The 56,125-nt window shown below is 62.2% G+C and carries 51 protein-coding genes, 4 pseudogenes and 2 riboswitches (1 of these 57 cut by a window edge); of the genes and pseudogenes, 27 read left to right on the forward strand and 28 right to left on the reverse strand.

What is annotated here, in order from left to right:
• On the forward strand, nt 1-417 hold a 417-nt coding region (locus CQ12_RS29490), incomplete at its 5' end, for an EAL domain-containing protein (RefSeq protein ID WP_157088564.1).
• A gap of 189 nt (nt 418-606) precedes the next feature.
• On the opposite strand, the pseudogene CQ12_RS44310 reads toward CQ12_RS29490, so the two are convergent.
• Nucleotides 607-759 (reverse strand): annotated as a pseudogene (locus CQ12_RS44310) (IS3 family transposase); the annotation flags it as partial.
• Nucleotides 760-974: 215 nt separating this feature from the next.
• On the opposite strand from CQ12_RS44310, the gene CQ12_RS29500 reads away from it, so the two are divergent.
• From CQ12_RS29500 to CQ12_RS29510, 3 genes are all read left to right on the forward strand, one after another.
• The gene (locus CQ12_RS29500) at nt 975-1,436 is read left to right on the forward strand and encodes a transposase (protein ID WP_245310234.1); all 462 of its coding nucleotides are present in this window, start codon (nt 975-977) and stop codon (nt 1,434-1,436) included.
• 103 nt (nt 1,437-1,539) lie between these two features.
• On the forward strand, nt 1,540-1,674 hold the full coding sequence (locus CQ12_RS47290) for a hypothetical protein (RefSeq protein ID WP_283807422.1): 135 nt from the start codon (nt 1,540-1,542) through the stop codon (nt 1,672-1,674).
• Between the two features lie 545 nt (nt 1,675-2,219).
• Entirely contained in the window at nt 2,220-2,645 is a 426-nt protein-coding gene (locus CQ12_RS29510) for a tyrosine-type recombinase/integrase (RefSeq protein WP_245310229.1), read from the forward strand.
• Nucleotides 2,646-2,939: 294 nt separating this feature from the next.
• On the opposite strand, the pseudogene CQ12_RS29515 reads toward CQ12_RS29510, so the two are convergent.
• Together CQ12_RS29515 and CQ12_RS46820 are read right to left on the reverse strand one after the other, a co-directional pair.
• Nucleotides 2,940-3,269 (reverse strand): annotated as a pseudogene (locus tag CQ12_RS29515) (transposase); the annotation flags it as partial.
• A gap of 125 nt (nt 3,270-3,394) precedes the next feature.
• On the reverse strand, nt 3,395-3,613 hold the full coding sequence (locus tag CQ12_RS46820) for a transposase (protein WP_283807423.1): 219 nt from the start codon (nt 3,611-3,613) through the stop codon (nt 3,395-3,397).
• Nucleotides 3,614-4,393: 780 nt separating this feature from the next.
• Here CQ12_RS46820 and CQ12_RS29525 point away from each other — a divergent pair.
• Nucleotides 4,394-5,620: a cytochrome P450 gene (locus CQ12_RS29525; RefSeq protein ID WP_057838895.1), complete on the forward strand. Its 1,227-nt coding sequence runs from the start codon at nt 4,394-4,396 to the stop codon at nt 5,618-5,620.
• 786 nt (nt 5,621-6,406) lie between these two features.
• Here the strand turns inward: CQ12_RS29525 and CQ12_RS47805 are convergent.
• A pseudogene (locus CQ12_RS47805) lies at nt 6,407-6,664 on the reverse strand (ATP-binding protein); the annotation flags it as partial.
• 836 nt (nt 6,665-7,500) lie between these two features.
• On the opposite strand from CQ12_RS47805, the gene CQ12_RS29530 reads away from it, so the two are divergent.
• The 5 genes from CQ12_RS29530 to CQ12_RS29555 all read left to right on the forward strand — a co-directional run bounded on the left by CQ12_RS29530 (nt 7,501) and on the right by CQ12_RS29555 (nt 14,084).
• On the forward strand, nt 7,501-8,274 hold the full coding sequence (locus CQ12_RS29530) for an outer membrane protein (RefSeq protein WP_057838806.1): 774 nt from the start codon (nt 7,501-7,503) through the stop codon (nt 8,272-8,274).
• 414 nt (nt 8,275-8,688) lie between these two features.
• Nucleotides 8,689-9,351, forward strand: a complete 663-nt coding sequence (locus CQ12_RS29535; RefSeq protein WP_057838807.1) for a ParA family protein — start codon at nt 8,689-8,691, stop codon at nt 9,349-9,351.
• Nucleotides 9,320-10,351: a hypothetical protein gene (locus tag CQ12_RS29540; RefSeq protein ID WP_157088566.1), complete on the forward strand. Its 1,032-nt coding sequence runs from the start codon at nt 9,320-9,322 to the stop codon at nt 10,349-10,351. Before CQ12_RS29535 ends, CQ12_RS29540 begins: the two co-directional genes overlap by 32 nt.
• A gap of 2,045 nt (nt 10,352-12,396) precedes the next feature.
• Nucleotides 12,397-13,221, forward strand: coding sequence for a helix-turn-helix domain-containing protein (locus CQ12_RS29550; RefSeq protein WP_057838810.1), 825 nt, complete (start codon nt 12,397-12,399; stop codon nt 13,219-13,221).
• A gap of 50 nt (nt 13,222-13,271) precedes the next feature.
• On the forward strand, nt 13,272-14,084 hold the full coding sequence (locus CQ12_RS29555) for a helix-turn-helix domain-containing protein (RefSeq protein WP_057838811.1): 813 nt from the start codon (nt 13,272-13,274) through the stop codon (nt 14,082-14,084).
• 32 nt (nt 14,085-14,116) lie between these two features.
• On the opposite strand, the gene CQ12_RS29560 is transcribed toward CQ12_RS29555, so the two are convergent.
• Complete coding sequence (locus tag CQ12_RS29560) at nt 14,117-14,311, reverse strand: hypothetical protein (RefSeq protein WP_057838812.1); 195 nt, start codon at nt 14,309-14,311, stop codon at nt 14,117-14,119.
• A 69-nt stretch (nt 14,312-14,380) separates the two neighbouring features.
• Between CQ12_RS29560 and CQ12_RS29565 the strand changes: the two genes are divergently transcribed.
• Nucleotides 14,381-14,632 (forward strand): hypothetical protein, encoded by a 252-nt coding sequence (locus tag CQ12_RS29565; protein WP_057838813.1) that lies wholly within the window; start codon nt 14,381-14,383, stop codon nt 14,630-14,632.
• An 87-nt stretch (nt 14,633-14,719) separates the two neighbouring features.
• On the opposite strand, the gene CQ12_RS29570 is transcribed toward CQ12_RS29565, so the two are convergent.
• A complete protein-coding gene (locus CQ12_RS29570; RefSeq protein ID WP_057838814.1) occupies nt 14,720-15,514 on the reverse strand; it encodes a thioesterase family protein in 795 nt (264 codons plus the stop codon).
• A 162-nt stretch (nt 15,515-15,676) separates the two neighbouring features.
• Between CQ12_RS29570 and CQ12_RS29575 the strand changes: the two genes are divergently transcribed.
• Both CQ12_RS29575 and CQ12_RS29580 read left to right on the forward strand, forming a co-directional pair.
• On the forward strand, nt 15,677-16,342 hold the full coding sequence (locus CQ12_RS29575; protein WP_057838815.1) for a DsbA family oxidoreductase: 666 nt from the start codon (nt 15,677-15,679) through the stop codon (nt 16,340-16,342).
• Between the two features lie 161 nt (nt 16,343-16,503).
• Nucleotides 16,504-17,142 (forward strand): NIPSNAP family protein, encoded by a 639-nt coding sequence (locus tag CQ12_RS29580; protein WP_057838816.1) that lies wholly within the window; start codon nt 16,504-16,506, stop codon nt 17,140-17,142.
• Nucleotides 17,143-17,151: 9 nt separating this feature from the next.
• Here CQ12_RS29580 and CQ12_RS29585 read toward each other — a convergent pair whose 3' ends face one another.
• The 4 genes from CQ12_RS29585 to CQ12_RS29600 all read right to left on the reverse strand — a co-directional run bounded on the left by CQ12_RS29585 (nt 17,152) and on the right by CQ12_RS29600 (nt 23,423).
• Nucleotides 17,152-18,090: a cupin-like domain-containing protein gene (locus CQ12_RS29585; protein ID WP_057838817.1), complete on the reverse strand. Its 939-nt coding sequence runs from the start codon at nt 18,088-18,090 to the stop codon at nt 17,152-17,154.
• On the reverse strand, nt 18,090-19,271 hold the full coding sequence (locus CQ12_RS29590; RefSeq protein WP_057838818.1) for a GNAT family N-acetyltransferase: 1,182 nt from the start codon (nt 19,269-19,271) through the stop codon (nt 18,090-18,092). Before CQ12_RS29590 ends, CQ12_RS29585 begins: the two co-directional genes overlap by 1 nt.
• A 233-nt stretch (nt 19,272-19,504) precedes the next feature.
• The gene (locus tag CQ12_RS29595) at nt 19,505-22,231 is read right to left on the reverse strand and encodes an EAL domain-containing protein (protein ID WP_057838819.1); all 2,727 of its coding nucleotides are present in this window, start codon (nt 22,229-22,231) and stop codon (nt 19,505-19,507) included.
• 82 nt (nt 22,232-22,313) lie between these two features.
• Entirely contained in the window at nt 22,314-23,423 is a 1,110-nt protein-coding gene (locus tag CQ12_RS29600) for a FecR domain-containing protein (protein WP_057838820.1), read from the reverse strand.
• Nucleotides 23,424-23,551: 128 nt separating this feature from the next.
• On the opposite strand from CQ12_RS29600, the gene CQ12_RS29605 reads away from it, so the two are divergent.
• Nucleotides 23,552-25,336: a ShlB/FhaC/HecB family hemolysin secretion/activation protein gene (locus CQ12_RS29605; protein WP_057838821.1), complete on the forward strand. Its 1,785-nt coding sequence runs from the start codon at nt 23,552-23,554 to the stop codon at nt 25,334-25,336.
• Between the two features lie 2 nt (nt 25,337-25,338).
• On the opposite strand, the gene CQ12_RS29610 is transcribed toward CQ12_RS29605, so the two are convergent.
• Nucleotides 25,339-25,746 carry an LPS-assembly lipoprotein LptE gene (locus CQ12_RS29610; protein ID WP_057838822.1) on the reverse strand — a complete coding sequence of 136 codons (408 nt, stop codon included), beginning with the start codon at nt 25,744-25,746 and terminating at the stop codon, nt 25,339-25,341.
• Nucleotides 25,747-25,965: 219 nt separating this feature from the next.
• Between CQ12_RS29610 and CQ12_RS29615 the strand changes: the two genes are divergently transcribed.
• Both CQ12_RS29615 and CQ12_RS29620 read left to right on the forward strand, forming a co-directional pair.
• Complete coding sequence (locus CQ12_RS29615; RefSeq protein ID WP_057838823.1) at nt 25,966-27,405, forward strand: caspase family protein; 1,440 nt, start codon at nt 25,966-25,968, stop codon at nt 27,403-27,405.
• A gap of 55 nt (nt 27,406-27,460) precedes the next feature.
• Nucleotides 27,461-29,515 carry a pyrroloquinoline quinone-dependent dehydrogenase gene (locus CQ12_RS29620; RefSeq protein WP_057838824.1) on the forward strand — a complete coding sequence of 685 codons (2,055 nt, stop codon included), beginning with the start codon at nt 27,461-27,463 and terminating at the stop codon, nt 29,513-29,515.
• Here CQ12_RS29620 and CQ12_RS29625 read toward each other — a convergent pair whose 3' ends face one another.
• Entirely contained in the window at nt 29,516-29,977 is a 462-nt protein-coding gene (locus CQ12_RS29625; protein ID WP_057838896.1) for a PaaI family thioesterase, read from the reverse strand.
• Nucleotides 29,978-30,213: 236 nt separating this feature from the next.
• Here CQ12_RS29625 and CQ12_RS29630 point away from each other — a divergent pair, with 236 nt between their 5' ends.
• From CQ12_RS29630 to CQ12_RS29640, 3 genes are all read left to right on the forward strand, one after another.
• Nucleotides 30,214-30,498 carry a hypothetical protein gene (locus tag CQ12_RS29630; protein WP_057838825.1) on the forward strand — a complete coding sequence of 95 codons (285 nt, stop codon included), beginning with the start codon at nt 30,214-30,216 and terminating at the stop codon, nt 30,496-30,498.
• A gap of 81 nt (nt 30,499-30,579) precedes the next feature.
• Nucleotides 30,580-30,810: a hypothetical protein gene (locus CQ12_RS29635; protein WP_057838826.1), complete on the forward strand. Its 231-nt coding sequence runs from the start codon at nt 30,580-30,582 to the stop codon at nt 30,808-30,810.
• A gap of 97 nt (nt 30,811-30,907) precedes the next feature.
• Nucleotides 30,908-31,246: a PilZ domain-containing protein gene (locus CQ12_RS29640; RefSeq protein ID WP_057838827.1), complete on the forward strand. Its 339-nt coding sequence runs from the start codon at nt 30,908-30,910 to the stop codon at nt 31,244-31,246.
• On the opposite strand, the gene CQ12_RS29645 is transcribed toward CQ12_RS29640, so the two are convergent.
• The 7 genes from CQ12_RS29645 to CQ12_RS29670 all read right to left on the reverse strand — a co-directional run bounded on the left by CQ12_RS29645 (nt 31,243) and on the right by CQ12_RS29670 (nt 36,258).
• Nucleotides 31,243-31,497 (reverse strand): DUF6894 family protein, encoded by a 255-nt coding sequence (locus CQ12_RS29645; RefSeq protein WP_057838828.1) that lies wholly within the window; start codon nt 31,495-31,497, stop codon nt 31,243-31,245. The genes CQ12_RS29640 and CQ12_RS29645 overlap by 4 nt on opposite strands.
• 216 nt (nt 31,498-31,713) lie before the next feature.
• Nucleotides 31,714-31,893: a hypothetical protein gene (locus CQ12_RS29650; RefSeq protein ID WP_057838829.1), complete on the reverse strand. Its 180-nt coding sequence runs from the start codon at nt 31,891-31,893 to the stop codon at nt 31,714-31,716.
• A gap of 873 nt (nt 31,894-32,766) precedes the next feature.
• Nucleotides 32,767-33,090: a hypothetical protein gene (locus CQ12_RS29655; protein WP_057838830.1), complete on the reverse strand. Its 324-nt coding sequence runs from the start codon at nt 33,088-33,090 to the stop codon at nt 32,767-32,769.
• Nucleotides 33,091-33,620: 530 nt separating this feature from the next.
• The gene (locus CQ12_RS47295) at nt 33,621-33,746 is read right to left on the reverse strand and encodes a hypothetical protein (protein WP_283807424.1); all 126 of its coding nucleotides are present in this window, start codon (nt 33,744-33,746) and stop codon (nt 33,621-33,623) included.
• 677 nt (nt 33,747-34,423) lie between these two features.
• Nucleotides 34,424-34,624, reverse strand: a complete 201-nt coding sequence (locus CQ12_RS42880) for a hypothetical protein (RefSeq protein WP_083519533.1) — start codon at nt 34,622-34,624, stop codon at nt 34,424-34,426.
• A gap of 726 nt (nt 34,625-35,350) precedes the next feature.
• Nucleotides 35,351-35,533, reverse strand: coding sequence for a hypothetical protein (locus CQ12_RS44325; RefSeq protein WP_157088568.1), 183 nt, complete (start codon nt 35,531-35,533; stop codon nt 35,351-35,353).
• Between the two features lie 536 nt (nt 35,534-36,069).
• On the reverse strand, nt 36,070-36,258 hold the full coding sequence (locus CQ12_RS29670; protein ID WP_057838833.1) for a hypothetical protein: 189 nt from the start codon (nt 36,256-36,258) through the stop codon (nt 36,070-36,072).
• Between the two features lie 285 nt (nt 36,259-36,543).
• Between CQ12_RS29670 and recA the strand changes: the two genes are divergently transcribed.
• Nucleotides 36,544-37,635, forward strand: coding sequence for a recombinase RecA (gene recA, locus CQ12_RS29675; RefSeq protein WP_057838834.1), 1,092 nt, complete (start codon nt 36,544-36,546; stop codon nt 37,633-37,635).
• Between the two features lie 116 nt (nt 37,636-37,751).
• A complete protein-coding gene (locus CQ12_RS29680) occupies nt 37,752-38,741 on the forward strand; it encodes a hypothetical protein (protein ID WP_198164285.1) in 990 nt (329 codons plus the stop codon).
• Nucleotides 38,742-38,848: 107 nt separating this feature from the next.
• Here the strand turns inward: CQ12_RS29680 and gcvP are convergent, their stop codons facing one another.
• Genes gcvP through gcvT form a run of 3 tightly spaced genes read right to left on the reverse strand, consistent with a single transcriptional unit; the run spans nt 38,849 to nt 43,268 of the window.
• Complete coding sequence (gene gcvP / locus CQ12_RS29685) at nt 38,849-41,722, reverse strand: aminomethyl-transferring glycine dehydrogenase (protein WP_057838835.1); 2,874 nt, start codon at nt 41,720-41,722, stop codon at nt 38,849-38,851.
• 12 nt (nt 41,723-41,734) lie between these two features.
• Nucleotides 41,735-42,100 (reverse strand): glycine cleavage system protein GcvH, encoded by a 366-nt coding sequence (gene gcvH / locus CQ12_RS29690; protein WP_057838836.1) that lies wholly within the window; start codon nt 42,098-42,100, stop codon nt 41,735-41,737.
• 22 nt (nt 42,101-42,122) lie between these two features.
• A complete protein-coding gene (gene gcvT, locus CQ12_RS29695) occupies nt 42,123-43,268 on the reverse strand; it encodes a glycine cleavage system aminomethyltransferase GcvT (protein ID WP_057838837.1) in 1,146 nt (381 codons plus the stop codon).
• Nucleotides 43,269-43,316: 48 nt separating this feature from the next.
• A riboswitch (glycine riboswitch) is annotated at nt 43,317-43,405 on the reverse strand.
• A riboswitch (glycine riboswitch) is annotated at nt 43,406-43,496 on the reverse strand. It lies immediately after the preceding riboswitch.
• A 214-nt stretch (nt 43,497-43,710) separates the two neighbouring features.
• Here gcvT and alaS point away from each other — a divergent pair.
• From alaS to CQ12_RS29705, 3 genes and pseudogenes are all read left to right on the forward strand, one after another.
• Complete coding sequence (gene alaS / locus CQ12_RS29700) at nt 43,711-46,386, forward strand: alanine--tRNA ligase (protein ID WP_057838898.1); 2,676 nt, start codon at nt 43,711-43,713, stop codon at nt 46,384-46,386.
• Between the two features lie 66 nt (nt 46,387-46,452).
• Nucleotides 46,453-46,587 (forward strand): annotated as a pseudogene (locus CQ12_RS46830) (LysR family transcriptional regulator); the annotation flags it as partial.
• A gap of 239 nt (nt 46,588-46,826) precedes the next feature.
• Complete coding sequence (locus CQ12_RS29705) at nt 46,827-47,501, forward strand: DUF2270 domain-containing protein (RefSeq protein ID WP_057838899.1); 675 nt, start codon at nt 46,827-46,829, stop codon at nt 47,499-47,501.
• Nucleotides 47,502-47,575: 74 nt separating this feature from the next.
• Here the strand turns inward: CQ12_RS29705 and CQ12_RS29710 are convergent, their stop codons facing one another.
• The 5 genes from CQ12_RS29710 to CQ12_RS29730 all read right to left on the reverse strand — a co-directional run bounded on the left by CQ12_RS29710 (nt 47,576) and on the right by CQ12_RS29730 (nt 52,583).
• Nucleotides 47,576-48,082 carry a DUF3455 domain-containing protein gene (locus CQ12_RS29710; RefSeq protein ID WP_083519535.1) on the reverse strand — a complete coding sequence of 169 codons (507 nt, stop codon included), beginning with the start codon at nt 48,080-48,082 and terminating at the stop codon, nt 47,576-47,578.
• A 192-nt stretch (nt 48,083-48,274) separates the two neighbouring features.
• Nucleotides 48,275-48,745, reverse strand: a complete 471-nt coding sequence (locus CQ12_RS29715) for a DUF3455 domain-containing protein (protein ID WP_157088572.1) — start codon at nt 48,743-48,745, stop codon at nt 48,275-48,277.
• 203 nt (nt 48,746-48,948) lie between these two features.
• Nucleotides 48,949-50,163: an NADP-dependent isocitrate dehydrogenase gene (locus CQ12_RS29720; RefSeq protein ID WP_057838839.1), complete on the reverse strand. Its 1,215-nt coding sequence runs from the start codon at nt 50,161-50,163 to the stop codon at nt 48,949-48,951.
• Nucleotides 50,164-50,359: 196 nt separating this feature from the next.
• Nucleotides 50,360-52,087 (reverse strand): alpha/beta hydrolase family protein, encoded by a 1,728-nt coding sequence (locus CQ12_RS29725; RefSeq protein ID WP_057838840.1) that lies wholly within the window; start codon nt 52,085-52,087, stop codon nt 50,360-50,362.
• Nucleotides 52,088-52,226: 139 nt separating this feature from the next.
• A complete protein-coding gene (locus CQ12_RS29730; RefSeq protein WP_063799839.1) occupies nt 52,227-52,583 on the reverse strand; it encodes a hypothetical protein in 357 nt (118 codons plus the stop codon).
• Nucleotides 52,584-52,832: 249 nt separating this feature from the next.
• Here CQ12_RS29730 and CQ12_RS29735 point away from each other — a divergent pair, with 249 nt between their 5' ends.
• The 3 genes from CQ12_RS29735 (at nt 52,833) to CQ12_RS29745 (ending at nt 55,625) form a co-directional block, all read left to right on the forward strand.
• A complete protein-coding gene (locus CQ12_RS29735; protein ID WP_057838901.1) occupies nt 52,833-54,032 on the forward strand; it encodes a TrmJ/YjtD family RNA methyltransferase in 1,200 nt (399 codons plus the stop codon).
• Between the two features lie 120 nt (nt 54,033-54,152).
• The gene (locus tag CQ12_RS29740; protein WP_057838842.1) at nt 54,153-54,785 is read left to right on the forward strand and encodes a DUF1326 domain-containing protein; all 633 of its coding nucleotides are present in this window, start codon (nt 54,153-54,155) and stop codon (nt 54,783-54,785) included.
• 48 nt (nt 54,786-54,833) lie between these two features.
• Nucleotides 54,834-55,625 (forward strand): DUF2182 domain-containing protein, encoded by a 792-nt coding sequence (locus CQ12_RS29745; RefSeq protein WP_057838843.1) that lies wholly within the window; start codon nt 54,834-54,836, stop codon nt 55,623-55,625.
• 6 nt (nt 55,626-55,631) lie between these two features.
• Here the strand turns inward: CQ12_RS29745 and CQ12_RS29750 are convergent, their stop codons facing one another.
• Nucleotides 55,632-56,125, reverse strand: partial view of a TetR/AcrR family transcriptional regulator gene (locus tag CQ12_RS29750; RefSeq protein WP_057838844.1) — the 3' portion only. Its footprint extends 157 nt past the window's final position; the window shows 494 of its 651 coding nt (coding positions 158-651); its start codon lies beyond the right edge, outside the window — the gene reads right to left on this strand; it ends in the stop codon at nt 55,632-55,634.

Below are 56,125 nucleotides of genomic sequence, written 5' to 3' on the forward strand. Positions count from 1 at the left end.
GCGGGCGTCCGCATCGCGCTCGATGATTTCGGAACAGGTTATGCTACGCTTAGCCAGCTGCTTTCGTTTCGTCTCGACAAGATCAAGATAGACCGCAGCTTCGTGTCGCAACTTGACGACAGTACCGACAGCCGGGTGATCGTTCGTGCTATCCTTGGCCTTGCCAAGGGACTCGGCTTGACGACTACCGCCGAGGGCGTCGAAGACGCAGGCCAGCTGGGCTTTCTGGTAGTCAATGGTTGCACAGAAGGACAAGGCTACCTGTTCAGTGATGCCGTCCCAGCCGCCGGTATCCATGCGCTGCTCAATCGCGAATCCGGCCGCACGACGGTCGCTGAAGATGGAAGAAGAAGCCTGGATGCGCGAGTCGACGCGCTCGTTTGTTCGGAGCGGATTGGCAACAAGACGCATCTATGACGGCTTCTCGAGCATGATCCAGAGAAGTGGATATCGGTTTTCCGGGAAGGTCACGCTCAAACAAGAAGATAGAGGAGGACGACGGTTCGAAGATCAGCCGTTACGCTCCAAACCCGCCGATGGGGATGAGCTGTCGTCCAGATGAATTCCGGGCCATCGCGGACCGGGCAGAGGAACGGGGCGGCCTCGTTCGAGGTCGCCGGGCAGGTAGTAGTAGTTATCCAGCAGAATGCGGTTCTTGAGGGCCTGGTACCAACGCGCGATCTTTCCCTGGGTCAGGGGATGACACGGCGCGCCGCGTACATGTCGCATGCCTTTCTTCTCGAGCCACCTGGCCAGATCCATCGTAAGCGTCGTTTTGAACCCACCTTCTCGTGACGCGAGAGATCAGCGAGGTTCACGATTTCTTTGAAGGGATCGGCTCGTGTCTATGCTTGACCATACGCTTAAGTCGGACGCGGCGGCGCGCCGGCTCGAAGTGATCACGGAGACGGGGCGCGCGCGCACGACGTCGTTGGTTCTCCAAGGATGACAAGGCCCGGATTGTCGAGGAGACGCTGGCACTAGGTGCGGTCGTTTCCGACGTCGCCCGGCGACATGGGCTAACGCCCCAACAAGTGTTCACTTGGCGCCGCCAAGCGCGCCAAGTGCCGCCGGTAACGGTTGATGAGCTGAGTTTGTACCTGCTGTGGTCGACACACCGGCCGCGACCGTCGCCCCGGAGCACGAGGCACGCCGATCCAAGGCCAAACCAAGTAGCGGGAGTATCGAGATTGAGATCGATGGCGCTACCATCCGGGCCGGCCGTGGCGCGCGGACGCGGCCATGATTGCTGCCATCGTTCATGCGCTGAAGGCGCCCCGGTAATCAGCCCGTCCCGAGCAGTCCGGGTGAAGGTGGCGACTAAATCTGTAGACTTCCGCAAGGGGATGGAAGGGCTTGCGGCTTTGGTGCGTGAGAGCATGCGGGCTGCCCCCCATTTATGTGTCGGACGAGATTATGTGGCGGAGGCGCCCTAACGCCTGCCTGGGCCGGCCACGCCAAGGTTCTTCCGCCACATAATATTTGGTGCCTCTCGCGCGGACGCGGGATCCCCCTGCGCCGCAACACCAGAGGGGCACAATGCTCGAGTTCTATTTTCCGTATCGCGGGGTGCTCAAGCGCCTTCGTGACGGGGCGCTCGGCGCCGAGATGGATCGCATCGCGGCCACTTTTTCTCACTCGGTTACAAGCAAGCATCCGCTAAGCTTTATCTGAGCCGGATTGCGCGGTTCAGCCATTTTGCTGCGGCACATTGCGGTTCACGGCCGATCGGCGAAGCTATCGTCGATCGCTATCTACGCACGTTCATCCCGGACTCGCCGCGGATTGCAGCAGTGTCCGCGCTTCAACACGCGCGGCGGGTGGCGCCCGAACGATTCGTTGCCTCGGCGCCCAGTGTAGTCGATGGTCCGGACGCCCCACTTTTCAGCTCCTTTTCGGACGATCTAAGCAGGGTACGAGGCCTTGAGCCAAAGTCTCGCGATGGCGTTCTCTTGGGCGCGCGGCGCTTTCTCGATTGGCTCCGCCATCGCCACCCCGGCCAAGACCTCAAGGCGTTGATGGCGGAGCATGTCCTTGCTGCCGTCGAGTATCGGCTGTCGCTCTCGGCGACCTCCGCCACTCGCACGGCGGCGACTTCTCACATCCGAACGTTTCTCCGCTTTCTGCATTGGGCTGGCCACCACGAGCAGGATCTGGCCTCCGTTGTTCCAAGAACGTCCCTTGGCGTCTGGCCCATTTGCCGCCCCGGCTTTCGTGGGATGATGTTCGCCGCGCCATCGATGCTATCGGCAAGGCGACGCCGATCGACCTTCGCGATCCGGGCCGTCCTGCTGCTGCTCGCCACCACAGGCATTCGCAACGGCGAGCTGCGCGCGCTTCAGTTCCAGGATATCGACTGGCGAGCTGGCGAGATTTTTGTCCGGCGCACCAAGGGCAAGCGTGACCGGGTGGCACCGCTTCTCGAGGAGGCCGGCGCCGCGCTCGCCAATTACATCCTGCGGGCTCGACCGAAGGTCGATATTTCATATCTGTTCCTGTCCTTCACGTCGCCCGTGGGACCGTTCACGTCTGCGTCGCCGGTTTCGAGGATCGTGCGGAAGCGGTTGCGGCATGGCGGGGTCGCGCTCGGTCGCGTCGGTTGGCCGACCAAAGGAAAAGTCCCCTGCACGATAGGGACAACTTGATCAATCCGCACTCTTCCGTTCAATGGATTAAGTACCACCCTGTTACTTTCTATCGTTGAATATCCTTGGAGCGATTTTGGCTGTCGGCTGGATCTCAACATCCGTTCCTCAAGCCGCTCTTGCCAATCAAACCACGCTGTCCGATTGCATCATGCTGTGGCGGTCTGGTAGCGCTCAAGCGAAGTGCTGTAATACAGTTCCTCCATTCTCCTGAATATTTCGGCCAGACGGCGGAAGGGATCCGGAGCCAGATTCTCCATATCTTTGTCCAGCAGCCACTCACGATCGAGCAGGCCGCCGTTCCGACAGGCTCATGACGGCCTGCAGATGGGCGACCGCAGCGCGCTTGGCGGCGGCCCCTACCATTTTTGTGAAAGCAGCTCGCGAAGGGCGGCCGTGTCGAGCATCTGCTCGGCCAGAAGCGTCTTCAGCTTCGCGTTCTCCTCCTCCAAGGCCCTCAGCCGTTTCGCCTCGGAAACGTCCATGCCGCCGAATTTGGCCTTCCAATTGTAGATCGTCGCTTCGGAGATACCATGCTTGTGGCCAGGTCCGCCGTCTTCGCCCCACCTCATGCTCCTTCAATGCCGCGAGAATCTGCTCCTGTATTCGGTCTGCTTCTGTCAATCCCTTAAGAACACGCGCCGCGGTACCTTGCTTCTGTTCGTGGTCGGCAAAGCGGCCACATGATGGGATTCGGTTGAATGGTCGGTTCAAGCTCTTCGGCGTAGTCAGCCGCCTGGAGGTGGACGCTACGACTTCATCGGAGACCATCGGGTTGATGGCCTGAGAACAACGTTGGCAGCTTCGAACAGGGCCGTGCGCGTCTCTCCATCTCCGACTTTTGTGATCCGTCCCACCCGATCAATCTCGCCAGATTGGTATCGCCGGGGCGTCAACCCGAGATAGGCGCCCACGGATTGGGAAGGCAGGAATCGCCTGGGAACGTCCGCAGTGGAGCGGAAGGTCAACGCAGAGAGGCCGGGTCGATCCCCGCATCGTCATCAAGAGCCGACATGCCGGGTCACTGCGCACGGCCTTCAGTACCAGACGATGCAGTCGGGCGTGCTCCCGCATCAGCGCTTCGCGTCCGGCAAGCAGCGGATTCATGAGCGCCTCCAGCATGACGTCATCGCCATCTAACTCACGAACTCGCATCGCGAACAGAGTCCGCGAGACGATTCCGACTTTGAGACCGAGCGGACGCAGAAGTCGTCGGATGACTTGCTTTGCGGCAGCGATGGAGCGGATGATATGCTTGCTAGTAGCCGCCACCGTCCGACCCTTTGGCCGCCGATGCTCTTGACGTGAACAGGCTTGAACCACCCCGTTCTCACCACCTGCGCGATTCCATGGGCGTCGTTCCGATCGGTCTTGACTGGCATGGCCGAAAGTGCCGCCTTGACTTGGCGGGCTTCCAAACTGACGCGCGCCAGCCATCGAGACTCGTTGACCTGCAAGAAGCGGATTCGATCCTTGCTGCGCTCCCAATGGTAGGTCCTCATTCCCGAGCCTCACCCAGGCTTCGTCGATTGGCGGAAATCAGAAATGTCTCACCGAGACACGCGCCCCATCCTAGACGGCACCTAGAAAGTCGATGCGATCCTTACTATCGGATATGGTAGGGGGGACTGCCTGCAATTTGGGATACTCTGGTCGAGCGACGACCCGCTCGCAACCAAAATGCCACGCCAGCTCGAACCATGAGTCGAGGCTTGTGCATCCGTAAGGCCTTATCTGCGGACACGATCATGAAAACGCGATTGGCGGACTGTAGAGGCGGCGATGCGTGTCATATTCCGCTGAGCAATCTGGATGTAAGCGAAGCCAAGCGCTTTCAAGATGATAGCATATGGGACTGTTTCGAGCGGTTGCGGATGGAAGATCCCGTTCACTACTGCCAAAACAGCGCTTATGGTCCATATTGGTCCCTAACGAAATACCGAGACATCGTAGCTGTAGAAACAAATCACAAAACATTCCCGTCGGAACAGGGCGTCACTATTGTCGACGTGCCTGACAAGCACTGGACTCCGAGTTTCATCAAAATGGGTCCTCCTAAACATGGCGAGCAGCGCAATACCGTAAGTCCGATAGTCGCACCGGAAAACCTGATGAAACTCGAAGACTTGATCCGCCGTCGGATAAGGACGATTCTGGACGGCTTGCCGCGTAACGATGACTTCAATTGGGTGGACATGGTTTCTATTGAATTGACGACGCAGATGCTCGCCACGCTATTCGACTTTCCATTCGAGGATCGGCGGCTTTTGACCTATTGGTCGGACGCAGCTGTTGGCCATGAGATCGACAGTTGGGACAAGCGAAGCACGATCTTGTCCGAATGCTTGGAGTATTTCACGCGACTTTGGAACGAGCGCATCAATGCCGAGCCACGCGTCGATCTGATTTCGATGATGGCGCACTCGCCCGCAACTCGCCATATGGAGCCGAGTGAGTTTCTCGGGAATCTGATTCTGCTGATCGTGGGGGGAAATGACACCACACGCAATTCGATTACCGGCGGCGTCCTGTTCATGAACCAATACCCTTCCGAGCTGCGAAAACTACGCGATAATCCCAATCTCGTGTCGAGCGCGGTCTCCGAGATTATTCGATATCAGACGCCCATCGCACATATGCGCCGCAACGCCGCTGCCGACGTCATCGTAGGTGGGAAACAAATCAGGAAGGGCGACAAGGTCGTCATGTGGTACATCTCCGGTAACCGCGACGAAGAGGTCATCGGGAACGCCAACAGCTTCGTCATCGATCGCAGGAACGTGCGGCAGCACCTCTCGTTCGGATTCGGTATCCACCGCTGCGTTGGTCGACATCTTGCGGAGCTGCAGTTGAAAGTCCTCTGGGAAGAACTCTTGAATGCACGGTTGGAGGTCAAAGTTGTCGGCGAACCGGAGCGAATTGCGTCCAATTTTGTGCACGGTTATTCTGTTCTCCCTGTGCAGATTGCAGCTTAGGCTGTGATGCTCTGACTTGGGAGCCGCCATGCGGCACGGTTTCCGATCCCCTTTGGCCCCTCTCGCCGCATCGCGGTGCTGTCTGGATGGTGCGGGAAACAAAGCGGACGTCACCGTTGAAGGCATGCCTCGCCGAAAAGGTACTGGCTCTGGCCGCCGGTGGGATCGGATGCTGCTGTCTTACGGCGTCTTACCGTGCGGGCGCTCCCGGTGCAAGCGATGCCTCTCGGAGCCGTTCAAAACCGCCACACCCTTGAGCGCAAACGGAAGGCCGCGCAACCTAAACCCGCGCTGCTCCTGAAGTGGTCATAAGGCGCTGTCTCTACGAGCGCAAGACGCGTTACGTCTGTTCGGTCACAAACATACTCTGTTCGATGATCGACATAGCCACCTTGACCCGCGTCAAACAATCGCGCGGCTCTTGTGTGGGCGCCGGCGTCACAACACTCGGTCGGTTCGGGCGGCATCAGCGGCTACAGTACCGCGGCTGGTGAAGAATTAGCGATCAAAGGCCGCTCGACAGCTCATTAGCAGCGCAGAGATCACGTAAAGCATCGACCCACGCTCCGTACCTGAAGTTCGGATCCCGAGAGTTGCCTTCGCCTAATCACCGCAAGCCGCTCGCTCGCTACAGCGCTATGGAGCGCGCGCTTCGCGAGCGGCTTGCTTGGACTCGCGGCAAGCCGAATCCAGGAACAAGGGGATCCGCTTCGGTAACATTCTCATCGGAGGCAAAAAGAGGGGGCAGTTTTCCATGGCGCGCGACATTTGGCCATTGGCAATCTAGCGCGCGCCGGCAAGCTCGCGTACCTGCTTGGGATCTAGGGACGGCTGGGCCGAGAAGTGGGAAGCCGAAGAGATCGCGAACGAACGGGAAGCGAGCACGTTTGCGGGTCATTTCGATGCGCCGCTCGTCCTTGCGGGCAATATCAGGCTCGCACAGCAGCACCAGGGTCTCGCGTAGGCTCAGCTCTAGTCGGCCGGCCTCGTCAATAGCCCATCCAGCTGATCGCGGACAGCGGTCAGCTTCAGGCGCGTCAGCATATAGCCCGGGCGATCGGCATAGCGGCGCGCATCAAAAACCTCCTACCACAATCGCCTCGTACTCCCCGAGCGGACGCAGCAGCCCGGCGATGAGGGCGACTAGAACAAGCGCGCCGTGAAGCACCGTTGCGCGGTCCCTGCCAATTTTGGCTACCCTCATGCGGTTGGCGTAACTGGGCATGTGTTGTGAAAAGGGACTCGCGGGTCTTTCCTTCGTCTGCAATGCTAAGCGACCAGCTTAGACCTCGGCGAGTAACAGGCCGCCCACGAATCCGGGTAGGTGCGGGCGCAGTCCTTTCTGCGATACAACTCGCCGGTGTCCCCGCGCTCACCGTCACTGGGGAGCGCGGTGGTCGGCTTTGCTTCCAGAGCGGCAAGCCTGGCCGCCGCTGGCGGCGCGGGCGCGGTGGGGACAGCGTCGGTCGCATGTTTCCCGACGCCGATTCGCGCTCGCGCTTTCTCCTTCGGGCCAATCAATGGCCACTCGTAAGATGGACGCGAGCCGGTTTCGGTCACGCGAGGGGCGCGTGCATTTGGCGCGACGAGGCGGGCGAGAACCCGCAATGAGGACGCCGTGACCGGTTTCGCCTTGTGATTAGGTGGGCCGACTACAACGATACGCCACCCCACTCTCAGCGGGCTTTGAAGGACAAACGGCGATCGAAACTAGTGGGCAGAAGCATCCACTGACGAAACGACATGCCCTTTGGTCCGTCCGACGTCTGCTCAGGCTCAGTCAACTATCAACCTTGGGAATTGATGGTGAAGATGGTCACATGGCAATCTTGGTCTTATAGAGCGTCAGCGGAAACAGAAACAGAAGCTGGATTTAGAGAATGAAGAAAGCCTTGCTGGGCACGATAGCTTTCATTGCACTGGCCGCTCCTGCCTCTGCCGCTGATCTTGCCGCGCGGCCCTACGTCAAAGCCCCCCCGCCGGTCGTTCCAATCTATGATTGGAGCGGCTTCTACATCGGCATCAATGGCGGCGGTGGCTCCGCTCATCAATGCTGGGACGTGGTCAACGCCGGCGGCGTGGTCGTCGCTCCGCCCGTTGGCATGGGGTGCCATAAAGCGACCGGAGGCACGGTCGGCGGTCAAATCGGCTATCGCTGGCAAATAGCGAACTCGGTGTTTGGCTTGGAGGCTCAGGGTAACTGGTCCGATTTCAAGGGTTCCAACGCCAATCTCGCTTTCGCAGGCGTCCAGAATGAATCCAAGCTTGACGCATTCGGCCTATTCACGGGCCAAGTCGGTTATGCCTGGAATAACGTGCTGCTCTACGTGAAAGGTGGAGCTGCGGTCGTGCGTGACAAATACCGGGTTTTCGATTTTGCGTCTGGGCTAACGATCGACAATGGCAGCGAAACTCGTTGGGGCGGCACGGTAGGGGCGGGCGTTGAATTTGGCTTAGCTCCGAACTGGTCCATCGGTGTTGAGTACGATCACCTATTCATGGGTCATCGGGACGTGGACGTCTTTCTTACACTCGGACTCGTGGGTCGCCCGGCGGGCGCTTTTGACGGGACTGCCCGTATCGGTCAAGACGTCGATATCGGTTTGGTCCGCGTGAATTACCGCTGGGATGGCGCGGTCGCCACGACATATTGATCTTCCCGATCTTCGCCAAAACGGAGGCGTTTCACACCTTGAAAACCTTTGTGTGTTGCTCCTGTCTCAAGCTAGTATTCATAATGATGTATGCCATTTTCCGGAACGACGAGGATGTATGAGGCGCGAGAATGAGGTTCACATGGCATCAGTCTCGCTTCGACATCGCGGAAAACGCCCTCGCTGTAGTTCTGGGGTATGTCCAGCTTGAGCGGACTGGCCGCCATCTTTAACCGCTCGGGGCTTGGGCGTGGCATGAGGTCGGTGACCTACCACTCGCTGTCGTGAAGGCGCATCAAGAGCGGGGCGTGGAACACACAACCAAATCAAGGCCCACCCACTAACGATATACCTGGTAGGCTCAATTCTTTCGACGAATCGTTTCATGTCATTGTCATCCGGGACGCGCAGGCGATGTATGTCCTTGCTCTGGTCACCCAAAAAGGCGGAAGCGGCAAGAGCACGCTGGCGGTCGGAATTGCAGTCGCAGCCATGCCGAACGGGGAGCGCGTCGCAATTGTCGAGGCGGATTCACAAGGCACGATTTCAAAATGGAAAGAGCGACGCGGCCATCCCTATCCGCGCGTCGTTCGGGTATGCGATCCTGCCGAAATAGAAAGCGCGCTCGTTAGCCTCGAAGCTGAGGGGATCTGGCTTACTGTCATCGATACGGCCGCCACTAGCAATGCATTGGCCATGCGCGCCATCGCGATGGCCGATATTTGCCTGATCCCGGTGCGTCCGAGTCCGGCCGATATCGAAGCTGCGATACCGACGCTGATTGCTATTCGTAGGCTCAACCGCCGATTTGGTTTCGTCCTTAATCAGACGCCACCGCGGGGCTGCCGCTTGAGTGAAGCTGCAACGTCGCTCAATTCGCTCGGTGTGCTTGCGTTTCCCTATGTCGGACAACGCAATGATCACCAGGACGCGCTCGGGGCAGGATTAGGCGTGACCGAGTTTGCACAAGAGGGAAGAGCCTCGGAGGAAGTTCATGAGTTGTGGCGCTGGGTCTTGAAAGAGCTTGTGGAGGGGTCATTAGGTCGTGGGCTACAGGCAAAAAAGGCGGCGTGCTAGCCATACGCGCTGCGCGCGACGCTCTCTGCTGGAGCTTACCGCGGCGGCGAGCCGAGCCGTTGACGATGGTCTGTTTGCTGCGTCCAGCGGGATTGCTGCTTCCAACCCGCGATCGGAGCACACAGGCAAGAAGACGTTTGATCAAACAATCCTTGCAACGCAAGCGACGGTTCCGAATCCCGTTGCGGTGCTTGGGTCTCAGAATGCGGCGGCGCTGCGCAAGAAGGAACTCCTAGACTCCAACACTACCACCGAGCTCCTGGTGAAGATCACCAACGACTATCAAAACATAGCTCTTGAAAACGTCACAGCAAGCCTGGATGCTGCGTTGGACCATGCAAAGGACCTGGTAGAGACACGCGTGGGAGGCGAAGCGGCATCGAAAGACATCAGCGGCTCCCGTCTTGAAAGCAATTTTTTGACCGTCGTCAAAGAAGCCGCAACGGAGTTCCGCGCGGATGCGGCCGAATTGATTGTGCAGAAGGAACCAGCTGACAGCGGAGGGCAACCGCAACTGCAATACATGCGCCGGCTCACCGACGAGGCGGTCAGATTGTTGGACGATCTTCGGAGCGGCAAACTGGAGAATCAGGCGAACTTCATCCTGAGCGAATGCTTCAGAGAGGCCGCCACCGCGTTCTCTATGATCAATCAGCAGCTCAAGCGGGACGGCTATGCCGCGAGCATTGATCCATCAATCTTCATCTGGCTTGCCAATATCGCCGAACCGGAGACGCGCGACACCGGGACCATGCGGCTTGAGATCGTACCCAACCACCGAGGTCGGCCGAGCACGTACGCGCGCCAGGTCGCTCAATTCATCTGGAACCTAGTCGAGGGGCAGGGCTGCCGGCGACAGGCCGCATATCGGGGGGCGCTCACGAAGTTCACCATAAGCGCGAGTTTCGCCGAGACGGCCTATGCCTTTTGGGAGCCGATCTTCAAACGGGCGGGACCGCACGTGAAGATGCTGACCCGCATTTCAGATCCAGAAATGTAAAGCTAAGCAGCGCGGGCATTTGGCGTCTGATTTGACTCGATCTGCGCACACCGGCCGCCACGATCAAGGCACGATGGATTTGCGAGCAGGCACATCAGCAGTTCATCCTTCGATCGCCGTCTCAGCAGTGCCCGTACTGCCGAAAACAGCTCCTTGGAAAGCCGTGGCGCAAAGCGCTCTGTCCGGGAATGCGCCCGCCGATGGTGGTATGGATACGCGCTAGCCTTGTGGGCGGAAACGCGCTCACAGCAACAAAATCAACGGATTAGAAGATATTCTGTGCTTTGGGTCCAGGAAGCTTGCTGTCAGGCAGCTAACCTAGGAACTTGGCGTTCGATCAATTGCAAGAATCGGTGGTTGCGAGTCCGCGATTTGAATTTGTCCCAAGAATGACCACGAGACATCGAGCGTGATCGCGGGCTTATGCTGAACTTGGACGAAGTTGTGCCAGTGCTTCTTCGCGTAAGCGGGCTGGGCCGCTCGCCATGAGGGGCGCGGGCAACACGAGCGTCCCTTCCTTTACCGGGCAAATTTGGAGGGGTACAATCCGGTGACGCTTCAATGCACGGCGAGGCGCGGCCGAGTCGGACGCGGTTTGAAGACTTAGTCGGTTTTCAGCGGCAATGCTCTGATCGAAATGACTCGGACGAGCGACCCGTGGAATAACCACGTGCAGCGACCGCCTGGATCTTATCTGACAACTGATGACACAGGACATTACACTACAAGACGCGATGAAGCGCCTTGAGCAACACTTTGTGTCTCGCGAGGGAATGCTCACGCATACGCTTACGATGCTGTCGACATCGGGCCAGCCGACGGATGTCACGTTCTATCGACGAAAGCCGATATTAGGCGTCCGCGTCAGTACAAAGCTCGGTGCGGCTCGTCTCTATGGGCTCGAAAACCATGTTCCTCGCCTGCTTAGACGCATCGAAACCGAATCCCCCATTTGATTGCATTTCCGGGAAGGGTAGAGCACAGAGATGGCCTCTCAGAGAATATTGACTGTCGTAGTTGGGTCGAACGACCGTCATGCCGGACGTGCTTGAGGAGCGCGCTCAGGCAGAGGAAGGCGTTTCGGCCGTCTGGCGCCATCAGCCTGGCGTCGTGCCGCTCGATTGAGTGATCGTTTCAGCCCCGATGGAGCCTTGGCATTGCTCGATGAAACGTGCCGAGCGCCGCATCGATCGGCGGGACATCCAGTCAGCTGCACGTTGTCGGAACGTAATGGCCGCCATTTGGATCATTTCAGATTTGGGTGCCGAGCCGAGCGGATAGCAGCGTCTGTCAGCCTTGGTGCGAGGGAATGCGGTTATCCGAATTAGGTTCATCGTTAGCCGCTCGTGTCGCGTGGCTTGCGCGCAACCGCGACATGCTTTCGATGCACTCAACCTCGTCTCTCAATTTCTTTAGTTCAAGATAGATTTTGGCGAAGTTGGAATTTGCAGCGATCGCCGGTGCAGGGCTTTTGAGCGTATGCAGCCGCGAGAGAGGCTCGCGATACCATCGCGGAGAACCGTGATGTCCAGTCGACATCCTCGGGCGAGCACCGGCGAGGACCGGGAAAACCTTTATGACGAAATCACCGACAACATCATCGCTGAGCTCGAAGCGGGCGTGTGTGCTATGGGTTCGGCCTGGGGACCGCGGCGGCGAAGGTGCCCTCGTCGAAGCTTTTGGCCATGCCATTGGGCCTGCACGCCACGATGCGAGGCCGGGCAGATGTCGCAAGCCCAAGCCTGCTGATCAATGCCGCCGACGCCAGCGCAGGCCCGATAGAGCCGACGCGGACGTCGCCATGGTGGACGTTCCAAGCCTCTTGGCGGGGGGCGGGATGGAGGCGGCCTGAGGGCTGGGCACGCTGGCCAATCGGATCGCCAAGATTTTTTGTTGTTTGCAGTTCACTGCGGGGTGTTGGTATTTGTGTTGGTATCGGTGAGCGTGGGAGAAAGAAAATCCTAAGATTTCAGTCGGTTAGATATCAATATCCACTACCTCGGACGTAATGGAATGGGTGAAATTCGCATGGTAGGTTTTCCACCATGAACGCACATGCTGCCACGGCGCGAGCCGAACGAACCCAACCCGTCCATATCGGCGATCACTTGCGCGAATGGCGGCAGCGCCGCCATCTGAGCCAGCTCGATCTGGCGGGAGATGCCGAAATATCCGCGCGTCACCTCAGTTTTGTCGAGACCGGCCGCGCCGCGCCGTCGCGCGAAATGGTGCTGAAGCTCGCCGAACGATTGGAGGTTCCCTTGCGTGAACGCAACGTGCTCCTGGTCGCCGCCGGCTTCGCGCCGGCTTTTCCGCAGCGCTCGCTGGACGATCCCGCGCTGAAGTCCGCCCGTCAGGCGATCGACCTCGTGCTGAAGGCGCATGAGCCCAATCCGGCGCTGGCCTATGACCGCCACTGGAATCTGGTGACGGCCAACCGCATGGTGGCGCCGCTGCTCGAAGGTATTCCGGCGCGATTGCTCGGGCAGCCCATCAATATTCTGCGGCTCGCCTTCCATCCCGAAGGGTTTGCGCCGCGCACGGTCAATCTCGCCGAATGGAGCGCACATCTGCTGGAGCGGCTGCATCGCCAGTGCGAGGCGACGGCCGACCCCGAATTGCTCAAGCTGTATCAGGAGCTGAAGGCCTACAAGATGCCGGCGCGGTCCGGTCCGATCTCGGCCGACAATGTCGCGATCCCCTTCAAGCTGCGGAGCGCGGGCGGTGAGGTGCTGAGCTTCATCTCCACCACCATGGTGTTCGGCACGCCAGTCGACATCACGCTGCAGGAGCTGGCGCTGGAGACGTTTTTCCCCGCCGACGACCTCACCGCCGAGCGGATGCGGCAGATGGCGGCCAGTCTGGCATAATCCGTTGACTCGCGGTTTACAGCGGCGCACTCCCTTCGCATAATCGCCGCATGGACTCGCGCCAACATGCACCGCTGCCGATCAATCCCGTCGGCGACCTCCTGCGCGGCTGGCGCAACCGCCGTGCCATGAGCCAGGCCGATCTCGCGTTCGAAGCCGGCATCTCGATCAAGCATCTGAGCTACGTCGAAACTGGCAAGGCCGCCGGCAGCCGCGACATCCTGCTGCAACTGGCGTCCGCGCTCGGACTTTCCTTACGCGATCGCAACGCGCTGCTGGAGGCCGGCGGCTTTGCCCGGCAATATGGCGAACGCGATCTCTCCGCGCCCGAAGTCGCCGACGCCAAGCGTGCGATCGATCTGCTGTTGCGGCGGCACGAGCCGTTTCCGGCCATCGTCACCGACCGCCGCTGGAACGTGATGCAGGCCAACCGCGCAGCCACGCGGCTGATGACGATGCTGCTCGGCGAAGCGCGGATGACGCGGCCGCTCAATCACATGCGGATGTTTCTTGCCCCCGACGAATTGCGCCCATTCGTCGTGGACTGGCCGGATGTCGCCGCCGCGCTCTTGGCGCGCGCCCGTCACGAGGCAATGGCCGCACCGCTCGATCTGGCCCTGCAATCGACCTGGCGCGAACTATTGAAGCTGCCTGATGTCGCAGCTCCCCAGCTCAACGAAGCCGATGCGCCGGGACCGTTGTGCGAGGTGCGCCTGAGAAAGGGCGACGTCAGCATCGGTCTGATCGGCGCGGTGCTGACGCTGGGAACGCCGCAGGACGTCACGCTGCAGGAATTGCGCGTGGAGATGTTCATGCCGGCGGACGAAGGATCGGAAGCGATGCTTGTAAAACTGGGGCGTTGACTCACTGGCACGCCGCCACTGGCCGACTGATGTCAGCTTGCCAGATAGTTGGCTGTGATGCCGTCATTTCGGGTCGAGAAGCGCCGATGTTGCTTGCTCAGAACCGCTCGACCATGTTGCGTGCGGTACCGGACAACCAGCACTTCCTGGAGCACCGAGGCTCTGTGAAATGTGAACAGCTTGGCGGCTTCTGTCGCGCTGAAGACGGTTTGGAACAAGAAAATCATGAGACGGCTTGGAACACAAACCATCATGGTGGGTTGACTCGACTTCCCTAAAATCAAGGGAGAACGACCATGAAACTTGCGACATTGGCATTGGCTTCTGTGTTCGCACTCTCAAGCACGTTCGCGCTTGCACAGACAAAGCAACAATACACAAGTCAGCAGAAGTACAAGTCGGGCCAAAAGTACAGGTCGGGCGTCAATACCAACCAAGGTACGGTCGGCATGGGTCGCGGCAGCTACGGTCAGTATCAGTACTACGGCAACCCGAACAATAGAGGCGGCCTGGTTGGCGGCGCGGACGCCGGTACCTACAGGCCGTAAGAGTAGGCGCCGCTTTTCTGCGGGGCGTTTTTTAATCCGGAATGCGCACAAAAGCGGACGTCGGTCGACCGCTCTGTATGTGTGGGTTCAGGACGCCTGAGCCTGCGCGGCGCGGCGTTCAAAGGTCATGGCCTGCAACACTTCGGCAAAGGGGCCCTTGCGGTCGCTCAGCGTCGCCATGGTCAGCCCCGCGCCGTTGGCGCCTGCACGCGTGCGCGAGCGGATCAAGATCCATTCGCCCTCCGGCGGGCGGAAGAAATAGAGGCTGATCTCGGGGTTGATGAAGGTCCATTCGCGCATGTCGACGATCTGGCCGACGCCGCTGGCAAAATCCGCCGCCTGCACCGCCTGCAACAGCGGCGTGTTGCTCTCTCCCTCGACCATGGGCACGTCGAGCCGCATCCACGCTGCCGCAGGGCCGGGCTTTTCCAGCGCGCCTTCGATCAATCGAACCGAGACGTTCTGGAAATAGCGGCTCCATTTCTGTGCGAAGGCGGGCGGCGGCGCACCCGTTTCCGGCGCGGCGTCACCGGCATCTTTCGAGAACGGATCGGCTGGCGACTCGCTGCCTTGCGCCGTCAACAGCGCCGTGCAGCGGCCGATCTCGACGTCGCTGTCCAGCAGGCGCACCTGGATGGTCTTGGCCTTGCGGCCGTCGCGCAGCATCTCGGTTTCAACGCCAAAGGCGCGCAGCCCGGCCGGGCGCCAGAGATCGAAGGTGAGGCGGCGGACCGCAAAGCCCGATGCATTGGCCAGCCGCTCGACCTCGCGCGTCATCAATGCCGTGGTCGCGCTGCCCTGCAGCATATCCGGCGACCATGGCCCGCCGGCGTGTTCGGTGGCACGAAACAGGGGGCCTTCCGGCGTGAAAATGGCGGTCATATGCAGGGCTCCGCGGTTAAAATCGATGCTTGGAGTTCTAGAAAGGCCGGCCGCCCGCCACAATAACCGCGGAGGTGAAGTGATATGAGACATGCGGCGATTGCCCTTGTCTCCTCGCCCGATCAGACTACCTTCCGGCCATCATTCTGCGAGGAGACCCCGATGAGTACCTTAAAGCCCCTCAAGATCGACATCGTCTCCGACGTGGTCTGCCCCTGGTGCTACATCGGCAAGCGCCGGATCGAGAACGCCCTGGCGCTGGTGCCGGATGTTCCGGTCGAAGTGCGCTGGCGGCCGTTCTTCCTCAATTCCTGGGTGCCGCGCGAGGGCATCAGCCGCGACGAATATCTCACCGCCAAATTCGGCTCGGTCGAAGCCTACAAAGGCATAGCCGGTCGCGTCGTGGCGGCCGCAGGCGAGGAGGGGCTGACCTACCGGCCTGAACTGGTGAAGCGCCAGCCCAATACCATCGATTGCCACCGGCTGATCCATTGGGCCGAGGCCAAGGGCAAATCGGCCGAGATGAAGCAGCGGCTGATGGAATTGTACTTTCGCGATGGCGGCGATCTCACCGACGTCAACGTGCTGGTGCAGGCCGCGGCTGAGGTCGGCCTCGATGCCGACGACGTGCGCAAGCGCCTCGCAACCGATGAGGATGTCGCGATGATCTCCAGCCAGGCGCAGGAAGCCTCCGACAAGGGTATCTCCGGCGTTCCCACCTTCGTGTTCGCGCAGAAATATGCGGTGTCCGGCGCCCAGCCCGTCGAGCAACTCGCCCGCGCGATCCAACAGGTCTCGGCTGAGATCAACGCGCAGGCGGCGGAGTAAGCGAGGGTTCTTCTCCCTCGCCCCGCTCTTGCGGGGTCGAGACGAGCGAAAGCTCGCTCTGGAGGGTCGGAGTGAGGGGCTTCTCTCCGCAAGCGCAGCGTAGCGGTTGACAATGAGTGTCGCCCCGACAACGAACAAGCAGCAAAACCAGGGGAGGCGTCATGATCTACGAACTGCGAACTTACACCGTAAAGCCCGGCACGCTCGGCGACATGATCAAGGCCGCGAGCACGATATCGCGCGAGATCCGCAAGGACGATTACGGCAAGCTGGAAGGCTATTGGTCGACCGAGATCGGGCCGCTCAATCAGGTCCTGCACATGTGGAGCTACAACAGTTTCGACGAACGCACGAAGATGCGGGCGGAGCTGGCCAAGAACCCGCGCTGGACCGGTGAGTATGTGCCGCTGATCCGTCCCTTGCTCGTCCGTCAGGAGGTTCGCCTGATGAACGCGGTAAGGCCCCCGGTTGCCCCGGCATCGACGGGCAATGTCTACGAACTCCGCAACTATCGCGCCAAGGCGGCGGGCGGCCTCAAGCAATGGCTGGATGCGTTCACCGGTGTGCTGCCGGAGCGTGAGAAATATTCGAAGATTGTAGGCCTTTGGACGACCGAAGCGGGACAGCCGAACGAGGCCTGCCACATCTGGGCCTATCCCAGCCTGAACGCCCGCGCCGAAGCGCGGGGCAATGCGATGAAGGATCCGGCGTGGCAGGAATTCCTCGGCAAGGGGCCGGGCTTCCTCGAGGAAATGCACTCAACCATCATGCTGCCGGCGCCGCACTCACCGCTGCAGTGAGGTGGTCGCTCAGGCGCCCTTCAGATAATAATTCGCCCGCTTTCCCAATGCGATCCGCCGCAGCACGCGGCGTATCGTCATGGAGGAGCCCAGCGGCTTGACTGCAGTCGTTACCGTTCGATAGCACGCAAGCTTCAGCGCATCGAGCCCCGGCTGCTTGCCGGGCGGCTGCTGCGGCAGGCCGATGCCGCGCAGCATCGAATTGAAGAGGTGCAAATCGTTCATCCGCCGCATTTCGCGCGTCCTCCAGGTGATCGCGATCGAGATCGAGAATGAACCGGCGGTGCGCACCCAGTGCGGCCACTGATACGGCACGTAGCAGCCGTCGCCGGCAAACAGGTGAAATTCCGTGCCACGCGGCGCGATGCTCTCGTCGTATTTCAGGTTGCGATGCTTGGTCATCGAGCGCTCGATCTCGTCATCGGAAACGATCGAGCGGTCGGTATTGTCGAAGATGGTGAAGAATTTTTCGCCGTGGATGTGCACGAAGAAATTGTCTTCGCTGTCGAGATGGAACGGCGTGGTCGAATTCGGCGAGGACACGAACAGGAAGCCCTCGACCTGCTCGAAGCCGGCATCGAGCAGGCTGTTGAAGCCGCGGGCGCGGGCGACCGACAGCAGCGTGTCCTCCAGCAATGCCCGGTATTCCGGCGAATTCTCGACGCGCTTGAGCACCATCCATGCGCCGGCGGTTTCGATGCTTCGTACGACCTCGACAGGGTCGAGATCGACGGTGGGGGTCGCATCCGGATCCTGACTGATGGCGACCTTGCCGGAATTGTATTCGATCAGGTCGCGCGGCAATTCGGAGGCCAATTGCGCGATGCGTGGCAGCGTCAGCAGTGGATGGCTGGCGAGTTTGTGGCGGATCGCGAAGGGCCTTAGCGGGAAATCGCGACGGAGTGCGTCGTGCTCGGCCGTAATCACCGGTGCAATGGACGTATTCATTAGTATTTCTCCTTCCGTGCTCCGATGAAATGAACGAGGCGGCGCGCCGACTTGCGGATGGCGCCGCGCCAGCCGAGCGCAGTACGAATCAGCGACACAACGGGATCGTTCCGCCGCAGCGGGACCAGCACGTCGCCGATCGCAAGGCGCCCACGCCAGATCGGGTTGATCATGGGATGGTCGGGGGCCGCGGTGGAATCCACCATCGAGATATCAGGATCGGCGCAGAGGTGTCGGGTCAGATCCAGCGTCAGTTGCACGCCCGGCGAAAATTTCGCAAAGCGCTCGTCGACGCCGAGCTTGAAGTAGAAGGCGCGGTCGTGGTGGCGCAGCACAATTGCCGCGGCCACCGGCGTCTCGCCGGCGTGCAAGGTCACGATTTCGCACTGGCCGGTCTCAGCCAATGCAGGAATCGCGCGCCGGATGAAGGCCGCGTCGCCCTCGTGCTGGCCAAGCGCAGTGCCACGCTGGCCCTTCCAGCCGCTTGCTTCCAAGTTCAGGAATGTTTCGAGAGCGGTGGCGGTTTCGGCGGGGGTGCGCGCCGCCTCGAACCGGATGGCGCCATGCTCGGCGAGACGATTGCGCTGGCGACGCAGTTCTTTCAGCTTCTTTGCGCCCAGCGCCTCGCGCAGCACTTCGTCGGCATCAGCCGTGGCGTCGAGGCAGGCGCGGACATACGATTGTAGCACCAGCGGCTGCATGCCGTCGCGATGCAGCACGTCGGCGAAGGCTGTCATGGCCGGGCCATCCAGTGAAGTGGCGCGGAGGATCAGCGCATGCGCGCCGGCCTGCCGGGCCCGTCGCAGCATGCTCGTCACGGCTTCCTCGGCCATATCGGCGTCGAGGAGCGGCGTACAAAGCGTGCCGTAGGGATCGGCGCTGACCAAGGCGGGGAGCGGGATCCAGTGGGAGCGCCACATCGAGATCACCGGCACCAGCCCGATCAGGCGGGAGGCATCGTGCCACGCGCCGAGCGCGGCGGCATCGAGGCGACCTCGCGCCGAGGCGTTCACCGCCAATTCCCATTCGGGCAGGTAGTAGCCGTTCGGCTCGGAGGCGCGCTCGGAAAGAGCGCGCCATTGAACGGCCGGCACGTCGGCCAGCGGCGTCAACGTGTCGCAGGCCTTTGCTTCCGTGCTTGGCGCGCGGCGAACTATCGATGTGTCGGCAATCCCTGCCACTTCTCTGCATCCGCTCGCGATTTTTTGCGGCCGGTGGCCCGCTGTTTGTCGCGTTCTTCCGGCGATGCTAACGGGTAGATGTGGAAAATAGCGTTGTAGCGACGCTCGGATTTGAACGGTCACGTTAACGGATTGTTCAGCCTGATGCCACGCGTCCCGCCTACCTCATAAGGGCTAGATCGGTTCGAGCGGTCGCGTTAACGGATCGTTCAGCCTGATCGAGCGACCAGCCGCTACGCCACCTCGGCGGCGGCGGGAGCCGTGAGGAATTTGGCTTCAAAGTCGTGGGCCGGCATCGGCTTGCCGAAGCAATAGCCCTGTCCTTCTTCACAGCCCATCCTGACCAGGAAGTCGGCCGTGTCGCGGTCCTCGATGCCTTCGGCGATGACGGACAGGCCGAGCTGCTTGCTCAGCCCGATGGTCGAACTGACGATCGCCGCGTCGTCGGGATTGGTCAGCAAGCCCAACACGAAGGAGCGGTCGATCTTCAGCCCATCGAGCGGGAATTTCTTCAGATAGCTCAAGCTGGCAAAGCCGGTGCCGAAATCGTCGAAGACGAGACGAACGCCAAGTTCCTGAATCTCGAGGAACGTATTCAGCGCCTCCTGCTCGTCGTGGAGCAGGATGTCTTCGGTGACCTCGAGCTCGAGGCTGGTCGGACTTAAACCCGTGCTGGCGAGCGCCTGCGCGACCGAGATGGCGAGACCGCCGGACTCCAGTTGCGACGGTGAAAGGTTCACACCGATGCGGAGCTTGTGTCCCGCGCGTTCCCAGGCGGCACCCTTGGCGCAGGCGGTTTGCAGAACCCAGTCGGCGATCCGTTCGGAAATCGGTGAGGTATTGACGATCGGCATGAATTCCGCCGGCGAAACCAGGCCCCGCTCGGGATGACGCCAACGGATCAGGGCTTCGGCGCCCATCAGGCGGCCGTCGGCCAGACGCAGTTGCGGTTGATAGAACAATTCGAACTCATCGCGTTCCGCGGCCAGCGCCAGCTCCGCTTCCAGCGTCAGGCGCTTCTCAAGTTCGCGCCGGATCGAGTCTTCGAACAGCACATAGCCGCCGCGGTTGGTCGCCTTGGCGCGGCTCAGCGCTAGATGCGCGTTGCTGAGAAGCTCATCGGCCTTTCGTCCGTCGCCCGGGCAAACGGCGGCGCCGATGCTGACCTTGACGCGGAGGTGGCGGTTTCCGGCCAGCAGCGGCGCGTCGAAACTGTCGCCAATCTGCTCGGCAAAGCGGCTGAGGTTTTCTCCGATGTCGCTCGTCGGAACAGCGATGGCGAATTCGTCGCCACTCAAACGCGCGACGAGACCCGTCGGCGGAGTTGCCGCCGCCAATCGCTGCGAAATGGCGCGAAGCACGAGATCGCCGCAGGTATGGCCGAGCATGTCGTTGATCTGCTGGAAGCCGTCGATGCCGATCACCAGCAGGGCCACCTTGCCGCCGCTTGCCTCGTCGGCAGAAATTTTCGCATCGAGTTGGGCGTGAAGGGTGTTTCGGTTGATGAGCCCTGTCAGCGTGTCGTGTTCCGCCAGATATTTGATCCTCTCGGCTTCGCGCTTGCGTACCGAGATGTCGCGCAGGATCGCCCCGAATTGAAACCCATCGGCGCCTTGCCAGCCGGAGAAGGAAGCTTCAACCGGAAACACCTCGCCATTGCTGCGGCGTCCGTCGAACTCGACCACTGATCCGGCAGCCAGATGGGCAGCGCTCTCGATCGAAAAGGAAGACGTGGGGAGGGCTTCGTCGCGGGCGCAGATCTCGTCGAAGGGGCGGCCGATCATTTCCTCCGGCTTGTAGCCGAAGATCGCGGTCGCGCCGGGATTCCAGACCGTAATCATGTAACGGGAATCCGTGCAGATCAGGCCGTCGCCGAGCGACATCGCCACGCGCTGAAAGCGGCTCTCGGCGACCCTGCCGAGCAGATCGCGGATGTCGATTTCGTCGAGCGCGGTGGCCGCGATGTAGACGATGATGGCGATATGGAACAGCGACGTGTCGACAATGAGCGGAAAGGCCGCCTGCAGGGCAAAGGCGCCGGTCTCGAGGGCGACCGCCGTTGCACCGAGCATCGCCACGCGCTTGCGGGCGGAAAGGCGGCGCCATGAGAGCAGCATGAGCAAGGCGAGCAGGACCAGGCCCGTCGCCGTGACGACGTGCGAAGTCCATTGCAGCGCGCGGTTCTGCAGCAGCGATTCTGCGGCCAGTGTCTGCAGCACGGGACCGGACAGGATCACGCCGTTCGGGACACTGAAGCGGTCACCGAGTTCGAGAGCCGTGCCGCCGACGATGACCTTCTTGCCCCTGAGCTTTTGCAGTGTCGCCGGGTCGCCGCGCAGGACGTCGACAAAGGATACTTTGGGAATGCCGGCCGTTCGGATGCTGTAGTCGATCAGGAATGGCGCGCGCTTTTCGCCGTATTGGCCGGAGATGACGGAAGCCATCGACGGCACGAATTTGCCGTCCAGCTTCTCGCCGAACGGATAGCGGCGGACGAGGCCGTCGGGTCCGACTTCGACATTGACGAGAGCAGGCCATGAATGTTCAGCGAATTGCGGCAACGGACGATTGACGTGAAGCGTCGTCCTGTCGGTGCGGGGCTGCTGGAAGGAGGGCAGCACGACCGATCCGCCGGCGCCCTGCAGGGCTTCGGCGAAATTTCGGTCCGACGAGGTGTCGGAAGGCGTCGAGAAGTCGACATCGAGCGCAATGTCCTGGACGTCCGCCTTCTGAAGCTGCCGGATCAGTTCGGCGTGGAACAGGCGCGGCCACGGCCAGACGCCGATCCTTTCGATCGACGACGCGTCGATCGCGACCACCACGATGTCGCCGCTGACCTGGCGCGACTGCCAGGAGAATCGCTGGTCGGCCAGTACATTGCGAAGCGAACTATGCCAGCCGCCCGCCAGGACGATCGCCAACGCGATCATCACGAAAAGATGCGGCCGATACTGTTTCACGTGGTCACCATTCTGGTGGTTCGAATGCGGCGTGGTTGGGATTGATGGCTTTCAGTTCGGGCTATGCGCGTCAGCTCACCGTTCAGCTTCTGCCCCGGCCGTTCCCATTGCCGTTTCCGTTCCCATGCCCATTTGCGTTGCCATTGCCCCTGCCGTTGCCATTGGCCCCGTTCCCATTGCCGTTTCCGTTTCCATTCCCATTGTTGCTTTTGCCGTTGCCGTTTCCGCCGCCCTCAGAGCCGCTGGAGGCAGCTATCGCGGCGTTGACGCTGGAGGCGCTGTTCGCTGCGCTGCTGGCGCCGTTGCCCTGGCTGTTGTTCGCGGTGTCGGACGCATCCCAGACCGTGTTGTCCCTGGCGGCGTTACGCGATCCGCCATGCACCGCCGACTTGTCGCGGGCGAGGCCGTGAGTGACGCGATGGACGTTGAGGCGGACTTCGCCGATCGACGATGAGATGCGGGTCACGCCCGGCCTCGCGAAGTGCACACTGGACTGACGTGACGGCTGGACGCCCTGTCCATTGCTGGCGTGGCGGATCGCCGTAAGGCCTCCGCGCGGCACCGGCGTGCGCTCGATCGAGGGCGCGCGGGGCTTGCCTTGCTCGATCGGGGCGAGGACACCGGCTCCGCCCAGCGACAGCCCGGTCTTGCCGCTTGCGAAGGCGGTCGCATGCTGGCCGGCCATCACTTGCGCGATCTGGCCGGTCTTGAAGTCGGAGACCTCAACCTGGCCGCGGATCACGTCGACGCTGGTCTTTCCCGCATTGACGGTGACTCGGAATTGCGTGCCCTTCACCACGGCGGCGAGGTAGGGCGTCTCGACTTCGAAATGCTTGACGTTGCGCTTTTCGACGTCGAGCAGGATCGAGCCCGCTTTCTGCATGATCGTCGTCGACAGCCCTTCCTTCTTCTCGGCGGGGACGCCGATTACGGAATTCGGCGCGACCAGAATCGTTTCGTCGCCGCGCTTCAACAGGACGCGGCCGTTACGGCCGGTGCGAATCGTATCGCCCGGCTTCAGGACGTCTTCCTGCTTCAGCGATGCCTGTTGCACGCCGCTGCCGGCGAGCCAGACCTCGCCCGAGGATTTGCTGACCGTCCAGTCGCCGCCATCGGCGGCGAACGCGCCGGAAGCCGCAGCCAGCATAAATGCTCCAGCGAGTGCTGCTGAGATCGGATTGGCCGCACGCATGAAACTCTCTCCATTGCCGCTTTGTCCCGTAGGCTAGGAGAAATGTTTCAACATTGAGTGAGCGAAAGCCGCGCGCCTCGCGTGATGCATTAACCGTTCATTGACCATAATTTTCTATTAAAAATCATATGGCTACCAGTTCCGTCACCGATTTCGGCTCTTCATCCGTACAATTACGGAGGCGGGCCACTTCAGCTTTGTCCCGCGTGGTGACGATTAGCGTCGGACTGTGGAGTTTGATCGCCTTCCCGGCGCAGGCGCAGCACGCCAACCAGCCCGCGTATGATCCGAAGCAGACCGAGAGACGTTTCGAGGACCAGCAATCGAGTCAGGGTGCGAACGGACGGCCGCGGCTGCCGTCGCCGCAATTTGCTGGCGCGGAGGGGCAGGGAAACTCGATGCCGCTGTTCGTGCTTCGGCGCGTTTCGATCCGCGGCGCCGTCGCGATCCCGCAGGACCGGCTGGCGACCGCCTATCAATCCTACATCGGGAAAAAAGTATCGCAGGCCGACCTGGCCACGATGGCCGCTGCGATCGGCGATATCTATCGCGCCGCCGGCTTTCATCTCAGCCGCGCGATCGTTCCGCCGCAGGATATCCAGAGCGGTGCGCTTCGCATTCAAGTCATCGAAGGCAGCATCACGGATCTGACATTGAAGGGCGACGGCGCCGAGCAATTCGGCGTCCAGCCGATGCTCGCGGCCGTGCTGGCGGAACGGCCGTCGCGGCTTGCAACGCTCGAACGGCAATTGCTGCTGATCAACGGCAGGCCCGGCGTGCGGATTGAGGACACCGCGATCGAGGAGATCGGCACCGCGAGCGGTCACTTCCGCCTGATCCTGTCGGTGAAAACCTGGCACGTCTTCACCTCGTTCGGCGTCGACAATTTCGGATCGTCCTCGGTCGGGCCGTGGCAGAGTTACGGAGCGGCCGCGTTCAACTCCTATCTCGTAGCAGGCGATTCCTTGGCGGTGAATCTCTCGACCACGCCCGGCGATGTCAGGCAACTCGCATTCGGCCGGCTCTCCTATGAGGCGCCGGTCGGCACCGACGGTGCCCGCGTCGGCGCGTCGGGCTATTACAGCGAGGTCCGGCCCGGCGATTACCGCCGTCTCTTTGGCGACACCATCAAGACCGATTCGTTCGAAATTCGCGGCAGCATCGTTCCCTTGCAATCGCAGAAGTCCGGCCTGACGCTGACTGCGGCTGCCGGTTTCACCAATGCGTCCGAGAAAGACGTGTTCGGCCCGATCTACGCCGACCGCATCCGCACCGTCAGTTTCACGGCCGATTACCGCCTGCAGGACGATTTCGGCGGTACCAATTATCTGACGGCGAACTATCGCCAGGGCCTCGACATTTTCGGTGCCTCGCACCGCGGCGACGATGACCTGTCGCGCTTCGGCGCATCAGCCACATTCTCCGCGCTGAATTTCTGGTTCACGCGCTACCAAACGATAACAGATGCGTGGTCGCTGAAACTCGCCGCAGCCGGCCAGGCCGCGTCCGGTCCGCTCTTCACCTCGCAGCAATTCTATCTCGGCGGCCTCGCATTCGGGCGCGGCTATGGCAGCGCCGAGATCAGCGGCGACAACGGTCTTGCCGGCACGGCCGAACTGCGCTTCGACCAGAAGACCAGTCTGCAGTATCTCAGCGGCTACCAGCTTTACGCCTTCGTCGACAGCGGCGTCGCCTGGAACGACGGCTACCACCTGAGCGACGGCCTGTCGCTGACCTCGGCCGGCGCCGGCGTCCGCTTCTTCCTCGTCGACGGCCTGCAAGCCGACATCGGCGCCGCCGCGCCGCTCACTTACCGCGCACCAGACAATCCAACCCGCGGCGCGCGCGTGCTGTTCTCGCTGACGAGCGCGCTGAAGCTCTGTCCGGTGCGCGCGACGACAAGGTGTCTGTAGCGTCAGACCGGCTCGTAGCTCTCGCTGGTGCAGGTATCCTCGGCTTCGACCTTTTGCCGATCGGCGATCACGCCGTCGGAAATCTCGATCCGATAGGTCTGCGTGCCCAGGGGCTTGCCGGTCACCGAAACCACTTCGGCCTTGACGCAGGCGGTCCAGCCGGGGCCGCGGAGGTTGGGGCGCGGCTCGGAGACGCGAACATGTGTCGGTTGCGAGGCCGCCATAAATACCGAGTCCAGCTTCTGCCGCAGCAGCATCTTGACGTCGGGCGGCGTCCCCAACGTAGGCGGGTCGGGCGCCTTGCCGCGCATGAAATCGGGCACCGGCGCGCGGACGTCGGCAAAGCCGCAACCCGCAAGCATCAGCGCCGCGCCCGCCACCAGCGCTATATGAACCCCGATCCGCCGCATCGGAGGTTGTCTTAGCCCAGCAGGGCGATTCCGGACAGGGGATTGCCGCACACAAAGCGATCTCGCGACTGTGATTTGGATCACTGCGCGCGATTTTGGCCCTGCGACAACATCGCCTTTGAATCGGGCCTCCGTCACGCCTCACATGGCGCGGCCGGCTTGAACCTATGGCTTCGGGGACGTGACCAATCCGAAGCCTGTACTGTCGGAGGTGGCATCATGTTCCGTCACACGCTGTTTGGATTGATGGTTCCCGCTGCGTTGCTCTTGGGCGCACCGTCTGCGTTCGCTGAGAATCGCCTCGCACTGGTGATCGGCCAGTCCGCCTATCGATCGGTGCCGGCGCTGCCCAACCCGGCCAACGACGCCAAGGCGGTCACCCAGTTGCTCACCGATTCCGGCTTCGAGGTTTCGACGGCCTCCGACCTTTCGCAGGGGCAGATGCGGGATAAGGTCAGCGAATTCGCCGGCAAGGTGGCAGCCAAGGGTCCGGATACCGTGGCCCTGGTGTTTTACGCCGGCCATGGCCTGCAGATCGACGGCGAGAATTTTCTGGTTCCGGTCGACATCGATGCGAAGCGCGAAGCCGACATTCCGCTCCAGGCGGTGCGCCTCAACGACATCCTCAATACGCTGGCCTCGGTGCCGAGCAGGATGCGCATCCTGATGCTCGATGCCTGCCGCAACAATCCGTTCCCCGAGTTGAAGACCGCCGGCAGCGGGCTGGCGCTGGTCGATGCCAAGGTCGGCGCGCCCGGCACTTTCCTGTCGTTCTCGACCTCGCCCGGCGCGGTCGCGGAAGACGGCTCCGGCAACAACAGCCCCTATACGACCGCGCTGCTTGCGGCTGGCAAGGAGCGGGGGATTCCGATCGAGGAGACCTTCAAGCGCGTGCGGCTGGCGGTGAACAAGGTCACCGAAGGCCGGCAGACGCCGTGGGACAGCTCGTCGCTGACCGAGGATTTTCGCTTTTCCGGCGCCTCCGTCGCTGGTCCCAAGCCCGCGGCCGCGCCCAAGAAGACGGTTGCCGAATGGACGCGCGAGCTGAACGGCAAGCCGGTCGAGGCGGCGAACGAATTGATCGTGGCCGACGGCACCGACGAAGCCTATGAGGCTTTTGCCGGTCTCTACCCGCAGACCTCGCTCGGACGGCTGGCGCGCGATTGGCTGGTCCGGCACCGCCGTATGGTGGCCTGGAATAACGCCGTGCTGATTAACACCGCGTCGGGCTATCGCTCGTTCCTGACGCGCTTCCCCGACAGCGATCTCAGCGCGACCGCGCGCAAGCTGGAGGAGCGGCTGCGCAACCGTCCCGAGTTCACGCCGGCCGTTGCGGCCGCCAACGCCGCGCTGCCGCAGAACGTTGCGCTCGCCGCACCGATGTGTCCCTGCAACGTGCAGCCGCCGCAGCAGCAGCCGATCAAGGTCAATGCGCCGGTACGGCGCGTCGAGCCGGATCCGCCGAAGCGCGTCGATCGCAAGCCGCCGCGGCGCGTGCGCGAGCCGGATGACGACGTCGTGGTCGTTCGCCGTCCGCCACCGCGCGTGGTGTACGATGCGCCGCCGCCACCGCCGGTCAGCATCGGCATCGGCATCGGTCTCGGCGGATTTGGTGGTGGACGCGGTGGCAACTATGGCGGCCACAGGGGTGGATACTGAGACGGCAATAGGGTAATCGATCCCGCAAGCGTTTAGGTTGCGCTTGCGGGGCAGGATGCGAAATCCGGTTTGTCTGTTCGCTGTCGTCATTGCCATTTTTGGCGCGGGTAACTTGCTTCCTGCTTCCGCCTGGGAGCATTGGGGCGGCGATCGCGGGGGATCGCGGTTTTCGCCGCTGAAGCAGATCACACCTGACAATGTCGGCAATCTCGTCCGCGCCTGGGAGTTTAGCACCGGCGACCTCGACCGCCGCGCGCCCGAGGTGATGAAGCGGACCAAGTTTCAGGCGACCCCGCTGCTCGTCGAGGACAGCCTGATCTTCTGCTCCCCCTTCAACGAAGTCATCGCGCTCGATCCCGGCAGTGGTGCGCAGAAGTGGCGGTACGATCCGAAGATCCTGACCAATCAACGTCCTGCCAATCGCTATAATTGCCGTGGCGTCGCCTATTGGGTTGACGGCAAGGCGCCCGAGACCGCCGCCTGCCGCGCGCGCATCTTCATGGGTACCAACGACGCGCGCGTGATCGCGCTCGACGCGAGGACCGGCATTCCCTGCGCCGATTTCGGCGCCAATGGCGAGGTTAGGCTCGACATTGGTATGTCGCTGGAATGGCCCGGCGAATTCCAGATCACATCAGCACCCGTCATTGCCGGCGACACCGTCATCGTCGGCTCCGCGATCGCGGACAACCGCCGCGCCGAGGCGCCGCCCGGCACGGTGCGCGCCTTCGATCCGCGGACGGGACAGTCGCGCTGGAGTTTCGATCCGCTGCTGCATGACGGCGTCACCGCCGGTCATGCCAACGTCTGGGCGCCGATGTCGGTGGACGAGGCGCGGGGGCTGGTGTTCCTGCCGACATCCTCGCCGAGTCCGGACTTCTGGGGCGGCAAGCGGCCCGGCAACAACGACTACGCCAATTCGGTGGTGGCGCTGCGCGCCGAGACCGGCGAACGCGTCTGGTCGTATCAGACCGTGCATCACGATGTCTGGGATTACGACCTGCCGGCGCAGCCGACGCTGGCACGCATCGATACGGGCGAAGGCCAGCGCGACGTCGTGATCCAGCCGACCAAGCAGGGCTTTGTGTTCGTGCTCGATCGCGACACTGGCAAGCCGATATGGCCGGTGGAGGAGCGCAGCGTTCCGCAAGGCGGCGCCGAAGGCGAGCAGCTCTCGCCGACACAGCCGTTTCCAACCCACGTGCCGGCGCTGCTGCCGCAGCGGATTTCGGCCGATGACGTGTTCGGCTTCATTCCGTTCTGGGACGGCGAGGCCTGCCGCGCGAAAGTCGCGGCGGCGCGCAATGACGGTCTCTACACGCCGCCATCGACCCAAGGCTCTGTGGTGTATCCGATGACCGGCGGCGGCGTGAACTGGGGCGGGGCGGCGTTCGATCCGGTCAACCAGATCCTTTACGCCAACACGACGCGGGCGATTCATATCGTCAAGCTGCTGCCACGCGCGACGGTCGCCGATGGCTTCAACCCGCCGCCCGGTCACGACTTCGGACGGCAATTGGGCACGCCGTTTGCGATGACGCGCGCGGTCGCGTTGTCGCCGCTCGGGCTATTGTGCAACAAGCCGCCCTGGGGCGAGATGGTCGCGGTCGATTTGAAGGCCGGCAAGATTCTCTGGCGCTCGCGGGTCGGCACCACGGAGGATCGCGCGCCGCTCGGCATCGCTTTTCGGTTCGGCACACCGCTCGGCAGCGGCGTCGCGATCACTGCCGGCGGCCTTGTCTTCAGCGGCGCGATGGATGCGTATCTGCGCGCCTTCGACGCCCGATCGGGGCAGGAACTGTGGCAGGGAAGGCTGCCGGTGCCGGGCGTTGCCAATCCCATGACGTATCTATGGAAGGGCGAGCAATATGTCGCGATCGGCGCCGGCGGTCATTCCGAGTCGGGCACGACCATCGGCGACAGCGTGGTGGCGTTCCGCCTGGCGCGACCGGGCGAAACGCCTTCGCTGATGTCGCGAACCATCGACCGGCCGGGCGGAAGATTCTCAGCCGGTGCGGCCGCGGCTGCGGTCGTGGTGCTGCTGACGGCGATGCTGGCCTGGCGATGGCGGCGGAATCGAAAACTGCGAAAACAACCCCATGCACAGTAGCTAAAGCATCGCGAACGCGCTCGAGACCATCGCTACCGGCTTGTTGTCGGCAGCCGACGACAGTGTGACCCGGCCGAAGCTCATGGTGCGTCCGAGACGGACGACGCGCGCATCGGCCAAGACGTCGGAGCCCGCGACCGCACGCATGAAATGCGTGGTCTGGTCGACCGTCGTCATCGGACGATAGCCGCGGTTGGCGGCGAGATTGGCGATCACCATCGCGGTGTCAGCGAACGCCATCAGCGCCTGGCCCGACACGGTGCCGCCATTGCGGCACAGCCGCTCCGAGAACGGCAGGCGCAGCACCGCGCCCGGCTGCCAGTCGGCGGCATCCGCGGGCGGGGTAGCGTCAAAGCGCTCGATCGACAGGTTGAGATCCATCACCCATGGCGCAAACACCTCGCCGAGCACCCGCCTGGCTTCCGTAATGCCGAATTCCGCCGTCTGTGGCTGTTGTTGCATGAATTTGCGCTTCCTCGTCCGATCTTGTTGTCGGCGCATTGTAGTGGTCATTGCGGCGAAGGGAACAGCGGTGGCAGGCGGCAGATGCGGCGTCATTCGCAGCGATTGAGCGCCATCGCCGCAAAACAGTGCGATTTCCGGCATCGAACCAAAGGCGGGTGCCCTCGCGCTTGGCGGGGCGGTTGGGCCGGTGGTATCTTTGCCGAAACGCCGAAAGCGTCCCAAAGGAGAGCGTCATGAGAATGCTGAGCGCGGCCGCGGTGGTGGTGTTGTTGACGGTGCCGGCCCACGCGCAGATGTCGACCCCCAACATCAACCTGATGCCGGAGTTCCAGTCCAAATCGCCGGAGGAAAAGGAGGCGGATGCGATCAAGGATAAGGCCTACAAGGAATCCTTGAGGAAGATTCCCGATTCCAAGGCCTCTTCCGATCCCTGGGGTACGGTGCGCAGCACCGATACCCCCAAGGCCGCCGCGCCCACCAAGCAGTCGAAGAGCAAGACCGGCACCAGCAGCCAGTAATGCCTTGCGACAACGGCGAGTAGGATTCGCTCGCCGCGACCCCTATATTTGACCTGTCGTCATCGTGTCTGGAGTTGCGACATGGTCTTTCGCCCGCGTGATCTCGCGAGCCGGATGGCCGGCCGGCGCAAGCCGGGCGATGGCTATCTGCGCGAGACGTTCACGCTGCCGCGCGACGAAGCGAGGGCGAGGGCGCGCGATTTCCTCACCCGCTATCCCAAGGCGGCCTATATGAGCTCGGTCGAAAGCTGGCGCGAGCTGCCCGGCGGCGAGATCGAATTCACGATGCGCCGCCTTGCCAGCGCGGACTAGCGCATCGGAATTTATACCGTCACCCCGGTTTTTGCCGAATTCCGATAACCCGGTATTCAGGTGTTCCGCCCTAGTATTTCTACGCAGTGGAGAAATCATGGCGAGAGACCGCAAAGACCTGGGGGCCCGCAAGTTCGTTCGGGTCGACCTGCACAAGCAGGGATTCCTGATTCCGGCGCCGGATGCGCCATGGATCCAGTGCTACATCCTGGACATATCAGACAATGGCGCCTGTCTTGATGTCGGCGACCTCGCGGTGCCGAAGATGTTCGGCCTTTCGCTGACTGCAGGCGGCGAGGTGCGGCGGGTCTGCACCTTGATCTGGCGCAGGGGTGAACTGGTCGGCGTCCGATTTGTATCGGCCAGGGAACTTCGAGGTGAGGTGGCGCCGCCTGGCGAGAGCGATACCGCTTCCCGGAAGGCGCCCGCTAATTAGCGTTCGTCTTGATCAGGATCCTGCAGCGTCTCCGCGACCAGACGAATCCGGAATACTGGCTTCTTGGATTCATCCAGCAATTCCATCTGCCACTCGGCATTTTCGGAGAGCTTCCGGGAAACATCCGCGATCATGTCACCGCAGACCCCGGTCATTTCCTTCCAGGCGGCGTTATGGTCGACAAATTCCGCGCCGTCATTGCTGACGCATGGGTCCTCGCCATGTCGAACGCGGAAGAAAAAGACCGGCATGGCAAGCTGACCAAATGCAAAATGGGCCACCGCTGGCCCGTGCCTCCCCAAGCGCCGGGGAGTGGATTCCTGGCGTGTCGAAAGATCAATACCGGGTTTTTACGGGCCCAAGCACGTTGCCGGGCATATAAAGCGGATTATCCCTCAGGCCTAACCTGATGTAATTGCTAAGAAATATCTTCCATGGAAGACCTGCCAAAGTGGCCGGCCGGCGGGTTATTCCCGTTCGGCTTTTTTTAGCTCCCGATCGATCCGAAGCTGGACCCGCCGGATGGCAAGCAGATTGAGCTTGGCTTCAGTCTTTCCCGCGACCACCCGCTCGCCGATACGGAATTGCCATTTCCAGATGCCCGGAGCGACCGCGGTTACGCTGTATTCAACGCCCTTGTGAATCATATAAGAATCCCGCTGCGGCTCCCCACCGCTTCAAAATTCAATTCCCATACTTAAAATTGCAATTGGCATTCGGTACAGCTAGACAGAGTGTTTGTCATATGCCAGTTTGAACACCGGCGAATGGAGCGGGAGCGGCCGGTGATACCTGCGCGGGCCCCCTCAGGGCGTTAGCTTGGCGCGCCGTTGCGTCAGCTCGCGATCAAACTTCAACTGGATGCGACGCACGGCAAATAGCGCAGGCGTTGCCTCGGTCTTTCCCGACCCCACCAGGTCGTCGATCCGAAATTGCCACTTCCAGAACCCCGGGACTTCCCATCCTCGTCAGCGCATATTCTGCTTCTGCGCTTTGGGACTGATGGAAATCGCCCACGCTCCCTGCAATAGCGGGCGTGAACTGCAAAGTACAATAGATCGTCTGTTCGATAAGTAACGGGTTGCCGCCGGACGTGCCGCGGAATTCTCGTCTGCAGCAAGCGTTCAACCCCGCGGGCGCGTCCAAATTCCCGGACTGCCCCGTTTCATGCCCCATAAAAAGCGCTGCGCCGCGCAAGCGGAATATCGTCGCTTGGCGGCGCAGGCCTATTCCCCGAGTATGCAATTGCCCAGGCAAGAATTTTGTCTGGGCGAGACGAAAAAGGTTCAACGCCGTTCAAGCGAATTTTCCAGGCGACGAATTTTGTCTTGGCACTAGCGCGCTGAAACGGGCGACCTGGGAGGCGCGTATCTGCTTGCGAGGGCGGGGTGGTCCTCCAGATTTTCCCCGCCGTCGGCGACCTCGCTGCATAGCCCCATGTGGCGGGGTCGTTGGGCCGGCGCGGACGGCCAGCCTTTCCTGCGCATGGAAAACCGGCGCAAGCCTTTCCGGATCGTGCGCTAGATTCTGGCCATGCCGGCGTAGTGTCTGCCGCTATAGGGACCGACGTGAACACCGGTCTTCATGCACTCCGTCCTGGCGGCCGTGCACATCTGAACCCTGTCGGACCGATCGGCGGAATCGCGAATGCAGGAAGCCGCATAGGCGCTGCAGGTGTGCGGGATCGCGCGGCGGTTCATTTGCCTGATGTAGGCGGCCGAGCGGCCGCCATCGGACGACTGGCAACACTTGCCATTCATTTTAGAGGCAGACGCAGGCGCGAGCGGGGACGACAGCACAACGCCGGATACGGCAAGCGACAGGATGACAGCGGCGATCTTCATTCGGCTCTCCCTTCCCGATGGTTGCTATGCGCGGCATACAACCACGGAGGACGAGAGACGCCGTCTAACATTTCGGCAATGTGGGAGGATTGGCTGAGCCGGCCGAATGCAAGCTCGAACGCGGGCACGATGCAGTGAGGCAGGCGACGTGTTCGAAGGCAGAAGGCGTCGGCGGCTGCCGCTCTCAATCCTGGCGCGATGGATACGGTTGCCGCGACGGAATGTGGGTTCGCGACGGTGCGTCCGCCGGCCGGATGGGCGGCGGCACGCGCGCGGGCTCCGGCGTGCGGCTGAGGCTCAAGAGCCGTGTGAGGAGAGCGGCGCCATGGCGTTGAAGTATTGGCAGGAGGGGTTCGTAGGCGAGGGCGGTCATTTGTATCTGCATGTGCGATGCATACCGCGCGCGCCTTGACGGACGGTGCAGGTAAAGCTGCAAGCACATCTAAAATTGTAAGCGACCTCGCCGGCGTCTCTCTTGGCACGCTGGCCAATAACGGTGAGGCCGCCCCGGTGGCGGCCTCATCGGAGAGCTAGCTTTTCGGCTGCTCTACATCAGGCGGCCGGGGGCTGGCGTCCGGCGCCTTTTCACTCCTCGCCGAAAGGTCGGCGGCCTTGTCGAGAAAGCCCGCTGCGACATCCGGATCGGTGGTGGCCATTGCAAACTTGAGAAAGGTTGCCGCTTGTTCCGTCAGGTATTTTTTTCCCGGCACAATACTGGTTCCCCGTTACACTACTCTTTTGCGCTGCGCCCGAGGCGACTACGCACTGCGGCGGAATCCGTTCCGGAGAAAATGTACAAAAGTGAACTTAAGGCGCATGCGCCACACAGGATCCCCCTCGCTCCCATTTGGGCCCAGGGTGGCAATGGAACGAGGCCAGTCCGGCAGTTCTGGCCGTCAATCTTCGCCCAGAAGCTTTCCGGTTTCCTTGTGGATGAAATGAAGCCGGGTGCACGCTAGACAGACGACGGACACATACGAATTGGGCCCGTCTTCCGGGGCGGTCGCCGGAAGCCAATGCTGAACGTTGCTGCCCAGCCGTGGACATTTGAACAGGATATGTCGACCCATGGACGGGAAATATGCCGGGCCTCAAGGGCCCGGTCACTTCCGTATGTTTGCGTAGCTGAGGCTGGTGGTTCGGGTATGAAAACACCGTGGTGTTACGGAATCCCCAGCGCGCGGCAAAAGCGCTATGGTGGCTTTCGCCGGGGCTGCTTTTTATTCCGAACCAATTTGTACCGGCTGGGGGCCGCTGAAAGGCGGCCCTTTCATTTTGCGCACAGCCGGACCGCGGCTTGCGAAAAGAGGCCGCCGGCCGAAGCGGCCTTGCTTCAGCTCGGAGCTTTCAGACCGGGCGATGCCAACCATTCGCTGATGTGTATGGCGGTTTCGTTCTGCCGGATTCGACGCAGGACATTGTCCCGCGCGAGGCCTGGCTTGAGCGTGTCGGCCTGCACGCGCAACTGAGCCGTATCTTCGGCCAGTCGCGCTTCTAACGTTGATGTCTGTGTAAAACGGCGACGCTTTCGCATGCGCTATTCCTTTCCATTGGAGGAAGGCGGGAGCGCAATGAGGCGTTCTCATCACCGATAGAAGCCAAGCACCGTGCGGTGATGATCGAATAATGCACCACAAGCGGGCACAGTTCTGTGCACTTGTGCGCACAACGCGAGTTAAGACACCGCTAACTTTAGACGAGGACACGGCCTCGGAATACGGAAGAAACCTAAGCTTAAATTTTAAATCAGGATATTGATTCATCAACTTGAGATAGTGGGCTGAAGTACGGACAGTGTGCGTACGGTGCTGGCCGAATCCGGCTATTCCCCCGTCCAAATCAGGTCACCGAAAACGACAGTGTCGGAAGCCGGACAGACAGCGCCGGAATTGCGATCTAATGCGTGGCCGGGCGGCCGGGATCGTACCTCAGCAATTGCTGATCAGGGGAGACGGCCGCAATGATGGATCGATCCCACGAGGTTCCGCAGGACCTCCGTATTCTCGTCCGCATTGTCTCGGCTTGCACATTAGGCCTCTGGGCATTTGCAGCAGGCTTGCTGATCGGGGTCTTCCTGTTTTCGTGATCCAGGTGCTGGGGCTCTGGTGCTGTCCTAATTAGGACAAGCGCTCTGCCAAATTGCAGGTGATTGCGAACGTCGATGCAAAAGGCGCTCGCACGCTGCTGAAAGCCATTCAAGCCAATCTGGACCTGCTGAGCGACGACGAAGAAGAGGCCGCCAACCGAGGCGGCCTGGTGGCTAACCTTGGCCTTGGGTCAATTGCTGCAAAATCTGTTGAAACATTTGGGCCGGGTCGTTTTGACCACCAGACGCTCCTTCGTTTCTGCACACTCCTTCAAGTGCCCCCTTGATGAAGCCGCCGCTCACGCCGTCCAGCTCATGGTCCTCCAACGGCAAAAGAAGGTCGATCTGCGTATTCATGTCCGTCTCCTTTTGTTCGATGGAGCGACCATTCGCTCGTTCATGCCCAAAAGAATAGAAGACGCTTGATGCCCTACCGTGATCCACGTCACGCTCCAAAACAGACCACTCCCAATTTCAAACCAGGCCACTAGCGTCGGAAACAGGCCAGCACCTATCGCCCGGTGCTGTCCTAATTAGGACACGTGTGTTGACAGATTAGGACACTTATTCGGTTTCGAGCGTTTGACGTTGGGGCGATCTAAGGTGATCGCTATGGATCTAGCAGAACGCTTCTTTATCGGTGTCGCTATCGTGGGTGGATTGTCTCTGTTCGGTGCCGTTTGGATGATCGGCGCCTAGGATCGACACTCGCAGAGGGGAATCAGGACAGCCGCCCCTGATCAGAACGCGTCCTATTTTGCAGGTCCGACTCGATAGCTTCACGAATGGCAGATGCGCTCTTGGCTGTAGCCTCGACACACTCATCATTACTTGGGCTGATTTCTTGTGTGATGGGATTTCCACTGCGGGATGTCAAAATGAAAGAGGCGGCCTTACTTGGCTGCCAATGTTGCATCTAAGCGGGCGCGATCTGCGGCGTGATCTGCCAAGCGGTCATATTCATTGGCAATGCGCAGCATCCGCTGCTTGGATTCCTCTTCCCAGCACTTTTCCGCTTTCAAGCGGGTTTCCTCTGCCCGATCTCGCCAGTGCTTCGGGTCGTTGAGATATTTGTAGCCCATCTCTGGAGACCTCCCATTCCCCACAACAACCAGGAACGAGAGGGCGGAGTTCCGGCAACGAATTAGGACACTCCCAAAATCAACCTAGGACACGAGGGGTAAAATACGGACAGCCCCTACGGGTACGGTACTGGCCGAAACTAGGCCAGCACCACGGGTACGAAAAGAACATATTGCGAACATGGAACAAACGTGGTACAAAGACTCCTAGACGAAATCGCACCAAAAAAGCCTCTCGCCGCCGTTTGTCCCGCTCGCGAATCCCCGCCATAAGGAGCACGTAATATGTCCGCCACTGCCCTGCGTATCGTTGAAGGATCCTCCATGGATAAGACCAAGGCCCTGTCCGCCGCGCTCTCCCAGATCGAGCGCCAGTTCGGCAAGGGCTCGGTGATGAAGCTGGGCAAGAACGACCGCTCGATGGACATCGAGACGGTGTCGACGGGCTCGCTTGGGCTCGACATCGCGCTTGGCGTCGGCGGGCTGCCGAAGGGGCGGGTGGTGGAAATCTACGGGCCGGAATCCTCCGGCAAGACCACGCTGGCGCTGCATTGTGTGGCCGAGGGACAGCGCAAGGGCGGCATCTGCGCCTTCATCGATGCCGAACACGCGCTCGATCCGGTCTATGCCCGCAAGCTCGGCGTCAACATCGACGAACTCCTGATCTCGCAGCCCGACACCGGCGAGCAGGCGCTGGAAATCTGCGACACGCTGGTGCGCTCGGGCGCGATCGACGTGCTGGTGGTCGATTCGGTCGCCGCGCTGGTGCCGAAGGCCGAACTCGAGGGCGAGATGGGCGATGCGCTGCCCGGCCTGCAGGCGCGGCTGATGAGCCAGGCGCTGCGCAAGCTCACCGCCTCGATCAACAAGTCCAACACCATGGTGATCTTCATCAACCAGATCCGCATGAAGATCGGCGTGATGTACGGCTCGCCGGAAACCACCACCGGCGGCAATGCCTTGAAATTTTACGCCTCCGTCCGCCTCGACATCCGCCGCATCGGCGCGATCAAGGAGCGCGACGAAGTCGTCGGCAACACCACCCGCGTCAAGGTGGTGAAGAACAAGCTGGCGCCGCCCTTCAAGCAGGTCGAATTCGACATCATGTATGGCGAGGGCGTCTCCAAGATGGGCGAGATCCTCGACCTCGGCGTCAAGGCCGGTCTCGTCGAAAAATCCGGCGCCTGGTTCTCCTATGACAGCCAGCGTCTGGGGCAGGGACGCGAGAACGCCAAGGCGTTCCTCAAGGCCAACCCCGACATGACCGCCAAGATCGAGCTGGCGATCCGCCAGAACTCCGGCCTGATCGCCGAGCAGATTCTCGCCGGTCCCGCCGAGCGCGACGCCGACGGCGAGGAGCCGGCGGACGACGAATAAGTTTCAGAAACGCTTCAGGGGTTAAGGCCTGAAACGTGACGGACGGGTGCTGTAGACGTTGAGTTGCCGACGTCTTCAGCGCCCGTTTTGTTGTGTGTGTGTCGTCGGAGAATGCAATGAAGCCTCTGATCCTGACCGGCTGGCTGATCCCGGAATTCATCGAGAATGGTTTCGCCGACCTCGCGCTGGATCTGGCTTTCTTCGACTTCGTCTGGGGACCGCAACCCTCGCCGGATGAACTCGCAGCCCACCTCGGTCCCCGCACACCAAACCACAGCCACGAGGGAGCCACACACTGGTCGGACTGGGGCGGTGGTCAGTGGAAACAGAGCAAAAGCAGGAAGTACCGTGATCTCAGCCTGGCTGAATTCTGCCAGCAATACGAAACCGTCGAACTATGGTTTGACGTGCGGCCGAAAGCGCAACTGAAACTGATCTGGCTGCTCGATTATTTCCGTTCTTATCCGGAAACCGTTGGCAGGTTGAAGCTGCGTCTTGTCGATCTGGAGATGATCGGGCTCGAAAAATTTGGCCGGTGGGACCCGCCGGCCGTTGACGTCACAGAAAAGGAATTGGCGACAGCGAGCGCCGCCTGGCAGGCTTGGCGATCGCCCACACCGCTAGCCTGCTTCGATCTGCTGCGAACTGATCTGGGCGCGTTGCCGCTTCTGAGGCCCGTCCTGATCGATCTGATCGAAGAACTGCCGTCAAGTTCGACGGGGCTTGGCGCCTCGGAAATGCGGATGCTCGAGTTGATCGCGCGAGGGTACTCACTCACAAACGCACTCTTCCATCTTTACCAACTGCGCCAAACGCGCGTCTTCAGCGAGTGGGAATACGGCTACTTGCTGGATGGGCTTGCGCACGGCCCGCGGCCGGCCGTGGCGGGCCTCGACGAGCAACTGCGTACGCTTGATCGGGAAAATTTTCGGGACAGGCACGCGGCTTACCTGCGAAGCAGGCTCTCGATCACCGAGTTCGGCAAGGCTGTTCTGGCGCACCAGGAGGATTTCAGCCGCCACAACCCGATCGATCGCTGGTGGGGCGGCACGCACCTGACCAACGACCGGCTATGGCGCTGGGATCCGGTCCTGCTCGTGCCGTAGCGGCGTGATGCGTAGGAGGGTGGAGCGAAGCGATACCCATCATCGTGCCGCATCTGCGGTGATCACCGCGATGGGTATCGCTGCGCTCCACCCATCCTACGAGATCGTCACTCCGCCGCCTGCGCGTAATCTTCCACCGGCGGGCACGAGCACACGAGATTGCGGTCGCCATAGACGTTGTCGACGCGCCCGACCGGGCTCCAGTATTTGTCGGTGCGCGAGACGTGATCGGGGAAACAACCCGTGGCGCGGCTGTAGGGACGATTCCATGCATCATCGACAATGTCGTGCACGGTGTGCGGGGCGTGGCGCAGCGGCGAGGCTTCAACCTTCCAGCGGCCGATCTCGATCTCCGTGATCTCGCTTCGGATCGCAATCATGGCATCGCAGAATCGGTCGATTTCGGCCTTCGATTCCGACTCGGTCGGCTCGATCATCAGCGTGCCCGCGACTGGAAAACTCATGGTCGGCGCATGGAAGCCGTAATCGATCAGGCGCTTTGCGATGTCGTCGACGGTAACGCCGCTCGTTGCCTTCAGCGCGCGGGGATCGACGATGCATTCATGCGCGACGCGGCCCTTGGCATTCCTGTAGAGCACCGGGAAATGCGGATCGAGCCTGCCAGCGATGTAGTTGGCGTTGAGGATCGCGATCTCGGTGGCGCGCGTGAGGCCTTCGCCCGACATCATCAGGATGTAGATGTAGGAGATGGTCAGGATCGACGCCGAGCCGAACGGCGCCGCCGACACCGGGCCGACGGCAGCCGGCACCGTGCCGTCGGTGGCGGGATGGCCGGAGAGATACGGCGCCAGATGCGCCTTGACGCCGATCGGGCCCATGCCCGGGCCGCCGCCGCCATGCGGAATGCAGAACGTCTTGTGCAGATTGAGATGCGAGACGTCAGCGCCGTAATCGCCGGGCCGGGAGAGGCCGACCTGCGCGTTCATGTTGGCGCCGTCGAGATAGACCTGGCCGCCATGGCTGTGCACGATGTCGCAGATCTCGGTGATGTGCTCCTCGAACACGCCGTGCGTCGAGGGATAGGTGATCATCACGGCGGCGAGATTCTTCGAATGCTTCTCGGCCTTGGCGCGGAGGTCGTCGACGTCGACATCGCCACGCGCGTCGCAGGCCGTCACCACCACCTCCATGCCGACCATATGGGCGGACGCCGGGTTGGTGCCGTGCGCGGAGGAGGGGATCAGGCATACCTTGCGATGCGGCTCGCCGCGCGCTGCGTGATAGGCGCGGATCGCCAGCAACCCGGCATATTCGCCCTGCGCGCCGGAATTCGGCTGCAGCGAGATCGCGTCGTAGCCGGTGATGTCGCACAACATTTGTTCCAGCCGCGCAAACAGCGTGTGATAACCGGCCGCCTGGTCCGGCGGCGCGAACGGATGCAGGCCGCCGAACTCGGGCCAGGTCAGCGGGATCATTTCCGTGGTCGCGTTCAGCTTCATGGTGCAGGAACCGAGCGGGATCATGGCGCGGTCGAGCGCGAGGTCGCGGTCACTGAGCTTGCGCATGTAGCGGAGTAGCTCGGTCTCGGAACGGTGCGTGTGGAATACGGGATGGGTAAGGAACGCACTGTCGCGCTTGAGTTCAACGGGCAGCGTCTCGCGCGCGGTCAATTCGACCTCCGCATAGGAAAGTATGCCGCCGAAGGCGCGCCACACCGCCTCGACGGTTTCAGGCGTCGTGGTCTCGTCGAGGGCAATGCCGAGCCGGCCCTGGCCGATCCGCAGATTGATCTTCTCGGTGAGAGCGCGCGCGACGATTTCATTTTGCCTGGCGCCGGCAGCGACCGTCACCGTATCGAAGAACGCCTGCGACTGCGGCGCAAAGCCGAGCCTGGCTAGGCCCGCCGCCAACACCACCGCGCGCCGGTGCACGGTGCGGGCGATATGCGTCAGCCCCTCCGGGCCGTGATAGACCGCGTACATCGAGGCGATCACCGCCAGCAGCACCTGCGCGGTGCAGATGTTGGAGGTGGCCTTTTCGCGGCGGATGTGCTGCTCGCGGGTCTGCAGCGCCAGCCGATAGGCCGGCGCACCGCGCGAATCCACGGACAAGCCCACAATGCGGCCGGGCAGCGAACGCTTCAGCGCGTCGCGCACCGACATATAGGCCGCGTGCGGGCCGCCATAGCCCATCGGCACGCCGAAGCGCTGGGCCGAACCGATGGCGATATCGGCGCCGAGCTCGCCGGGGGAGGCGATCAGCGTCAGCGCCAGCAGATCGGCAGCGACGACGGCGAGCGCGCCCTTGGCGCGCAGCGCCGCGATCGCCGGCCGCAGGTTGCGCACCGTGCCTGACGTGCCCGGATACTGCAGCAGTCCGCCGAACACCTCGGCCTTGTCGAGATCGGTGAGGGGATCGCCGACGACGAGATTCCAGCCCAGCGGCTCCGCACGGGTGCGCAGCACCGCGAGCGTCTGCGGATGCACTTCCGAATCGACGAAGAATGACTTGGTTTTCACCTGTGAGGCGCGCTCGGCGAGCGCCATCGCTTCGGCCGCGGCGGTGCCCTCGTCGAGCAGCGAAGCGTTGGCGACGTCGAGCCCGGTGAGATCGCAGATCATGGTCTGGAAGTTGAACAGCGCCTCCAGCCGGCCCTGGCTGATCTCGGGCTGATACGGCGTATAGGCGGTGTACCAGGCCGGGTTCTCCAGAATGTTGCGCTGGATCACCGCGGGCAGGATGGTGTCGGAATAGCCTTGGCCGATCAGCGAGATGAACACCTTATTCTGCGCGGCGAGCTCGCGCATATGCAACAGCGCCTCGGTCTCGCTCAAGGCTGGTCCCAGATCGAGCGGTGCCTTCTGCCGGATCGAGGACGGCAGCGTCTGGCTCATCAGCTCGGCAAGGCTGCTCGCGCCGACGCTGTCCAGCATGGACTGGATGTCGCGGGGCGAGGGGCCGATATGCCGGCGCACGAAATCGGTGGCGGCTGCGGCGGTCGTTTTGAGCGGCGCGTTCATGGCGTGCTTTCCTTAAGCCGTATGGGCCTTGTAGGCGGCTTCATCCATCAGGCCGCCGAGTTCGCTCTTGTCCGCAATCTTCAGCTTGAAGAACCAGGCCTTGCCGCCGGCGTCGGAATTCACCAGCGCGGGTTCGGCGGCGAGCGCCTCGTTGACTTCGATCACCTCGCCGGAGATCGGCGCGTAGACGTCGGAGGCGGCTTTCACAGATTCGACCACGGCCGCGGCTTCGGCCTTCTTCAGCGAGCGGCCGACCTTGGGCAGTTCGACGAACACGACATCGCCAAGCTGCGACTGCGCATAGTCGGTGACCCCGATGGTGGCGACATCGCCCTCGATGTGGAGCCATTCGTGGTCGGATGTGAACAGCGTGGTCATGAAACTTCCTCTGGCGTTTGAATCAGCGTTTATAGGTGTTGGGAACGAAGGGCATGGCAGCGACCTGCAGCGGCAGCCGCTGGCCGCGCACTTCCGCAAAAACCTGGGTGCCGTTTGCCGCGAGCGATGTCGGCAGATAGCCCATCGCCACCGGTGCATTGAGGCCCGGCCCGAAGCCGCCGGACGTCACCTTGCCGATCGGCTCGCTTGAAGCGGCATCCGCGAACAGCAGCGCGCCTTCGCGCACCGGCGCGCGGCCCTCGGGGCGCAGGCCGACGCGGCGGCGCGATGCGCCACTTTCAAATTGTGCGAGAATCTTGTCCGCCCCCGGAAATCCGCCGGCGCGGGCGCCGCCCGTGCGGCGGCTCTTCTGCACCGACCATTCCAGCGCGCCCTCGACCGGCGTCGTCGTGGTGTCGATGTCGTGGCCGTAGAGGCAGAGCCCAGCTTCCAGCCGCAGGCTGTCGCGGGCGCCGAGGCCGATCGGCAACACGTCGGGGTTTTCCAGCAGCGCCGTTACAAGCGTCTCGGCCTGCGCGGCCGGCACCGAAATCTCAAAACCGTCCTCGCCGGTATAGCCGGAGCGGGAGACGAAGCAGTCGAGGCCGGCGACCTGGCGCGGTCCAGCATCCATGAACCGCATGGCGGTGACGTCGGTGCCGAGTTTCGCCAGCGCCGATTCCGCCTTCGGCCCCTGCAGTGCGATCAGCGCGCGGTCGCTCAGCGAATCGATGACGCAGCTATCGGAGAGATGCGCGCGCAAATGCGCCTCGTCCTCGGCCTTGCAGGCGGCGTTGACGACCAGAAACAGATGATCGCCGAAATTGGCCACCATCAGATCGTCGAGAAGGCCGCCGTCATGATTGGTGAACTGGGCGTAACGCTGCCGTCCCGGCGGCACCGCCACGATGTCCTGCGGCACCAGCCGCTCCAGCGCGCGCGCCGCGTCCTCGACCTTGCCGGATTTCGCCCGCAGCGCGAGCTGGCCCATGTGCGACACGTCGAACAGGCCGGCTGAGCTTCGCGTATGCAGATGCTCCTTCAGCACGCCGGCCGGGAATTGCACTGGCATCTCATAGCCCGCAAACGGAACCATCTTGCCGCCGCGCGCCACATGGAGCGCGTGCAATGGGGTGCGTTTAAGGGGAGATTCGTCGCGTGCCAGCATTCGTTAGGCCCTCATGGGTTCCGGAGACCAGCCTCCGAAAACCCTAAGAAAGCCCCATCTGTCGCTGTGCCTGAGAGTATTATCCCGTCGGCGGACGCCCTGGGCATATGCCGCCCGGCGTCACTTTCCAGATGTTATTTCGTCACGCGGTCCGTTTGCCTGAGAGTTTCCGGGGCGGTTGCTCCTTCGGCGCCGGCGCTGAAGCCGATCTCTCCCGACGTGACGTCTTACAGATAAGACGGAAACACAGGCCTGCCAAGCCTGTCAACGCAGCCGCCACATTATCAACGGGATGTGCGTGCCCATCTTGTGTGCTGCGGCAAGCCTATGATCCGCCTGCACAGTTTCTGGACACCGCAGGCCGCCTTGTCTAAAAGCGTTCCGCCGGAAGGTTAAAAGGCTGGTTGCCGCCTGATCCGGCCCTTTGCCCGATTGGATGAACATGAGCAGCGTCAACGACATCAGGTCGACTTTTCTGAACTTCTTCAAGGAGAACGGCCACGAGATCGTGCCGTCGTCGCCGCTGGTGCCGCGCAACGACCCGACGCTGATGTTCACGGCGGCCGGCATGGTGCAGTTCAAGAACGTCTTCACGGGGATCGAGAAGCGCTCCTATCAGCGCGCCACCACTGCGCAGAAATGCGTGCGCGCCGGCGGCAAGCACAACGACCTCGACAATGTCGGCTACACCGCGCGCCATCTCACCTTCTTCGAGATGCTCGGCAACTTCTCCTTCGGCGACTATTTCAAGGAGCGCGCGATCGAGCTCGCCTGGAAGCTGGTCACCAAGGATTTCGGGCTGAAAAAGGACAAGCTGCTCGTCACCATCTACCACGACGACGATGAGGCGGCAGGCTACTGGAAGAAGATCGCCGGCTTCTCTGACGACCGCATCATCCGCATCGCGACCTCGGACAATTTCTGGGCGGCGGGCGATACCGGCCCGTGCGGTCCGTGCTCCGAGATCTTCATCGATCGCGGCGAGCACATCTGGGGCGGGCCTCCCGGCAGCCCGGAGGAGGACGGCGACCGCTTCCTCGAATTCTGGAATCTCGTGTTCATGCAGTTCGACCAGGTGACGAAGGAGGAGCGCGTGCCGCTGCCGCGTCCGTCGATCGACACCGGCATGGGGCTGGAGCGCATGGCCTGCATCCTGCAGGGCGTCGAAAGCGTGTTCGAGACGGATCTGTTCCGTAACCTGATCGACGCGACGGGCTCGGCGCTCGGGCATGGTCCCGGCAAGGATAACGTCGCGTCATTCCGCGTCATTGCCGACCATCTGCGTGCGTCATCGTTCCTGATTGCCGACGGCGTGCTGCCGTCGAACGAGGGCCGCGGCTATGTGCTGCGCCGGATCATGCGACGCGCCATGCGCCATGCGCAGTTGCTCGGCGCGAAGGAGCCGCTGATGCATCGTCTGGTCTGGGCGCTGGTCCGCGAGATGGGCCAGGCCTACCCGGATCTGGTGCGTGCCGAGAGGCTGATCGAGGAGACGCTGCGGCTGGAAGAGACCCGCTTCCGCAAGACGCTGGAGCGGGGGCTTTCTATCCTGGACGAGAAGAGCAGTGGCCTGAAGAAGGGCGACATGTTCGACGGCGACACCGCGTTCACGCTGTACGACACCTATGGTTTCCCGCTCGACCTGACGCAGGATGCGCTGAAGTCGCGCGGCATCAGCGTCGATCAGGCGTCCTTTTCGGACGCGATGGAGCGACAGCGCGTCAAGGCACGCGCGTCGTGGGCCGGCTCGGGCGAAGCCGCGGATGAATCGGTCTGGTTTCCGTTGCGCGAAAAACTCGGCGCCACCGAATTCCTCGGCTACGACACCGAGAGCGCCGAAGGCGTCGTGACCGCGCTGGTGAAGGACGGCAAGGATGCCGACAGCCTGAAGACGGGCGAGACCGGTTCGATCGTGCTGAACCAGACGCCGTTCTATGCGGAATCCGGCGGCCAGGTCGGCGACATCGGCCTGTTGACGAGCGAGGGCGTCAAGTTCCGCGTCACCGATACGCAGAAGAAGGCGGGCGATCTCTTCGTGCATGTCGGCACGGTGGAGCAGGGCACGCTCAAGGTCGGCACCGCCTTGCAGCTCGAAGTCGATCACACCAGGCGCTCGTCGATCCGCGCGCATCACTCGGCGACGCATCTGTTGCATGAGGCGCTGCGGCAGGTGCTCGGCGATCACATCGCCCAGCGCGGCTCGCTGGTGGCGCCGGATCGGCTGCGCTTCGACTTCGTGCATCCGAAGCCGATCACGGCGGAAGAACTCGCCCGCGTCGAGGACATCGCCAACGAGGTCGTGCTCGAAAACGACGAGGTCACCACCCGCATCATGGCGGTCGACGACGCCCGCGAGGCCGGCGCGCGCGCGCTGTTCGGCGAGAAATACGGCGACGAGGTCCGCGTGGTCTCGATGGGCAAGGGCCCGCGCGAGCAGGGTCAGAACGCGCTCGGCTGGTCGGTCGAATTGTGCGGCGGCACCCATGTGCGCCGCACCGGCGACATCGGCCTCATATCGGTGACCGGCGAAAGCGCGGTGGCCTCCGGCGTGCGGCGCATCGAGGCGCTGACCGGGCGTCATGCGCGCAAGCACGCCAATGACACGATGGCGCTTGCCAAGAATGCAGCGTCCGAGCTGCGTACGTCGGTGGACGAAATGCCGGCCCGTATCGCGGCGCTGATGGAAGAGCGCAAGAAGCTCGAACGCGACCTGTCGGATGCGCGCAAAAAACTCGCGATGGGTGGCGGCGCCACCAATGGCGGCGGCGCAGCCGGTGGCGTGCGCGAAGCCGGCGGCGTCAAGCTCCTGGCCCGCGCGGTCGAGGGCGTCGAGACCAAGGATCTCAAGAGCCTGGTCGATGACGGCAAGAAGCAGATCGGCTCCGGCGTGGTCGCGATCGTCGGCGTCACCGAGGACGGCAAGGCCGGTATCGTGGTCGGCGTCACCGCCGATCTCACCGCACGCTTCAACGCGGTCGAACTGGTGCGCAAGGGCTCCGAAGTGCTCGGCGGCAAGGGCGGCGGCGGAAGGCCTGACATGGCGCAGGCCGGCGGCCCCGATGGCGCCAAGGCCAACGCGGCGCTGTCCGCGATCGAACAGGCGATGGCTGGCGCTTAAAGCGAGATCGTGTCGGCAGGAACCGACTTTACCGGCGGCGGAAGATCATTCCGCCGTGATGGAGCGTACTGCCCGCCCTTCAGCGGCTTCTTCCTCTATTTCGCGGATCGTCGAAATCTTTCGCCCAAACTGCGCGCCTTGATCGACCACGTGCGATATCGCGCTCCTTCAGACGGTCGAAGAGGCCGTTTCAAGTCATGAACTGCCATGCGGCAGGACCGCTGTTGACACATCGCGCTATTTCACCGCGCTGCGCGATCTGACCAGGCCACTTCCTCAACAACGCTTGAGTTGCGCGATCCCCACCTGTTGCTGGCAATTCGGCGTCAGGGCGCGCATAGTTGCGGGGTCGCAATTCCGGATAGGTACATCGGCGTTGATGACGTGGATTCTCGCGGTCAATGCCGGTGATCCCCGGTTCGGACAACCGGAGTCCCGCCATGTCTGTCACGGCTTCCAGCGAAACGCACCGTCAGCACATCTTCGATTCTGCGGAAATGGGCGCCATCGCTCATCTCTACCGGGGCGAGGTCTACCGTTCGACGATCTGGAGAACGCGGCTCGACAACACGACCAACTGGGCGATCGTCACCATGGGCATCGCCCTGTCGACGACCTTTTCGAGCCCGGAGGCTTCGCCGCTGCCGCTCCTGCTCGTGGGCCTGCTTATTGCCGTGTTTCTCGGCATGGAGGCGCGACGCTATCGCTACTTCAATGTCTGGCGCGCCCGGGCGCGATGGCTGGAGATGAATTTCTACGCGCCGATATTCACCGGTGAAGCCCGGGACGATAGCTGGCAGGTGACGCTCGGGCGCGACTACACGGCGCCCCGCCACCACATTTCGTTTATCCGCGCGGCGGGGCGACGGCTGCGTCGCAACTACGTCTGGATTCTCGCCGTCCAGGTGGTTGCCTATTACGGCAAGATCGCCATCCATCCGACGCCCGCGTCAACTCTCGCTGAATTCGTCGATCGCGCCGCAGTCGGACCGATTCCCGGCTGGGTCGTTCTGGTCATCGGCTTCCTCTATAATTTCGGCTGGCTGGCGTTCGCGCTCGGCACGCTATGGCTCGATGGACGCGAGCACGGGGACGGCAAGGTGGCAATGGGCTAGCGATAGCGCGAAGCGTGGTCGACGAACCCTGATACTCGGTCACAACGTGTAGCCGGATGGCAGATAGCGCGACGTTATCCCCTGCGCAGGAACACGTAGTCCGCGGAGTAGGGTGCGTTATGGTAACTGCCGGCCTTGTCGCAGGCGCCTTCGAACTTTCCGCCCGCCGTGTTGATCCGCTGCACCGTGGTGACGCCGGAGAGGATGCCGGTGCCGCGCCCGGACGTCACCGTCAGCTTCAACAAGGGAATATCGTTCGCCGTCGCGCCGGGCGCGTTGCCGACCGCCTTGCCGACGACGGCGCTTGAATCGATGTGCTCCCAGTTGGGTCCGGCATAGTGTCGGCCGACGGTCTTGCCGTCGAGCAGCAGCGTCGCGGTCGGCTCGCGGAACGCCCAGGCGAGCTTGCCGTCGGCACCAGCCTTGCATTCGTAGACTTGCGCGCCTTCGGCGTGGAGCGTGAGCACCACGGTCTCGCCGGGCGCCGCGACGGCCTCGGGAAGCGGTGTCTGCGCGGTCGCGGCCAGAGCTGAGGCCGACAACAAGAACGCAGCGAGAGCGATAGTTCTGAGATACGGCATCATAGACCCCATGATGTTGGCCCCGAAGGACCAACACCATTGGCGGCTCATTATGCCGCTAAAGCGTGATGACGTTTCTTCGAATCGTCATCACGCTTTATCTTTTTGTTTGAGCATGATCTCCGCGCAAACGCGTTCGCGTTTGTCGCGAGGGAAAACCGCTACACACTTTTCCGGATCATGCTCTAGCGTTCAGCCCTTGCGCAGGAACACGTAATCGGCCGAGTAGGGGACGCTTTCATAGCTGCCGGCCTTGTAGCAGGCGCCGCTGAGCCTTCCACCCGCGGTGTTGATCCGCTGCACCGTCGTCGCCGGAGTAAGAACACCGTTGCCGCGCCGGGAAGTCACTGTGAGCTTCAGCAAAGGAATGTCGTTCGCGACCATACCCGGGGCCGTGCCGGCGACCTGGGCGACCACCGTACTGCCGTCGCTCAATTCCCAGTTCGGCCCGGCATAATGCCGGCCGACCGTCTTGCCGTCCTGGAAAAGCGTCGCGATCGGCTCGCGAAACGCCCAGGTGAGTGTGCCGTCGCCGCCACTCTTGCATTCGTAGACCTGCGCGCCTTCGGCATGCAGCGTGAGAATGGCGGTTTCGCCCGGCGCTGCGATGGCCTCGGGAAGTGCCTTCTGGGCGGTCGCGTTGACAAGCGACCCGGTCAGCATGATGGCGCTCAGCACGGCGCTCTTGGAAAACGACACGGTTATGATGCTCCGTTGTTGGTTCTTGATCATTGCGAGCCAACGGGCCGCGCGAATCCGCGCCCGGCAACAGGCTCCGAGCAATCCATGGTGCTCCGGGCGGAGACATGGATTGCTTCCTCGCTCTGTCCCTCGCAAATGACGGGGAGGGAGTTGCGAAGGGCGGCTTAGGCCGGCATCGCCTTCTCGAGGTTGGCGGCGACCTTGTCGAGGAAGCCGGTGGTGGACAGCCAGCGCTGGTCGGCGCCGACCAGGAGCGCGAGGTCCTTGGTCATGTAGCCTTCCTCGACGGTCGCGACGCAGACCTTTTCCAGCGTCTCGGCAAACTTTGCGAGCTGCGGGTTGTTGTCGAGCTTGGCGCGGTGGGCGAGGCCACGGGTCCAGGCGAAGATCGACGCGATCGAGTTGGTCGAGGTCTCCTTGCCCTTCTGGTGCTCGCGGTAGTGGCGGGTCACCGTGCCGTGGGCGGCTTCGGCTTCCACGGTCTTGCCGTCGGGCGTCAGCAGCACCGAGGTCATCAGGCCGAGCGAGCCGTAGCCCTGCGCCACCGTGTCCGACTGCACGTCGCCGTCGTAGTTCTTGCAGGCCCAGACATAGCCGCCGGACCACTTCAGCGCGGAGGCGACCATGTCGTCGATCAGGCGGTGTTCGTAGGTGAGCCGCTTGGCCTCGAATTCCTTCTTGAACTCGCGGTCGAAGACGTCCTGGAAGATGTCCTTGAAGCGGCCGTCATAGACTTTCAGGATCGTGTTCTTGGTCGACAGATAGACCGGATAATTCCGCATCAGGCCGTAGTTGAAGGAGGCACGGGCGAAGTCGATGATGGAGTCATCGAGGTTGTACATCTGCATCGCGACGCCGGAGCCCGGGGTCTTGAACACTTCCTTCTCGATGACGGTGCCGTCCTCGCCGACGAATTTCATGGTCAGCGTCCCCTTGCCGGGGAACTTGATGTCGGTGGCGCGGTACTGATCGCCATAGGCATGGCGGCCGATGATGATCGGCTTGGTCCAGCCGGGAACCAGGCGCGGCACGTTCTTGCAGATGATCGGTTCGCGGAAGATCACGCCGCCGAGAATGTTGCGAATGGTGCCGTTCGGCGACTTCCACATTTCCTTCAGGCCGAATTCCTTCACCCGGGCTTCATCGGGGGTGATGGTGGCGCATTTGACGCCGACGCCGACCTTCTTGATGGCGTTGGCGGCGTCGATCGTGACCTGGTCGTTGGTCTGGTCGCGGTATTCCATTCCGAGGTCAAAATACAGAAGCTCGACATCCAGGAACGGGGTGATCAGCTTGTCCTTGATGTGCTGCCAGATGATCCGGGTCATCTCGTCGCCATCGAGTTCGACGACGGGGTTGGACACCTTGATTTTTGCCATGACGGAAGGGGCCTTTTCTCGGAAAACCGCTGATACGGGCGGGGATGGGTGATTATAGGGGGCCTATAGCACCGCAAACCGGCCGGCGAAAGCCAAGCTGTTATGCAGTTTCAGCCCATCCTTTAGGACTTCTTGTTTTGACGCGAAGCGGACGCCACCCCGGATCAGGTCCAGGGCAGGCTTTCTTGAAAACGCTTTAAATTGCCGCCTGGGTCGCCGTCCCCGCCACCACGTACCAGGTCACAAACAGGCCGCAAATCAGGGCCCCGGGCAGGCTGGAGCCGGTGCGCCGCCAAGTGAAGGTCGCGATCAAGGCGCAGATGGCGAGCAGGGGTATGAACTGGATGGCGACGATGGTCGAGAGCGGCACGAAGCCGGGGTCGGGCAGCGGGTTGAACAGCTTTCCAGTGAGCCAGAGGATGGCGTACTGCCCGCCGACGAGCACGATGAAGCCCAGCGTCAGGGCGAAAATATTGGTCAGGTACAGCGCCCCGCGGGGCGCCGCCATGGTCGAGAAATTGCGGTGCAGGACATGCAGCGCAATCACGAAAAACGCCGTGAAGGGCACCAGATAGATCAGGAAGATCAAAAACTGCTTCGCGTTCATCAGCTTCACCGCGACGGTCCAGAACCGGAAGTCGATCTTGAAGGCGAGGTCGGCAAGCCACAGCGCCGCGTAGCCGATCGCCACCGTCGCAATCGCAATCACCACCGACTGCAAAACGATACCCGATCGGCTGGCGCGCTTGGGCGCGAACCGCATCAGGGCAAGCGTGATCAGGCCGTTGATGACGGCCCAGACCAGGATCTGGTTGGTGATGCCCTGCGGCAGGAAGGCGGAGGGCGTTACGAACGTGCCGCCAAGCGCAAACGCGGGGTAATAGGTCAGCGCCGGAATGAAGGCCGACAGGATGAAAGCGGCGGTCCAGCGCCGGCCGCTCGCTGCGACATGTTCCGGCATGGTGCCATCGGCGATTTCCGGCAGCCGCAGCCGGGAATACATCGGCGCCTCCAACAGCGCGTCGAAGGCGCCGATCAAAAGCACCACGAAGCCGAGTAGCGCGATCAGCGTGCCGATTTCCTTCCGGAACCAGATCTGGTCATCCACCGGGCGCGGCGTGCCGCCCTTTAGCGTCCTGGCGAACCAGTCGAGGCTGTAGCCGATCGCCTCGTGCGATATGTGCTCGGCCGGGTGGGTGATGGCGGGGGTGTGGAGCACCCGCGCCGTGCCTTGCGCGATGTCACCATAGACCTTGCCCGGCTCAACCGGGCCTTGCGTGCCGAACAGGGCCCAGAGTTTCGGGCTCTGGGTGACGTCGCGGGCGCGGTCGACGCCCCACATCAGCGTGGAGAATTCCTCATACTTGGCGAACACCAGCGCCACATTGCGCGGCCAGGTGGTCGTGCCCTCGGCCGCAAACGGCTTGCCGGTCGATGACCCCTCCAGCACCATCGACTTGTAGTCGTTGGGCATGGCGGTAGCAGCTGCCAGCACGGTCCAGCCGCCCATCGAGTGGCCCTCGAGGCCGATATTGTTCTTGTCGACGATTTCGAGGCTGCGCAGATAGGCGAGCCCATCGGGGCCGCCGAAGCCGTTCGCGAAAGCGGGCGGGTCGCTGTAGCCGTGGCCGGTCTGGTCGAGTGCGAGCACGACATAGCCGCGGCGGGCGAACTCGATGGCGAAGCCGTCCTGGGTCTCGCGCGAATTGATGTAGCCGTGGACGGCGAGGATGCCGGGGGCAGGGATCTGCGGCGTGGCGTTCGGCGGGATGTAGAGCAACCCACTCATGGTGTTGCCCTTGGCGCCCTTGAATCTGACATCCTCGATCCGGATGCCGCCGGCGGTCTGGGTGAAGTGGGCGAGCAGCCCGCCCGCCAGGATCAGGACCACGCCGACAATCGCCAACGACCACCTGCCGCGCATCGGCGCCTCCCTGATGCCCTTCGCCGTTGAACCGGCGTTTGGGATTGTTTGCAGCTTCGCTTCGTTTGTGATTGTTAGCCTATCCGAAAGTCTAATGCGAGCAAGCTGTGGCGACGGCAACCGCGGGTAAAGTCGCCGATTAGAACTTCTCGATCTTGATCTGGCCGCTGGAAAATCGCGCCACGAGATTGCGGCAACGGAGTTCGCCGAGTTGTCGAGCCCAAACTTCCATACGATCGATCTCAGGCCGGAGGGCGTCCAACGCCGCTGGCTGCCAGTGCGCTCTCATCTCGCCAAACGGTAGGGCTTCGGTTTCAGAATCAATGCCGACGAAAGGCAGCACATCCGCGTCCCTTTCATCGAGCTTTGATGCCCGCCAGGCTGCAACAATTTTTCGTGCTCCTTCGATATAGGTAAGCTTTCCGGCCAGCATGTCTTGCGCGGCGCCAAAGATCGCGTGACGGGCTTCCATTATCTCGGATTCATTCCAGCTCATCGACATTCCCTGGCGTGCCTCTGTCACCGTTAAGAGGGGCACGCCGACTTGGCAAATCGAGCGCCCTTGACCGCAAGCGCCGCATTTGGAGGCTTTGACGGAGTGTCAAACGACGGTACTAACCCCGTTATTCTGCTTGAGAATTCTGGCCGCTTTGGTCAAAAGCGGCCAGCCATGAGATTTGAATCAGGTGTTCCGCAAGCCGGTTCAAAATCTTCGGAAATTGAATCAGAAGGTGAAGTCGAGAAAATGTCCGGCACCGATAAGACCAAGTCTGGTTTCGACTTAGCCGGACCTGTTGTGATCCTCGTCGAGCCGCAGCTCGGCGAGAATATCGGCATGGCCGCGCGGGCCATGGGCAATTTCGCGCTGTCGCGGCTCAGAATTGTCAATCCGCGCGACGGCTGGCCGAACATCGCGGCACAGCGCGCGGCGGCCGGGGCCGACCAGATTCTGGAACAGGCCGAGCTGTTCGACACGGTGGAGCAGGCGGTTGCCGACCTCACGCTGCTGTTCGCCACCACCGCCCGCGCCCATGATCAGGCCAAGCCGGTGGTCGCGCCGACGCAAGCCGCCAGCGAGATCGTGGCGCATATCGGAACCGGCGGCGGGGCCGGCATCCTGTTTGGCCGAGAGCGCTATGGCCTGCAGAACGAGGAAGTGGCGCTTGCCAACCGGATCATCACCTTTCCGGTGAACCCGGGTTTTGCCTCGCTCAACCTGGCGCAGGCGGTGCTCCTGATCGGCTACGAGTGGTTCAAGCATTCGACCGGCGGTGCGCTGCCGTTCGCGATGCCGGAGCGTTCCGAGCCGGCCTCGCAGCACCAGATGCAGGCCTTCTTCGACAATCTGGTCCGGGAACTCGACAAGGTCGAATTCCTCCGCCCGCGCGAGAAGCGGGACACCATGCTGGTGAACCTGCGCAACATTTTTACGCGCATGGACCCGACCAAGCAGGACATGCACACGCTGCACGGCGTGGTGATGGCGATCGCCGAAGGGCGCAAGGGGCCGGCCAAGGGCGGCGTGCTCGACGGCGAACAGGCGACACGGCTGCGGGCGTTGTTGGCCGAACACGGGCAGGGACCGGCTGCGCCCGGCGACAGTTCGACCGTGCGCGGGCTCGCCCGGCTGCTGCGGCGGAACCCGACCGATGCCGAACGAATCCTGTGGCAGGCACTGACCCGCGACCGTCGTTTCGCCGGCCAGTTCAAGCGCCAGACGCCGGTCGGCCGCCACATTCCCGATTTCGTTTCCTTCGTGCATCGGCTCGCGATCGAACTGGTCAATCCGAACGAGTCGGAGGCGATCGTCGCCGACCGCGCCATGCGGAATGCCTGGCTGGAGGCGCGCGACTATCGCGTGATCGAGATGCACGTCGCCGACGTCGAGCGCGATCTGGCGACGGAACTTGGGCGGCTCGAAGCCATGCTGGACGCCCCGCAATGAAGCTGCAGGGTGGGCACGCTGGAGCTTTACCCACCTTGCACGTGCTACGATCGCTGTCGCCGCCGGCACAAACGGAGTAAGCTCGCTTTTCCAATCGACAACGCAACGCGGAGGTCTGCCATGGCTACATCCGACTGGCGTCTCGAAGGCGAATGGATCAAGAACTGCACGTGCGCATTCGGCTGCCCGTGCGATTTCAATGCGCTGCCGACCCAGGGCTATTGCAAGGGCACGGTCGGCATGCGGATCACCAAGGGGCATTTCGAAAACACCAAACTCGACGGCCTGGTTTTCGCGGCGACCGTTCATTTTCCCGGAGCGCTGCATGAAGGCAACGGCCAGCTGCAGCCGATCATCGACGAGCGTGCCACACCGGAACAGCGCGAAGCGCTGTTCAACATCATGTCGGGCAAGAACTCCGCCGAAGGCACGCTGTTTCAGATCCTCAGCCTGATCGTAACCAAGATGCACGAACCGCTGTTTGTGCCCATCGAATTTTCATTCGACAAGGACGGCCGCGTTGCGCGTATGGTGGCCAAGGGCGTGCTTGAGACCGAGGTCGAGCCGATCAAGAATCCGGTGACCGGAGAGCCTCACCGCATCCAGGTCGTGATGCCGGAGGGATTCGAGCACCGCGCCGCCGAGGTCGCGTCGGCCAACATCCGTTCGACCGGCGCCATCAAGTTCGACACCAAGGGCACGCATAGCTCGCTCGCCAACGTGGTCCAGACACCGGACGGCGTCGCGGCCTAGCGCGGCACTGGAATCCAACTCTGCCGTTCCAGCATAGGGAGCGGGTTCATGGCGGGGACCTGGACGCTCGAACAGACCCTGCGGCACGATCGCCTGATCGTGGCCATCGGAATAGCCACCGTGGTTGCGTTCTCCTGGGGCTATCTGCTGGCCGGCGCCGGCATCGACATGAGCATGGCCGATATGCCGATGGACCCCGAGCCGTGGTCGCTGGCGCAGGCCGGGCTCATGTTCGCGATGTGGTGGGTGATGATGGTTGCGATGATGGTGCCGAGCGCCGCGCCGACGATCCTGCTGTTCACGGCGATCAAGCGCAGGCAGGCGACGACGGACAGCCCGGTCATCTCAAGCTGGCTGTTTCTCGCCGGCTATCTCGTGATCTGGGCAGGGTTCAGCCTGGTCGCGGTCTTCGTGCAATGGGGACTTGATCAGGCCGGGTTGCTGTCCGGCATGATGGCGAGCACCAGCCATTTGCTCGCGGGGATCATCCTGCTTACCGCCGGCCTCTATCAGTTGACGCCGATCAAGCGCGCCTGCCTGCGCTACTGCCAGAGTCCGATACTGTTCCTCGCGCGATACTGGCAACGGGACGCGATGGGCGCGCTGCGCATGGGCTTTCGGCACGGCGGTTATTGCGTCGGCTGCTGCTGGTTTCTGATGGCGCTGCTTTTCGTTGCTGGCGTCATGAACCTCGCCTGGGTCGCCGCTGTCGCGATCTATGTCGCCATCGAGAAACTGATGCCGCGCAGCGAATGGCTCAGCCGTGCTGCTGGTGTCGCTCTGATTGCAGCCGGTGTCCTTCTTCTGGCTTTCGGTGCTACGGCTTTCGCTTCTCTCTAGCGGCCGTCAGACGGCGACCAGCTCGGCGGGATTGCCGGTTCGCTTAGGCTTCTTCACCCTGGAAGGCCCGAACAGATTGCCTGCGGCGAGACCTGCAGTATCGGCGACGGAGGGATCGCGCGAGACCATGGCGGCGACGATGGCGCCGTCGATCAACAGCGCGAGTTGATGCGCGAGCACCTGCGGCTCGGCGGCGCCCATCTCACCGGCGAGTTTTTCGATATGCGCCAGCACCACCTTCTTGTGGCGCAGCGCGATGTTGCGGAACTGTTTTTGGTGTTTGTCGTGCTCGGCGACAGCGTTGATGAACGGGCAGCCGTAGAAGCGTTCCTCGGCGAACCAGCGCTTCAGCGCCGGAAAAATCCGCTTCAGCTTCGCCTGCGCGTCGCCGCCGCCATCTTCCATGGCGCCGATGAACCATTCGCGCCACGCCTTGCCTTCGCTTTCCAGCACGGCATTGACGAGGTTGGTCTTCGATCCGAACAGTTTGTAGAGCGTGG

The sequence above is a fragment of the Bradyrhizobium jicamae genome (assembly GCF_001440395.1).
Classification (GTDB): Bacteria; Pseudomonadota; Alphaproteobacteria; order Rhizobiales; family Xanthobacteraceae; genus Bradyrhizobium; species Bradyrhizobium jicamae.

What these genes read in the sequence shown, in the direction of transcription:
- CQ12_RS47295 (WP_283807424.1), bottom strand. Translation starts at nt 33,746, where the DNA reads ATGGCCACCACCGATCCGGATGTCGCAGCGGGCTTTCTCGACAAGGCC.
- CQ12_RS29560 (WP_057838812.1), bottom strand. Translation starts at nt 14,311, where the DNA reads ATGATTTTCTTGTTCCAAACCGTCTTCAGCGCGACAGAAGCCGCCAAG.
- CQ12_RS47290 (WP_283807422.1), top strand. Translation starts at nt 1,540, where the DNA reads ATGCTCGAGTTCTATTTTCCGTATCGCGGGGTGCTCAAGCGCCTTCGT.
- recA (WP_057838834.1), top strand. Translation starts at nt 36,544, where the DNA reads ATGTCCGCCACTGCCCTGCGTATCGTTGAAGGATCCTCCATGGATAAG.
- CQ12_RS29580 (WP_057838816.1), top strand. Translation starts at nt 16,504, where the DNA reads ATGATCTACGAACTGCGAACTTACACCGTAAAGCCCGGCACGCTCGGC.
- CQ12_RS29735 (WP_057838901.1), top strand. Translation starts at nt 52,833, where the DNA reads ATGTCCGGCACCGATAAGACCAAGTCTGGTTTCGACTTAGCCGGACCT.
- CQ12_RS29620 (WP_057838824.1), top strand. Translation starts at nt 27,461, where the DNA reads ATGCGAAATCCGGTTTGTCTGTTCGCTGTCGTCATTGCCATTTTTGGC.
- CQ12_RS29710 (WP_083519535.1), bottom strand. Translation starts at nt 48,082, where the DNA reads ATGCCGTATCTCAGAACTATCGCTCTCGCTGCGTTCTTGTTGTCGGCC.
- CQ12_RS29715 (WP_157088572.1), bottom strand. Translation starts at nt 48,745, where the DNA reads ATGCTGACCGGGTCGCTTGTCAACGCGACCGCCCAGAAGGCACTTCCC.
- CQ12_RS29680 (WP_198164285.1), top strand. Translation starts at nt 37,752, where the DNA reads ATGAAGCCTCTGATCCTGACCGGCTGGCTGATCCCGGAATTCATCGAG.
- CQ12_RS29565 (WP_057838813.1), top strand. Translation starts at nt 14,381, where the DNA reads ATGAAACTTGCGACATTGGCATTGGCTTCTGTGTTCGCACTCTCAAGC.
- CQ12_RS44325 (WP_157088568.1), bottom strand. Translation starts at nt 35,533, where the DNA reads ATGAATACGCAGATCGACCTTCTTTTGCCGTTGGAGGACCATGAGCTG.
- CQ12_RS42880 (WP_083519533.1), bottom strand. Translation starts at nt 34,624, where the DNA reads ATGCGAAAGCGTCGCCGTTTTACACAGACATCAACGTTAGAAGCGCGA.
- CQ12_RS29550 (WP_057838810.1), top strand. Translation starts at nt 12,397, where the DNA reads ATGAACGCACATGCTGCCACGGCGCGAGCCGAACGAACCCAACCCGTC.
- CQ12_RS29600 (WP_057838820.1), bottom strand. Translation starts at nt 23,423, where the DNA reads ATGCGTGCGGCCAATCCGATCTCAGCAGCACTCGCTGGAGCATTTATG.
- gcvH (WP_057838836.1), bottom strand. Translation starts at nt 42,100, where the DNA reads ATGACCACGCTGTTCACATCCGACCACGAATGGCTCCACATCGAGGGC.
- CQ12_RS29645 (WP_057838828.1), bottom strand. Translation starts at nt 31,497, where the DNA reads ATGCCGGTCTTTTTCTTCCGCGTTCGACATGGCGAGGACCCATGCGTC.
- alaS (WP_057838898.1), top strand. Translation starts at nt 43,711, where the DNA reads ATGAGCAGCGTCAACGACATCAGGTCGACTTTTCTGAACTTCTTCAAG.
- CQ12_RS29745 (WP_057838843.1), top strand. Translation starts at nt 54,834, where the DNA reads ATGGCGGGGACCTGGACGCTCGAACAGACCCTGCGGCACGATCGCCTG.
- CQ12_RS29720 (WP_057838839.1), bottom strand. Translation starts at nt 50,163, where the DNA reads ATGGCAAAAATCAAGGTGTCCAACCCCGTCGTCGAACTCGATGGCGAC.
- CQ12_RS29525 (WP_057838895.1), top strand. Translation starts at nt 4,394, where the DNA reads ATGAAAACGCGATTGGCGGACTGTAGAGGCGGCGATGCGTGTCATATT.
- gcvT (WP_057838837.1), bottom strand. Translation starts at nt 43,268, where the DNA reads ATGCTGGCACGCGACGAATCTCCCCTTAAACGCACCCCATTGCACGCG.
- CQ12_RS29640 (WP_057838827.1), top strand. Translation starts at nt 30,908, where the DNA reads ATGGCGAGAGACCGCAAAGACCTGGGGGCCCGCAAGTTCGTTCGGGTC.
- CQ12_RS29725 (WP_057838840.1), bottom strand. Translation starts at nt 52,087, where the DNA reads ATGCGCGGCAGGTGGTCGTTGGCGATTGTCGGCGTGGTCCTGATCCTG.
- CQ12_RS29510 (WP_245310229.1), top strand. Translation starts at nt 2,220, where the DNA reads ATGATGTTCGCCGCGCCATCGATGCTATCGGCAAGGCGACGCCGATCG.
- CQ12_RS29555 (WP_057838811.1), top strand. Translation starts at nt 13,272, where the DNA reads ATGGACTCGCGCCAACATGCACCGCTGCCGATCAATCCCGTCGGCGAC.
- CQ12_RS29530 (WP_057838806.1), top strand. Translation starts at nt 7,501, where the DNA reads ATGAAGAAAGCCTTGCTGGGCACGATAGCTTTCATTGCACTGGCCGCT.
- CQ12_RS29650 (WP_057838829.1), bottom strand. Translation starts at nt 31,893, where the DNA reads ATGATTCACAAGGGCGTTGAATACAGCGTAACCGCGGTCGCTCCGGGC.
- CQ12_RS29635 (WP_057838826.1), top strand. Translation starts at nt 30,580, where the DNA reads ATGGTCTTTCGCCCGCGTGATCTCGCGAGCCGGATGGCCGGCCGGCGC.
- gcvP (WP_057838835.1), bottom strand. Translation starts at nt 41,722, where the DNA reads ATGAACGCGCCGCTCAAAACGACCGCCGCAGCCGCCACCGATTTCGTG.
- CQ12_RS29610 (WP_057838822.1), bottom strand. Translation starts at nt 25,746, where the DNA reads ATGCGGCGGATCGGGGTTCATATAGCGCTGGTGGCGGGCGCGGCGCTG.
- CQ12_RS29670 (WP_057838833.1), bottom strand. Translation starts at nt 36,258, where the DNA reads ATGGGCTACAAATATCTCAACGACCCGAAGCACTGGCGAGATCGGGCA.
- CQ12_RS29625 (WP_057838896.1), bottom strand. Translation starts at nt 29,977, where the DNA reads ATGCAACAACAGCCACAGACGGCGGAATTCGGCATTACGGAAGCCAGG.
- CQ12_RS29535 (WP_057838807.1), top strand. Translation starts at nt 8,689, where the DNA reads ATGTATGTCCTTGCTCTGGTCACCCAAAAAGGCGGAAGCGGCAAGAGC.
- CQ12_RS29740 (WP_057838842.1), top strand. Translation starts at nt 54,153, where the DNA reads ATGGCTACATCCGACTGGCGTCTCGAAGGCGAATGGATCAAGAACTGC.
- CQ12_RS29605 (WP_057838821.1), top strand. Translation starts at nt 23,552, where the DNA reads ATGGCTACCAGTTCCGTCACCGATTTCGGCTCTTCATCCGTACAATTA.
- CQ12_RS29655 (WP_057838830.1), bottom strand. Translation starts at nt 33,090, where the DNA reads ATGAAGATCGCCGCTGTCATCCTGTCGCTTGCCGTATCCGGCGTTGTG.
- CQ12_RS29630 (WP_057838825.1), top strand. Translation starts at nt 30,214, where the DNA reads ATGAGAATGCTGAGCGCGGCCGCGGTGGTGGTGTTGTTGACGGTGCCG.
- CQ12_RS29585 (WP_057838817.1), bottom strand. Translation starts at nt 18,090, where the DNA reads ATGAATACGTCCATTGCACCGGTGATTACGGCCGAGCACGACGCACTC.
- CQ12_RS29615 (WP_057838823.1), top strand. Translation starts at nt 25,966, where the DNA reads ATGTTCCGTCACACGCTGTTTGGATTGATGGTTCCCGCTGCGTTGCTC.
- CQ12_RS29705 (WP_057838899.1), top strand. Translation starts at nt 46,827, where the DNA reads ATGTCTGTCACGGCTTCCAGCGAAACGCACCGTCAGCACATCTTCGAT.
- CQ12_RS29730 (WP_063799839.1), bottom strand. Translation starts at nt 52,583, where the DNA reads ATGAGCTGGAATGAATCCGAGATAATGGAAGCCCGTCACGCGATCTTT.
- CQ12_RS29575 (WP_057838815.1), top strand. Translation starts at nt 15,677, where the DNA reads ATGAGTACCTTAAAGCCCCTCAAGATCGACATCGTCTCCGACGTGGTC.
- CQ12_RS29570 (WP_057838814.1), bottom strand. Translation starts at nt 15,514, where the DNA reads ATGACCGCCATTTTCACGCCGGAAGGCCCCCTGTTTCGTGCCACCGAA.